This window comes from Pontibacter saemangeumensis (assembly GCF_039541895.1).
GTDB lineage: Bacteria > Bacteroidota > Bacteroidia > Cytophagales > Hymenobacteraceae > Pontibacter > Pontibacter saemangeumensis.
On record NZ_BAABHC010000035.1, the window covers coordinates 1 to 56,168 of the forward strand.

At 52.1% G+C, this 56,168-nt stretch carries 56 protein-coding genes and 1 pseudogene; 22 read left to right on the top strand and 35 right to left on the bottom strand.

The genetic code is table 11. The annotated features are described in order from the left end of the window. Positions 1-518, top strand: a 518-nt coding sequence (locus ABD920_RS22135; protein ID WP_345162441.1) for a DUF4386 domain-containing protein, incomplete at its 5' end; no start/stop codon positions are given. Positions 519-522: 4 nt separating this feature from the next. On the opposite strand, the gene ABD920_RS22140 is transcribed toward ABD920_RS22135, so the two are convergent. The 12 genes from ABD920_RS22140 to ABD920_RS22195 form a co-directional block, all read right to left on the bottom strand. After that, positions 523-1,101, bottom strand: coding sequence for a Crp/Fnr family transcriptional regulator (locus tag ABD920_RS22140; protein ID WP_345162443.1), 579 nt, complete (start codon positions 1,099-1,101; stop codon positions 523-525). 793 nt (positions 1,102-1,894) lie between these two features. Continuing rightward, positions 1,895-2,551 (bottom strand): hypothetical protein, encoded by a 657-nt coding sequence (locus tag ABD920_RS22145; RefSeq protein ID WP_345162445.1) that lies wholly within the window; start codon positions 2,549-2,551, stop codon positions 1,895-1,897. 101 nt (positions 2,552-2,652) lie between these two features. Further along, positions 2,653-3,954, bottom strand: a complete 1,302-nt coding sequence (locus ABD920_RS22150) for a sensor histidine kinase (protein WP_345162447.1) — start codon at positions 3,952-3,954, stop codon at positions 2,653-2,655. After that, positions 3,954-4,643, bottom strand: a complete 690-nt coding sequence (locus tag ABD920_RS22155; protein ID WP_345162449.1) for a response regulator transcription factor — start codon at positions 4,641-4,643, stop codon at positions 3,954-3,956. The genes ABD920_RS22150 and ABD920_RS22155 overlap by 1 nt, the downstream gene beginning before the upstream one ends. Before the next feature lie 301 nt (positions 4,644-4,944). Next, on the bottom strand, positions 4,945-5,844 hold the full coding sequence (locus ABD920_RS22160; protein WP_345162451.1) for an LAPAL motif-containing putative phage structural protein: 900 nt from the start codon (positions 5,842-5,844) through the stop codon (positions 4,945-4,947). A gap of 192 nt (positions 5,845-6,036) precedes the next feature. Then, on the bottom strand, positions 6,037-6,720 hold the full coding sequence (locus ABD920_RS22165; protein WP_345162453.1) for a nucleotidyl transferase AbiEii/AbiGii toxin family protein: 684 nt from the start codon (positions 6,718-6,720) through the stop codon (positions 6,037-6,039). Next, positions 6,710-7,231: a hypothetical protein gene (locus ABD920_RS22170; protein WP_345162455.1), complete on the bottom strand. Its 522-nt coding sequence runs from the start codon at positions 7,229-7,231 to the stop codon at positions 6,710-6,712. The genes ABD920_RS22165 and ABD920_RS22170 overlap by 11 nt, the downstream gene beginning before the upstream one ends. A 101-nt stretch (positions 7,232-7,332) precedes the next feature. Then, positions 7,333-8,241, bottom strand: a complete 909-nt coding sequence (locus tag ABD920_RS22175; protein WP_345162457.1) for a BRCT domain-containing protein — start codon at positions 8,239-8,241, stop codon at positions 7,333-7,335. 54 nt (positions 8,242-8,295) lie between these two features. Next, a complete protein-coding gene (locus ABD920_RS22180; RefSeq protein WP_345162459.1) occupies positions 8,296-10,470 on the bottom strand; it encodes a DEAD/DEAH box helicase in 2,175 nt (724 codons plus the stop codon). Then, positions 10,470-11,795 carry an ATP-binding protein gene (locus ABD920_RS22185; protein WP_345162461.1) on the bottom strand — a complete coding sequence of 442 codons (1,326 nt, stop codon included), beginning with the start codon at positions 11,793-11,795 and terminating at the stop codon, positions 10,470-10,472. The genes ABD920_RS22180 and ABD920_RS22185 overlap by 1 nt, the downstream gene beginning before the upstream one ends. Then, positions 11,792-13,906: a tellurite resistance TerB C-terminal domain-containing protein gene (locus tag ABD920_RS22190; RefSeq protein WP_345162462.1), complete on the bottom strand. Its 2,115-nt coding sequence runs from the start codon at positions 13,904-13,906 to the stop codon at positions 11,792-11,794. The genes ABD920_RS22185 and ABD920_RS22190 overlap by 4 nt, the downstream gene beginning before the upstream one ends. Positions 13,907-14,145: 239 nt before the next feature. Then, on the bottom strand, positions 14,146-14,685 hold the full coding sequence (locus ABD920_RS22195) for a type IIL restriction-modification enzyme MmeI (RefSeq protein WP_345162463.1): 540 nt from the start codon (positions 14,683-14,685) through the stop codon (positions 14,146-14,148). A 172-nt stretch (positions 14,686-14,857) separates the two neighbouring features. Here ABD920_RS22195 and ABD920_RS22200 point away from each other — a divergent pair, with 172 nt between their 5' ends. Continuing rightward, positions 14,858-15,670, top strand: coding sequence for an RHS repeat domain-containing protein (locus ABD920_RS22200; protein ID WP_345162465.1), 813 nt, complete (start codon positions 14,858-14,860; stop codon positions 15,668-15,670). Between the two features lie 226 nt (positions 15,671-15,896). Here the strand turns inward: ABD920_RS22200 and ABD920_RS22205 are convergent, their stop codons facing one another. The 6 genes from ABD920_RS22205 to ABD920_RS22230 form a co-directional block, all read right to left on the bottom strand. Further along, positions 15,897-16,484, bottom strand: coding sequence for a DJ-1/PfpI family protein (locus tag ABD920_RS22205; RefSeq protein WP_345162467.1), 588 nt, complete (start codon positions 16,482-16,484; stop codon positions 15,897-15,899). A gap of 288 nt (positions 16,485-16,772) precedes the next feature. After that, on the bottom strand, positions 16,773-17,624 hold the full coding sequence (locus ABD920_RS22210; RefSeq protein WP_345162469.1) for a DNA/RNA non-specific endonuclease: 852 nt from the start codon (positions 17,622-17,624) through the stop codon (positions 16,773-16,775). 48 nt (positions 17,625-17,672) lie between these two features. Beyond that, a complete protein-coding gene (locus ABD920_RS22215; RefSeq protein WP_345162471.1) occupies positions 17,673-17,924 on the bottom strand; it encodes a hypothetical protein in 252 nt (83 codons plus the stop codon). A 165-nt stretch (positions 17,925-18,089) separates the two neighbouring features. After that, on the bottom strand, positions 18,090-18,653 hold the full coding sequence (locus ABD920_RS22220) for a helix-turn-helix domain-containing protein (RefSeq protein ID WP_345162473.1): 564 nt from the start codon (positions 18,651-18,653) through the stop codon (positions 18,090-18,092). A gap of 163 nt (positions 18,654-18,816) precedes the next feature. Then, positions 18,817-20,400 carry a glycoside hydrolase family 43 protein gene (locus tag ABD920_RS22225; protein ID WP_345162475.1) on the bottom strand — a complete coding sequence of 528 codons (1,584 nt, stop codon included), beginning with the start codon at positions 20,398-20,400 and terminating at the stop codon, positions 18,817-18,819. A 608-nt stretch (positions 20,401-21,008) separates the two neighbouring features. Continuing rightward, complete coding sequence (locus ABD920_RS22230; protein WP_345162477.1) at positions 21,009-21,359, bottom strand: DUF2200 domain-containing protein; 351 nt, start codon at positions 21,357-21,359, stop codon at positions 21,009-21,011. 74 nt (positions 21,360-21,433) lie between these two features. Between ABD920_RS22230 and ABD920_RS22235 the strand changes: the two genes are divergently transcribed. Continuing rightward, the gene (locus ABD920_RS22235) at positions 21,434-21,874 is read left to right on the top strand and encodes a hypothetical protein (RefSeq protein ID WP_345162479.1); all 441 of its coding nucleotides are present in this window, start codon (positions 21,434-21,436) and stop codon (positions 21,872-21,874) included. Between the two features lie 102 nt (positions 21,875-21,976). Next, the gene (locus tag ABD920_RS22240; RefSeq protein WP_345162481.1) at positions 21,977-22,363 is read left to right on the top strand and encodes a response regulator; all 387 of its coding nucleotides are present in this window, start codon (positions 21,977-21,979) and stop codon (positions 22,361-22,363) included. Positions 22,364-22,378: 15 nt separating this feature from the next. On the opposite strand, the gene ABD920_RS22245 is transcribed toward ABD920_RS22240, so the two are convergent. From ABD920_RS22245 to ABD920_RS22260, 4 genes are all read right to left on the bottom strand, one after another. Continuing rightward, entirely contained in the window at positions 22,379-23,317 is a 939-nt protein-coding gene (locus ABD920_RS22245) for an ArdC family protein (protein ID WP_345162483.1), read from the bottom strand. 72 nt (positions 23,318-23,389) lie between these two features. Then, entirely contained in the window at positions 23,390-23,743 is a 354-nt protein-coding gene (locus ABD920_RS22250; protein WP_345162485.1) for a hypothetical protein, read from the bottom strand. Between the two features lie 9 nt (positions 23,744-23,752). Next, positions 23,753-23,953 (bottom strand): hypothetical protein, encoded by a 201-nt coding sequence (locus tag ABD920_RS22255; protein ID WP_345162487.1) that lies wholly within the window; start codon positions 23,951-23,953, stop codon positions 23,753-23,755. A gap of 128 nt (positions 23,954-24,081) precedes the next feature. Then, complete coding sequence (locus ABD920_RS22260; protein WP_345162489.1) at positions 24,082-24,306, bottom strand: hypothetical protein; 225 nt, start codon at positions 24,304-24,306, stop codon at positions 24,082-24,084. A gap of 315 nt (positions 24,307-24,621) precedes the next feature. Between ABD920_RS22260 and ABD920_RS22265 the strand changes: the two genes are divergently transcribed. The 3 genes from ABD920_RS22265 (at position 24,622) to ABD920_RS22270 (ending at position 25,750) form a co-directional block, all read left to right on the top strand. After that, complete coding sequence (locus tag ABD920_RS22265) at positions 24,622-24,882, top strand: type II toxin-antitoxin system ParD family antitoxin (protein ID WP_345162491.1); 261 nt, start codon at positions 24,622-24,624, stop codon at positions 24,880-24,882. Between the two features lie 3 nt (positions 24,883-24,885). Next, entirely contained in the window at positions 24,886-25,185 is a 300-nt protein-coding gene (locus tag ABD920_RS25015) for a type II toxin-antitoxin system RelE/ParE family toxin (protein ID WP_425568676.1), read from the top strand. A gap of 304 nt (positions 25,186-25,489) precedes the next feature. Beyond that, complete coding sequence (locus ABD920_RS22270) at positions 25,490-25,750, top strand: SUMF1/EgtB/PvdO family nonheme iron enzyme (protein ID WP_345162493.1); 261 nt, start codon at positions 25,490-25,492, stop codon at positions 25,748-25,750. A gap of 78 nt (positions 25,751-25,828) precedes the next feature. Here the strand turns inward: ABD920_RS22270 and ABD920_RS22275 are convergent, their stop codons facing one another. The 4 genes from ABD920_RS22275 to ABD920_RS22290 all read right to left on the bottom strand — a co-directional run bounded on the left by ABD920_RS22275 (position 25,829) and on the right by ABD920_RS22290 (position 28,059). Beyond that, positions 25,829-26,524 (bottom strand): formylglycine-generating enzyme family protein, encoded by a 696-nt coding sequence (locus ABD920_RS22275; RefSeq protein WP_345162495.1) that lies wholly within the window; start codon positions 26,522-26,524, stop codon positions 25,829-25,831. A gap of 98 nt (positions 26,525-26,622) precedes the next feature. Further along, complete coding sequence (locus ABD920_RS22280; protein ID WP_345162498.1) at positions 26,623-27,369, bottom strand: PDDEXK nuclease domain-containing protein; 747 nt, start codon at positions 27,367-27,369, stop codon at positions 26,623-26,625. 74 nt (positions 27,370-27,443) lie between these two features. Beyond that, positions 27,444-27,734 (bottom strand): DUF1016 N-terminal domain-containing protein, encoded by a 291-nt coding sequence (locus ABD920_RS22285; RefSeq protein WP_345162500.1) that lies wholly within the window; start codon positions 27,732-27,734, stop codon positions 27,444-27,446. Between the two features lie 31 nt (positions 27,735-27,765). Beyond that, on the bottom strand, positions 27,766-28,059 hold the full coding sequence (locus tag ABD920_RS22290; protein WP_345162502.1) for a helix-turn-helix domain-containing protein: 294 nt from the start codon (positions 28,057-28,059) through the stop codon (positions 27,766-27,768). Between the two features lie 116 nt (positions 28,060-28,175). On the opposite strand from ABD920_RS22290, the gene ABD920_RS22295 reads away from it, so the two are divergent. The 8 genes from ABD920_RS22295 (at position 28,176) to ABD920_RS22330 (ending at position 33,917) form a co-directional block, all read left to right on the top strand. Beyond that, positions 28,176-28,907: a 3-keto-disaccharide hydrolase gene (locus tag ABD920_RS22295; protein WP_345162504.1), complete on the top strand. Its 732-nt coding sequence runs from the start codon at positions 28,176-28,178 to the stop codon at positions 28,905-28,907. Between the two features lie 355 nt (positions 28,908-29,262). Next, positions 29,263-29,880, top strand: a complete 618-nt coding sequence (locus tag ABD920_RS22300) for a Crp/Fnr family transcriptional regulator (protein WP_345162506.1) — start codon at positions 29,263-29,265, stop codon at positions 29,878-29,880. A gap of 101 nt (positions 29,881-29,981) precedes the next feature. Continuing rightward, positions 29,982-30,644 carry an NADPH-dependent F420 reductase gene (locus ABD920_RS22305; RefSeq protein ID WP_345162508.1) on the top strand — a complete coding sequence of 221 codons (663 nt, stop codon included), beginning with the start codon at positions 29,982-29,984 and terminating at the stop codon, positions 30,642-30,644. Between the two features lie 45 nt (positions 30,645-30,689). Next, a complete protein-coding gene (locus ABD920_RS22310; RefSeq protein WP_345162510.1) occupies positions 30,690-31,220 on the top strand; it encodes a DinB family protein in 531 nt (176 codons plus the stop codon). Between the two features lie 127 nt (positions 31,221-31,347). Further along, the gene (locus tag ABD920_RS22315) at positions 31,348-32,025 is read left to right on the top strand and encodes a 3-keto-alpha-glucoside-1,2-lyase-like domain-containing protein (protein WP_345162512.1); all 678 of its coding nucleotides are present in this window, start codon (positions 31,348-31,350) and stop codon (positions 32,023-32,025) included. Between the two features lie 58 nt (positions 32,026-32,083). Further along, positions 32,084-32,953 carry an alpha/beta fold hydrolase gene (locus ABD920_RS22320; RefSeq protein WP_345162514.1) on the top strand — a complete coding sequence of 290 codons (870 nt, stop codon included), beginning with the start codon at positions 32,084-32,086 and terminating at the stop codon, positions 32,951-32,953. Positions 32,954-33,054: 101 nt separating this feature from the next. Further along, positions 33,055-33,381 carry a nuclear transport factor 2 family protein gene (locus ABD920_RS22325; protein WP_345162580.1) on the top strand — a complete coding sequence of 109 codons (327 nt, stop codon included), beginning with the start codon at positions 33,055-33,057 and terminating at the stop codon, positions 33,379-33,381. Positions 33,382-33,773: 392 nt separating this feature from the next. Continuing rightward, a complete protein-coding gene (locus ABD920_RS22330) occupies positions 33,774-33,917 on the top strand; it encodes a hypothetical protein (protein ID WP_345162516.1) in 144 nt (47 codons plus the stop codon). Between the two features lie 107 nt (positions 33,918-34,024). On the opposite strand, the gene ABD920_RS22335 is transcribed toward ABD920_RS22330, so the two are convergent. Beyond that, entirely contained in the window at positions 34,025-34,558 is a 534-nt protein-coding gene (locus tag ABD920_RS22335; protein ID WP_345162518.1) for a DUF6933 domain-containing protein, read from the bottom strand. A 375-nt stretch (positions 34,559-34,933) separates the two neighbouring features. Here ABD920_RS22335 and ABD920_RS22340 point away from each other — a divergent pair, with 375 nt between their 5' ends. Further along, entirely contained in the window at positions 34,934-35,146 is a 213-nt protein-coding gene (locus ABD920_RS22340; RefSeq protein WP_345162520.1) for an AlbA family DNA-binding domain-containing protein, read from the top strand. A gap of 11 nt (positions 35,147-35,157) precedes the next feature. Then, positions 35,158-35,583, top strand: a complete 426-nt coding sequence (locus ABD920_RS22345) for a hypothetical protein (RefSeq protein WP_345162522.1) — start codon at positions 35,158-35,160, stop codon at positions 35,581-35,583. 315 nt (positions 35,584-35,898) lie between these two features. On the opposite strand, the gene ABD920_RS22350 is transcribed toward ABD920_RS22345, so the two are convergent. Continuing rightward, positions 35,899-36,873, bottom strand: a complete 975-nt coding sequence (locus tag ABD920_RS22350) for a nucleotidyl transferase AbiEii/AbiGii toxin family protein (RefSeq protein ID WP_345162524.1) — start codon at positions 36,871-36,873, stop codon at positions 35,899-35,901. Further along, positions 36,870-37,595, bottom strand: a complete 726-nt coding sequence (locus tag ABD920_RS22355; RefSeq protein ID WP_345162526.1) for a DUF6088 family protein — start codon at positions 37,593-37,595, stop codon at positions 36,870-36,872. Before ABD920_RS22355 ends, ABD920_RS22350 begins: the two co-directional genes overlap by 4 nt. 429 nt (positions 37,596-38,024) lie before the next feature. Between ABD920_RS22355 and ABD920_RS22360 the strand changes: the two are divergent. Next, positions 38,025-38,638: pseudogene (locus ABD920_RS22360) on the top strand (DUF5131 family protein). Between the two features lie 250 nt (positions 38,639-38,888). Here ABD920_RS22360 and ABD920_RS22365 read toward each other — a convergent pair. The 3 genes from ABD920_RS22365 to ABD920_RS22375 form a co-directional block, all read right to left on the bottom strand. Then, entirely contained in the window at positions 38,889-39,860 is a 972-nt protein-coding gene (locus ABD920_RS22365) for a Kelch repeat-containing protein (RefSeq protein WP_345162528.1), read from the bottom strand. 65 nt (positions 39,861-39,925) lie between these two features. Further along, entirely contained in the window at positions 39,926-40,834 is a 909-nt protein-coding gene (locus tag ABD920_RS22370) for a sugar phosphate isomerase/epimerase family protein (protein WP_345162530.1), read from the bottom strand. 670 nt (positions 40,835-41,504) lie between these two features. Next, on the bottom strand, positions 41,505-41,768 hold the full coding sequence (locus ABD920_RS22375) for a hypothetical protein (protein ID WP_345162532.1): 264 nt from the start codon (positions 41,766-41,768) through the stop codon (positions 41,505-41,507). Between the two features lie 539 nt (positions 41,769-42,307). Between ABD920_RS22375 and ABD920_RS22380 the strand changes: the two genes are divergently transcribed. Beyond that, positions 42,308-43,006: a hypothetical protein gene (locus ABD920_RS22380; protein WP_345162534.1), complete on the top strand. Its 699-nt coding sequence runs from the start codon at positions 42,308-42,310 to the stop codon at positions 43,004-43,006. Between the two features lie 193 nt (positions 43,007-43,199). Beyond that, positions 43,200-43,646 carry a DUF1572 family protein gene (locus tag ABD920_RS22385; protein ID WP_345162536.1) on the top strand — a complete coding sequence of 149 codons (447 nt, stop codon included), beginning with the start codon at positions 43,200-43,202 and terminating at the stop codon, positions 43,644-43,646. A 142-nt stretch (positions 43,647-43,788) separates the two neighbouring features. Here the strand turns inward: ABD920_RS22385 and ABD920_RS22390 are convergent, their stop codons facing one another. Beyond that, positions 43,789-43,956, bottom strand: a complete 168-nt coding sequence (locus tag ABD920_RS22390; protein WP_345162538.1) for a hypothetical protein — start codon at positions 43,954-43,956, stop codon at positions 43,789-43,791. A gap of 225 nt (positions 43,957-44,181) precedes the next feature. Between ABD920_RS22390 and ABD920_RS22395 the strand changes: the two genes are divergently transcribed. Together ABD920_RS22395 and creD are read left to right on the top strand one after the other, a co-directional pair. Next, on the top strand, positions 44,182-46,635 hold the full coding sequence (locus ABD920_RS22395) for a TonB-dependent receptor domain-containing protein (protein WP_345162540.1): 2,454 nt from the start codon (positions 44,182-44,184) through the stop codon (positions 46,633-46,635). Positions 46,636-47,438: 803 nt separating this feature from the next. Beyond that, on the top strand, positions 47,439-48,626 hold the full coding sequence (creD, locus tag ABD920_RS22400; protein ID WP_345162542.1) for a cell envelope integrity protein CreD: 1,188 nt from the start codon (positions 47,439-47,441) through the stop codon (positions 48,624-48,626). Between the two features lie 407 nt (positions 48,627-49,033). Here creD and ABD920_RS22405 read toward each other — a convergent pair whose 3' ends face one another. Continuing rightward, positions 49,034-50,137, bottom strand: a complete 1,104-nt coding sequence (locus ABD920_RS22405) for a Fic family protein (protein ID WP_345162544.1) — start codon at positions 50,135-50,137, stop codon at positions 49,034-49,036. Positions 50,138-50,279: 142 nt separating this feature from the next. Beyond that, positions 50,280-56,126 carry a carboxypeptidase-like regulatory domain-containing protein gene (locus ABD920_RS22410; RefSeq protein ID WP_345162546.1) on the bottom strand — a complete coding sequence of 1,949 codons (5,847 nt, stop codon included), beginning with the start codon at positions 56,124-56,126 and terminating at the stop codon, positions 50,280-50,282. Between the last annotated feature and the right edge of the window lie 42 nt (positions 56,127-56,168).

The following is a 56,168-nucleotide window of genomic DNA, read 5'->3' on the forward strand; positions in this document are numbered from 1 at the left end:
TCATTATCCTGGATGTTCTCCTGTCGGTTTCCCTGTATGCTTTGTTCCATTCGGCAGGTAAGTCCACTGCATGGTTGATGGTTAGCCTGAGGCTGGTTTATGTTGCGGTCAAGGGGTTTGCCATTGTAGGGCTGTTTCTAGCCAGGGACTTGTATTCAGTTCCGGTTGAGACAGACGCAGGCCAGGCAGGCGTGTATGCCGCGCAGGCGATGCAGTTTTTGAAAATGCACCACTACGGTTTTGCTGTCGGGCTCATCTTCTTCGGCCTACACCTGATTTTCCTCGCCCTTCTTCTGCTGAAGGTCAACGGGATCCCAAAACTGTTTGCCTGGATGCTGCTGAGTGCCGGTGTAGGCTATGGCATGAACAGCCTGGTTAGCCTCTTTGCCCCTGACTTTGCTCTGTTGAAGATTACTGTCATTGCCGTTTTCATCATCCCCATGACCTTTTCAGAGCTGTCATTTGGCGTGTGGCTTTGGGTGAGGCACAGAAGCGCTGCACCTCCGCTCACAGCATGATTTGTCATTGTTTCCCGGAGATTCGTTTCCGTATTCTGCTCAAGGTCTCGGGTTTTATGCCCAGGTAGCTTGCCAGGTGATACTGGGGGACCCGGTTTATTAAATCCGGTCTTTTTTCCAATAATTGCAAGTAGCGTTTTTCGGGGCTCAGTGTTATGAAGGAGGAACTCAGGTTCTGATACTTCCCAAATTCACGGCTCATGAAGAGCCCTGACATTTTCTCAAGTTTGGGGTTCTCAGCATACGCGCCTTCGATTCTGTCCAGCCTGCCAATAACCAGTGTGGTATCTTCCTCGCAAATCCAGCTGAAGGTACAGGGAGCATTTTTAGAGGCGCTGTCAAAGGCCACTATTGCCTCCCCCTCCGAATAGAAATAAGTGCTCTTTTCTTCTCCATTGATGATTTCATACTGCCTGACCAAGCCCTGAATATTGAAATAGCACTCCTTGGAAACTTGCCCCTGCCTGAGCAGGTGGGTCCCTTTTTTGAAAGTCCTGTAGGGAACCACCTTCAGAACAGATGCTTTCTCTTCCTCCGTGAGCGGAACGTACTTTGCAATATACTCCAGGATCTTTTGTTCCATTCCTATGGTTGTTTCAGATTCATTGTCTACAACTCGGGGACATGCGTCAACAGGCGGTTATCTACCTGTGGACGGAGGTGGCCTGCTTCAACTTGGGTGTAGGACCAGAAGTTTTCAAAGCTATTTTACTTTTTTCCGTCCTGCTTCTTCAATATAAGCAATTTTGCGTCAATCCCTGCCTCCCACACGTGCTGAAGCCAGGATTACTATGAAGCCTTGGCAGGTGCAGGATGGTTTGGGCTAAAACTATAGCAGTCCCGCGAAACGCCAGTAAAATGAGTTTCAGGAAGACAGAGCCGGAAGCGCCCGCAAACGCAGCATGCCATAGGCGGGGGTTCCCACTTTGCCGTCTCAAAATTTAAATCCAGATTTTGTTTCGTGAGATGAGTAAGTGAAACAAAAGAATAACTCCATTTACAGGATGCGCGCTTCCCGATACGCTCTTCTCCCCTTTGTACTTGATGAGACTAAGTTGATTCAGGAGGTTAATGATGATAATGGGAAGGATGAGTTTAATGAGACCCATTAGGTTCATGAGGGACATTGACCTCATGAAGCAGAGGGGGGCAGGGCACAGCGCTGCAAGGTTTAATGCTTGGTGCCACCCTGGACGTAGCCTGTCTCATCAACCCGTCTCAAAAACAAAAAATCCCTTTTGATTCGGGAGACGGCCATGCGGGAATACGCGTACGCCGAGCTTCTGTGTCTGAGGGACTTCCAGATCCGGTTCACTCAGTATCGAGATTCGGGGGTTTCGCGAGACGGTTTATTCAAGGATTGGACAGTAACAGGTTTATAAGTCGCAGGAAGTTTTAGAGCATGCGATTAAGTTCTTTGTGTTAGTATCCAGTTCGATTTTCACATAATCCTTATCATCGCTCGCGGGGGTGTTGACGGTAAGTTTGCTACTCGCTTCTAACATATTGTTTTTATCTGCTGCCCGTGGAACCAGCCGGGCTAATTTCTGATCAGTGGAATAAGCTTCTTTTTCCCAGGGCGTGTGCCGGTCGTAGTCGCCGAAGTTGTAGAATGTTGTGCCTTTCCAAATCATCCTGTCTTCATGAGCTACCAGCTCTTTTTTTGCAAATTGTTTAACGTGGATCATTTCATGGGCTAGCACAAGCGATTGATATTCTCTGTTCAAATTAGCATCAACCCACACCCGGATAACCTGATCAGCATCTGCCAGCTTCAAAGGATAGGAACGGGTTATTCCATGCAGTGTTTTTGGCAGATTCTTCGATAAAATTATAGTCACTTGAATATTCTCCTGAATATCCAAGTGATCGAGGTATAATGCCGCTTGTTTTTTTATGTGTTGATGATTTCCGCTGCCCAAAACAGTTATGGCAGGACGAGAAAAGGCAATCTCCCCTGCTGTTTGCGCCATAAGCCAGCCTGGGAGCATGAACAGCAAAAGAAGGGAGCCGCATGTTGAACTGAGCCTCATAATTCCATTTGTTTAAAGTCCGCCACTTATTTTGGGCAAATGAAGCAGGAGACTTTATAGAAATCTTGAAGTTTCAGGGCTTACCCTCCAACAGGCTGGTTTTAAACTGCGGCTTCGGGCATTTTCCGGGATGGCGCGTCGAATAGCACCTCCAGCCTGTGCCAACCTTCCCGGTGCCGGTAACTCACCCCAAAGCCGTTCAGATCGCATATCTGCTTGACAATGGCCAGGCCAAGGCCAATCGAGTCAGCGCTCTGGTTATCTTTCTTAAAGCGCTGAAACAGTTGTTCCGGCTGTAACTGAGGGGGCCTCCCCGTGTTCTGGATAAGAAGCCTTGCTGACGTCAACGCGACCTTTACCCTGCCGCCCTGGTTGTTGTGGCGAATGGCGTTGCTGATCAGGTTATGGAGCAGGATGTCGGCCAGTGCGGCGTTCAGCCTTACCTCTGCCTCTTCCTCTATCTCCGTTTCCAAACCGATTCTCTTCATCAGGAAGAGCTCATGGTAGGCACGCAGGGCATGGTGCAGGAGCTTGCTGAGGTTTACCGGCCCGGTGGGCTTATACTCCTGGTTCTCCATTCTGGTGAGCAGGGTCAGGGCCTGGTTCGTTTTGGAGAGCCGCTCCACCGCCTCATGGGCTGCCAGTATGAGGCTGGCCTGCCTGTCGCTGATTTCCGTCTCCATCAGCAGTTCCAGCTTTCCCCGAATAACAGCCAGGGGTGTCTGCAGCTCATGGGAAGCGTTTTCGGTGAACTCCTTCAAAGAGCGGTAGTCCGCCACCGCTTTCCGGGACATTTTCTCCAGGAACTGGTTCAGCAGCCTGAATTCACTTGTCCGGGTGGGGCTGAGCCGAAGCGGGCTTTGCCTCGTCAAGGAGAAAGACTTCACTGCCTGCAGGGTCCGGTTGAACGGGGCGAGCATCCTCCAGGACAGAAACCGGCTTAGCAGCCCGACCAGCACCAGGAGGAGAGCAAAAGTCCAGCCCAGGGACTGAACCACCCCATCCGCTATCTCATCCTGCTCGGGCACTAAGTTGGAGGCGGCGATCTGGTAGTGCCTGTCGTTGATTTTATAAGAGGCGACCGCCCTTAGCTCCCGCTCATAATGCTGGTGCGGGGGGAACCAGGCCACCGTGTCCTTGACATGCATGGGAATCTCCCGGGCCGCCGGGTCCAGTTCTTGGATGTTTACCTGGTAGCCATCCAGCTGCCCTGTTTCGGTGCCTTCCCGCAGGTTCCGGGCCAACAGCTCGACCGTGTCCTGGAGCCGGCGGGCATCCTCCCGGATGATTTCCCTTTGCACGACGTGGAAGACAATGACACCGCCAACCAACAATACCAGCGCAGTCACGAGAAGGAACCAGAGGGTCAGCTGGTCGATTAGCCTTAGCCTGGGTAGTTTCATTAGCGGCCTGTGTCAAATTTATAACCTAACCCGTACACGGTCCCTATGTAATCCTTGCCGCCAGAGGATGTGATTTTCTTTCGCAGGTTCTTCACATGCTGGTACACAAAATCAAAGTTGTCGAGGCTGTCGGTGTAGTCGCCCCACAGGTGCTCGGCGATTGACTGGCGGCTCAGCACCCGGTTCTTGCTGATCAGAAAGTAAAGCAGCAGGTCGAACTCCTTCCGGGTCAGGTCCAGGAGCGTGCCGTTCACTCTTGCTTCCACGGCGGCGGCGTCCACGCTGATCTCCTGGAAGGTGATGGTGCTGTCTGCCCGGAGGAACTTGCGCCGGTAGATAGCCTTCAAACGGGAATGCAGCTCCGGGAGATGGAAGGGTTTGGTGATATAGTCATCTGCCCCCAGGTCAAGTCCCTTGACTTTGTCATCCAAGGCGTTTTTGGCTGAGATGATCAAGACGCTGCTTTCATTCTTCTCTGACCTGATCTGCCGGAGCAGGTTCAACCCGTTCCCGTCCGGCAGCATGATGTCCAGCACAATGCAATCGTAAGAATAGGACACCAGCTTATCCTCCGCCTCCTCAAAAGAGAAGCAGAGCTCGCATAGGTAGCCCTCACGGAGCAGAAAATCCTTGATGTTCTGCGCAAGCTCCCGGTTATCCTCAATGATCAGCACTTTCATAGTACCCATGAATGTAAGGTTCTTTTTTGAGGAAATCTTGAAGTAAGGTGCAGGTGGCGTTAAAACTCTCTGGCTGCTTATGCCTATTCCAAAGCGGCTTGCCGCATTTTTTCATTTGAAGAGCACGGAGCTCCATAGGCAGGTGCCCGGCGGGGGTGCTGCCTTCCCATCACGGGCATGGTTGATTGGTGCCTGTGGGTTTGCTGCTAACATCTTATGACAAGCAATAGCATGCCTCAAGCTCCTGTGTCCTAAACATAATTGCCGTTATAAGTATGTTAGGTCCAGCATGCTTATAATTAACTATTTATTAGAACAGATTCTGCTGTTGCTCTCTTGGAATATGTTGAATCACTTCAACAACCTCATAGCCTTTGTGAATGTAGTGGTTCACAGATTGATCAAAAACTCGTTTTATCTTTAGAACTACGACAAGAGAATCACCCTTAGAAAAGCTTCTTCCTTGGTCAATACTTCTGTAAAAGGTCTGATCAATCACTTTGGCGGTTATTTTCCGACCTTCATAGTAAAAATCAGATTTTAGCTTAGGATCAAAAGATAATTTGATGATGCTAAGCTTAGCGTCCGGCACATCAATGGTATCAGTGTCTTTTTCTATTATTTGGTTAGGCTCTGATAGTGCGCTAAAGTCTTCTCTAGGGATAGTTATTATAGGCTTTTCTTCTACATCAGTAATAGAAAATCCTGCAATTGATTCATCATTTTCCAGCGTTTGAAAGCTCTTCGAGATCGCTTCATTCACCGTGAAATTGGTCGTATAAATATTGTAGACATGATTGGTGACAGTTAAAGTCCCACCATTTTGATTTTGAATGGTTACACCATTATTTGAAGCAGTTTCCTGAGCTGGTTTTTTGCCTGCCAAAAATTGTTTCAAATTGTAAAGCCCACTAACTATTGCAACAATACTGGCCGCATCGGTAAGGTTGGCGCTATTAAATAAACCTGGGACTGATGAAATTAGATTTCTTATTAGCTCGATATGAACTAAGAAGCTACCCCTTTCCAGCGCCTTGATTTTTACATCTATTTTTGTCTCTGGTTTTAGCTCCCTATTTACCTCTTGGATAATAGAGTTTAAATGGATCAGGTAATTGACGAAGGTATTAGCGTCAATCTCATGCAGCTCACCATCGAATTTGACCTTAAATTCATTATCAACTGTTACGTCTTTTATGTTTTCTACCATATACATATTACATTCACAACAAATATTCTTTTATAAAAATGCCATGAATTCATTAGATTTTAACCCATCTATCCCTCTAAGGTAGATATGAAAAGCAGCTACCAAGAGCTTAATAATCATCAAAAAGTTAGGCAAGAAAAAGTGTATGCGAAGATATTTTAACCCTACACTACTTCCATTTCTGTAATGTGTTCAAAGCAGTAATATTCTCTCAATTTTATCCTCTAGAAGCGGCAACCGATCATGGTCTCCCAAATGGCACCCTAATATCTCTTCTCTATAGCGGTTCTTCCATATTTCCCCATACTCTTGCTTCAGATACTCCCTCACCTCATTTGGTGAGTTTGCAATCTCGTCCACAAGCCTTACTCTGTTGTCTGTGACATATACTATGTCCTCAAAGTCATGGCTGCTGCGCGGATCACCGCCTCGGTTGTGATAGGCTGAAAACTTTGTTGCCAAGAAATACGCTACTGGCAGGATGCGTATACGCAGCTCTCCTCCTGGTAAGGCAGTTTGGATTGACTGCTCCAGCCCAGGCTGGTACCAAGGATTGCTAAAACCCAATATTTTCGGGTCATCCGGCATCACGTCAATGGTAATACCCTTATAGGAGAAGCGGCAGATCACGCTGCTCTGCGGATCCGGGTGAAACTTTAGCTCTTGTAAACGCTCTTGAAGCCTGTTCCATGCTCCATAGCCTGCGAGAGAAACACTCAAATCAATATCACTGGTTGGCCGAACAGCATCGGCTGCGGGATCGTCGGCATACAGACTGAGCGTCGCACCGCCTACAAATACCATTTCCTGCCGAAGCTCCTGCAATCCATAGGCTACTTTTTTAATAACTCCTATGTTTACTGCTTTACCGTCCATTCATGATTCGCTTTTCTAACTCTATGCTTGCCAACTCTCTCTCACGTATTCTGCCCACTCTAAGTGCATCAACTAATGCTAACAATTCATGTAAGTTAGGGTTTCTAAGTGCGGCTTCCACAACGGTAGGATAAAGCGGTTCTACCGATTGCCCCCTTTCCGTTCCCTTTGCGTAGGGCCAGACCAGTTTCTCATTGCTCATGATCATATTGTTTAAAGGAGGTGCGCTAAATGCAGTGGGCACCCCCCTCACGATCGCGCCAGGTTCCTGCGGAAAGACATAGCGGAGGCCATGCGTTAGGAACTCAAATAAAGCATGCCGCATCACCTTTTTCTTCGACTTATCAATTAGCCCCGCCACGTAAGATCTATGGAGCGACTCCGACACCTCTGAGGCGCTGATATTAGCCTCCTGGGCAATGTCTTTCATCATCCAATGGCTCCCACCTTTGGCGATGATATCAAGCAGTACCACAATGTCCTGTGGACGCATACCGCTGTGCTTCTTCATGGTATTCTTAATTCTTGATTCGCGAATTGCAAATTAAGAAAAAAAAGAACAAGTACGCCTGCCTTAGAAAGACTGTGTACCAAAGCTATAAGAACTCATAACTAGTGCATGTCCTCCACCACATCCCAAAAGTCATACTCATGCACAAGGGAGATCCTATACCCTTCCTTGCGCATAGAGATGGCCTTCTCTACTTTCCTACCATAGCAGGCAAAGGCCCAGCAGGGGTTTCCGCTGTCGCCTACAATCAAATAATCTGTGCTCTTCGTCACACTGCCGCTGATAAGCCCCCCAAGCTTAGCCACCTGCGTCTCAATTTCTTTTCTGGTGGCTCTCTGAAAAAGGCCTGTGAAGCAGAATGTTCTACCGTCAAAGTGAATATCTGGGTTGGAGGTACAAATACCGCTAATCTTTATTTCGGCAATCTCACTGCTGATCTTTCTGCTCAGCTCTTTATCCGTCAGTTTTGCAAACTCATTGAAGTAGGCCATAAGGCGCTTTCTCTCCTGTTCGTCTACTTTCCCGTCCGACAGGACTGAGGTGATTAGGCTGCTGACTTCATCGTAAGGGTAATAGGTATCAAGGTGTGCGTGGCCATCAAGCCATTTGTCTAGTTCCTCTACCTCTTTGTCAGTAATCATCCCATCAGCAAGAACACCATGGCAGATGCCTTGGAGGATTTGCAAATCCGCTGTCGCGGCATCGTAAAAGACACTATTGTGCTCATATTGCTGACACAGCCAGACAAGGTCCTCCATCAGCTCTGGCCTGTTCGCGTCCTCGTTTACTGCTTCGTTTATCAGAAGCATCAGCTCTTTGAAGGGATTTCTGTTGACAAGGTCATGGTGCTTTGTGCACCAGCCCTGAAGCTCTTTGACTTCGGAGGCATTGACTTCTCCGTCCAGTTTTATGCCCTGCAGGATGCCCTTGAGGGAATTGATTGCTTTGTCTGCCTCGCTTCGGGTGGTGTGCTTCCGGTAGACTAAGCTGTCGTAGTTGCCTGTGCTCATTGGGTTTAAATTGTTATTGTTTAGTAGGACAAGAGATACACATTTAATATTCAATCAATGCACAGTCAGTTTAGATTGACTGCCTTCTAAGGCTACAGGAGCTGTGTTGTTAGGCACCGGCTTTACGCTGCTTAACAACTTGCGCGCCTCCCCAAAATCATAGTATCTCTCTTTAAGGATCTCGCCTTTGAATTTAACAGGCAGCATGGCACCCCACTTAGAGAAATCCAGCAGGGACTCGTTCTGCTGCACAGCCTGCTCTAGGTGAAAGTCCACATCATCTATAAAGAGAACCAGCTGTTCAAACAAGTCGGCCAGTAGGGTAGGACTGACAGAAAGGGTGAAGCTGCTGCTGTGCTCGTCATAGTCGTACCCCAGGTCAAGGCAATCCAAAAGAAAGGCAAGGCTCCTGTTGACCTTCGTGCTGGCAAAGGTGTAGAAGGTGGTTTGAAGTTCCTTCTCCAGAACTGGCCTTTCGGTACTATGGTCGCTAAGCGGGAAGACCGCGAAGTCTTTGCGCAGCTCAGCGATGGCTTCCTGGCTTGGCTCATCCAATTCAGAATAGGCAGTGTCTGCAAAAAGGATTTGAAGCATCTTCTGGCGAACCCGTGCATCCACCGTGCCACCACCCCCGAAGAAGATAGGCTTTTTACCATCGGAAGCGGGTGTCACTTCAATTTTCTTTGCCTTAAGATCCACGTATTTGATCTTCCATATCCTGGCCGCCAGCAGGATGTTCTCATCCTCCCGCACCTGCTCTGTGAGCGGTATCTGGCCGATTGCTTTTCCGGCATTCACAACCTTAAAGCTGGGTTCTGTCTTGAAGACGCTGTAGAACTCCCGGGTGTTTACAGCCCTTTCCCCCTCCACACCAATGATGAGCTCACGGTGGAGTACCTCCAGCCACTCATGCTGCACCAGCTCCTGGATGATCTCGTGAATTTCTGTTTCAGTGATCTCTGTAAAGGCGTGGTTGTCCATTAGCCTTCGGGTCAGCTCCTCCCTCATGCAGCCCGAGGCTCCCTTGACAGTGGAAAGCGCCTGGTGCAGCAATATGTCATATGGCTTCACGGCTGTCCTTACAGGCTCTATGTAACCCTCCTGGTACAACAGCCAGCAAGCCAGTGACTGCAGCAGGCTCCACTTGTCCGTGGCGTACAGCAGGAGCTGGCTCTTTTCGCCTTCCCTCCTGCCGCTTCTTCCCACACGCTGGATCAGGGAGGCGATGGAGGTAGTGGCATCCACCTGCACAACTTTGTCGACGGAGCCGATGTCAATGCCCAGTTCCAGGGTAGAGGTACAGGAGATGCAGAAATTCTGTCGCTGGTTGTGCTTTGCAAAATGCTCGACATACTCCCGGACCTCCTTGTCTACTGAGGAATGATGCGAGAAGTAGTGGGGATGGCCATTTACTTTTTCTGATATCCGCTTGAGTTTAACAGCGATCTCTTCCGCCTTGCCCCGGCTGTTGGGAAATATGAGCACTTTGTGGCTGCAGGTTTGCTTATAAAGGTCTTTGATTAGTTCCACCGGCAGTTCAGCAGTGGCTCCCTTATGGTACCGGAAGGAGGTGAGCATCTCCTTTGATGTCTTGTCCAGCAGTACCTTCGTATTACCCTCTTCCCCTGTAAATTTCTTCGCCTCTGTATAGTCGCCAATAGTAGCCGATAGACCGACTACATTAAATCTGTTTTTATTCACTTTGCTTAGGCGCGAAAGAATGGACTTCAGGTGAATACCGCGGTCTGTTCCCAGGAACGAGTGGATCTCGTCAATCACCACATACTTAAGGCTGGAGAAAAGGGCGCTGACACTGTAGGGGGCGTTGACAAACATTGCCTCCAGTGACTCCGGCGTGATCAGCACGATCCCCTCGGGTGCCTGCACCAGTTTTTTCTTCTCAGTCCTATTCGCCTCCCCGTGCCATTTGGTCACCTTCACATCCAAGTACTTGCATAGCTCTTCAATCCGATGGAACTGGTCGTTGATTAAGGCAATGAGCGGCGAGATGTAAAGCACCTGCACACCCGCCTCCCTAAAGTTTACTTTGGAGAGTATGGGCAGAAAGGCAGCCTCCGTTTTACCGGATGCTGTTCTGGAAGCAAGGATAAAATTGGCATCAGTGGATAAGATGTGCTGTATCGCCGCTCCCTGGATTGGGCGCAGTGACTCCCATCGTTTGTCACGGACATATCTGCGAATGGGTTCAGAGAGCAGCTCGTAAGGCATTAAAGCACCTCAATATTATCTACCAGACTGTCTACTTCCCTCTCGTCAGGCCGCTCGTCGCGTATCTCTATTTGTCCGAAGAGCTGCTTCTTGTCGACACCGGGATTCTGCCGGATGATGCTCAGTATATTGAGGAAGTCCCGGATCACCTCCCGTGGTGTCAGGAATTCGCTGGCTCCGGGTTTGTTAAACATCTCCTCCATAAAAAGATGGATCTCTTCGTCGGTGATATCCAATTGCACCTTATAGTTGAAATCTAAAATTGCTTTCAGCTTCTTGAGGAGCACGAATATTTCGTTGTGGTTAAGGGGCATCAGGCGGATCACTGGCTGCGAGAAGTCCCGCACTTCCAGCGTCTCAAACTTATTCGTCTCCAGCCGTGACTTAAGTGCCTGGTAGCTAAAGAGACCCCGGCGCTCATTCTCAAGCACTTCATGCGTTCCGGCGAAGTTGATGAAGAAGTTGTTGACCTTGCCCTGGAAGCAGTCGTTATAGATGGTCAGAATCTTCTCATAGTTCTTCTCACGCATGACGGAAGTAGAAATCTTATAAAGGTTTATCGCCTCATCCAGGTTGATCATGAACCCACTGTAACCCATGCTCACGAACAGCCTACAGAAGTTCTTGAGCATGTCGTAGTAATTCAGGTCGTGGATTATCTCGCGCACTCCCAGGTCCTGCCGGGCCTCCGTTTTGGTCCGGTACTCTCCCTTCAGCCATTTCAGGGCGCTCCTTCGCAGCTGCTCATTATCGCTGATGTAGCCCTCGTAGTACTTCATGACCACCATCCCAAAGTCAAAGCCACCCACATCCGTGATCTCATTGATAGTACGCATGATGCTGCCCTGGACCAGAGGCAGGTGCCGCTCGTCCCTGATCTCAGTCAGAGAAATGCCCTTGTCTTGTGCCGTCTTGGTAATGACCTGCTCAATCCATTTCTCCAGCAGTGTGGCCAGTGCCCCACCTTCAGGCTTCGTCTGGATGGATATGTTGTCCATGATAGCTGAGTACAGCGCCACAGCCTTTCCGTCGTTAGCATAAAGCCTGTTGTCTGGCGTGAAGTCAGCGTTGGCCACTACGAACTTCTGCTTCAGGGCAACTGTGTTGAGCAGGTGCATCATGAAGGACTTGCCGGAGCCGAAGTCACCGATCCAGAACTTGACCATGCTGTGCCCGTTCTTCACGTCCTCCAGGGATTTGATAAAAGCCTCTATTTCTGCGGACCTCCCCACGGTGATGTGCTGCACCCCTATCTTAGGGACAACACCTCCCAAGAGCGAATTAACGATCGCGGTGGCCTCCTTCGGTTTGATATTATCTATCATTTCTTTATGAGTTGTTGAAAGTAGTTTTCATAGATCATGTAATACTCGCCCTCTTCCTCGATTAACACGTCGTCCAGCTGTTCATAGCAGGTCTCGTTGATACTATCGATGAGTTGGTTCCGCATCTGTTTGTTGACTTTGGAGAAAACCTCCACCTCCTTCTGGGCAATAGTAAAATTATTATCGGCAAAAAGCCGCAGTAAATCACACTGTACGCCACTTAAAGCAATGCTATCCAGGAAGAAACCATCAGAACCTTTCGCCCTTGGAATCAAACTCTCAAAAGAGATTTCTTCTTCGATAGTATCCGCTGGGCCATTCTTAGCATCAGGTTGTACAGGCTCATCGTCCTCTTGAAGGTATTCATTCAACAGCTCTACCGTACCGGCATGCTGCTGCTGCACTTCTTTTATGGCATCTCTGTTGATCTGTATTTTCTTTCTCTTAGGGGCATATAAGCTGGATACAGCCTGAACGGCCTTCTCTAAATCCCGCTCCCGTATCAGTTCATTGATGATGGCTTTGAAATCGTTTAATTGCTCCTCAGTTTTAAACAAGCTTTTCTGGACAGTCTTGGTGAATTGCTTGTTATTGAAAGCAACGGATTGCAAATCATAGTACAGGTAATGGATATAAAGGACTAAAGCGGCCTCGCCGTCTGTTTTAGCGATAAACTTAGATGCTTCAAAATAAATATTCTCAAGCGAAGGGTTCTTTTTATTAAGTTCTCCAAGCTGTCTAATGTCCTTAATGAATTGCTTCCCGTCTGACCCTTTGGAACTGCCGGCGATTTCTTCAAACCTTGTCTTCCACCGTGTCGTGTTTTGGGCATTAAGTTCATTTTCGGTGGCCTCATCAGGTAAGCTAATGCTGCTTAGCAGCTCGGGAATAATGGCATTGATCCTGGTTGTCAGTTTCTCCTCAAACACGACTGCTACTTCTGGGATTGTGTGGTAGACAGTCTCTGTGCTTACTTTCCGTTTATGCCCGTAATACTCCCGGACGGCATTCTCGCAATGCTTAAAAATTGTACCGTAAAGCTCGTTGGAGGTTGATTCTATGCTATACTTATAGTTGTTAGAATTACTCCTGTACTTGAAATACTTGCGGGCAACTACATCGGACACAGCCTTAAATTCATTTTGTAGCGACGATCCCTCTACGGCACATCTGTCTCCTAATTTCTTTATAATGGCCAGGTAAAGCTTGCTCACCTCGAGTAAGCAGAATTCAACCCCACAGAAATTATTCCCCGGATCCCAGAGTTTGTTCAGCAGTACTGTCTCCTCCTCTGTCAGCGCCAGCTTTGTCTTATACTTGCTTCCCAGCTTCCAATACTCACTGCCATAGTTGCTCTGATAGGAGTTATAATAACTGTACTGGCTGCCTCTAAGTCTTTCTACCCCCTGCCTGTCACCTGCTGCCTCCATCTTCTGAATGAGGAAGGATGTTGCATAAGACTTTGTTTTAGGGTAGTGGTGCCCCAAAGCTGCCAGATCATCCTCCAACTTAGTAAGGTCTCCATGCTTTTCATACTCATTGGTTAGTAAATCGAAAAGGAGTATGAATGCATAGTTGGTGTTTCCTTCAAGATCAAGATAAACACTATTCAAAAACGATTCTTTAAAGCGCTTATAAAACCTAATCTGCGCTCCAGTAGCCCTGTTTATTTCAGCATAAGAATACACATACTGGTGGCTCCAGGTAGGCACCCCTAGATCCTGGTCTTTCTTAGTGGCATCTTGTGTCCTGTAGTTGAGCTTATAGGCTTCTCCTGTCACATCAATGATAGAGCTATCCTCTGTCACAGTAGTTTTATTCTCCATTCTTATAGGCCTTGCCAGCTTTCTTGCTTGTTCTTTATGCAGGGTATTTTCTCTTCGGGTCAGATTAAGAGCAGAAGGTGGGGTGCTAATTGGTTTGGCTGGAGAGAAGCTCTTGCTGCTTCCTTTCTTTTTAGAAAGCGCTGCTGTTATAGGAGGTAGCAGCAGTAGCCCCACTATCAAAGTTATCAGTGCGGCTAACGTATCACCGTTAACAAAGCCGCCAATGGATCCTAAACAAAAGAAAAGTCCAAAGAACCAACGGATGACGCTAATGAAAGTCTTCATGTACTACAAAGCTTGCTAGAAAAGAGATTTGCAATACAATATAAGAAAAAAGTATATACTATATTAGATTTATAAAAATAACAAGAACAAATGGGCCTATTTTATTATAAAGCATTGAAAATAAGCTATATAAATATGTTGTAAGTCATCTAATCTATAATCCAAGTAAAGAATACAGTATCTACTAAACATAAAAATACTTATCGGCTACCCTAATAAACGCTATAGTGCTTCCTGCATCATAGGGGACGTCTTCTAGAGATGCTTACCCGCTCCACCTGCGCCAAATGCCGCAATTCCCCCATCCATTTTCGCCCCTCTTGGCTCTCCACGAAGCGGCTGTGCATGTCGATGATGGCTGGCAGCGAGCGGGCGTAGCGCAGGGCCTGCTCCTTGGCCTTCTTCATCTCGCGGTCCCAGGTGCGGGTGTCGCGGGAAGCCGTCCCGGACTTTGTTTTCACCCGTTCCGCGCCCAGCATTTCCGCCTCGGATAGATAGGCTTTGTCGGAGCCTTGCTTGGCATCCAGCACAAAGCAGTCTTTCTTGTAGAGGTCGATGAAGTTGGTGCTGGTCTTGCCCTCGCCGTCGTCAAACACCACGGGCCGCTCAAAGGTATAGGTCGCCTCGTGCACCTTGTCGGACGCTGGCCTTGGATTCTCCACGCCCAATAGTTCACAAAGTTCTGAGAGGAATAACTGGTAATTGGTACGTTCCGAAGCGCCGGAGGCCTTCCAGCGGGATATAAATTGCGCGATGGCGGGGGGAGGGGTGTGGGGCATGGTTTGTTTTCAGGATCGTCTATAAAATTAAAGATGCATTATATAAAAATTTTACGATATTTACGCTGTTCAAACACGGTTTTAATTAACCCCGCAGCGTGCGCAGCTCCTGCGGGGTGGTCTGGGGCCGACATGTACCAGGCTTATATCTTTCAAACCCTTATACATCTTTATGAAAACAAATTTACTTTACCTGCTGCTTGTGCTCTTCATCTTCGCCGGCTGTTCAGATAACAACGAGGAAGCACCCGCTCCGGAGAAAACATACCTTCTCCAGCGGAAACTGTCCGAGACGACTTTTGCAAACGGAGGTGGCGTCACCATCGACTTGACCTATGGCTATAACCCAAAAAAGGAATTGGTCAGGATAAGCGGCGTAATTATCAAAGAAGATGAATTGGTGCCATTACATACTGACTTGTTCTATGATAGCCAAGGAAGGGTAACACGGGTAGAAAACCGCCTGGGCACCGTTTGGACAAACGAATACAACGATAAGAACCAGCTGGTAAGGTCTACCAGGAAATATAAGGACTCAGAGCCTTTCATCCACCTGCATTCTTACAATGCACAAGACCAACTGGCGGAGATAAAGACTTACAAACAGGTGGAAAGCCCGGAAGCTTATGTGGGAAATACGGTCATTACATACAGCAGCGGTAACCAAATACACATAGCAAGAGCTTCAGTGGCTGGAGAGGCCAAAGAGTACACCATTGTCACCGACAGCAATAAGAGAGATTTACCCGCGCTCCCGCATCAGATAACAGCCGAGTTCGGTGCAGCAGAAATCTTTGCAGAGCCTTACATCACAAGCAACAACATCGCTAGCATAGAAATTCTTGACAAAGAGACAAACCGAAAGGAGGGAGCAAGCTACCAGGCAGTCCGCACGTACAACGAAGGCGGACTGCCCGAAACATGTGTGAGACTTTTTGAGCACGGCTCTATCGAGAATATATCCTATACCTATTCAGCTGAGTAGCGCCTCTGAATAACTGGATTTAGCTAGCCAATCGCAGGTAGTTCCTGGTGAACGATGACAATTTCCCGCCTTTAGCTTAGGTGTGACCTTAACCCCATGCTCTCTCCTAGCGCCTGCCTGGAGAGGGCAGGGCTTCAGAAGCGTTATCTTATTCTATTTAGGTTTTCCTACTTATCATAAGAAAATTATTAAGACACGCATATAGCTAAAACAAACGACTGTTAATTTATAACAACCTGTGTTCTGCCACTTTTGTTTTTTCCAGGCAATTAAATACAAGCTTGTAAAATTCAGGGTGCGACTGCCATGTTTTCCCGGTAATAATTTTTCCGTCCTGAACGGCCTGTTCCGCGGTCACATAAATCCCCCCGCATGATTCAACTTCAAATTTTACATGCTCATAACATGCGATTTTTCGTCCATCTACCAGGCCAGCGGTTACCAATATTTGAACGCCATGGCAAATAGCAAAAACATATTTATCGCTGTTATAAAACGCTTTAACAATGTTTATTACCCGTTGATCATTGCGTAAAAATTCGGGTGCCCTGCCGCCAGGAATAAGAAGGGAATGGTAGTCACCAGGATTTACATCATCAAACGCAAGGTCAGATTCTATAAGGTAACCGGGACGTTCTATATAGGTATCCCAACCCGGTTCAAAATCGTGCATCACCAGGTTCATTCGCTTTACAGCAGGTGCTGCAATTACAGGTTGGTATCCGGCCTCCAACAGGCGGTGCGATGCGTACAGGATTTCAAAACTTTCACCTGCATCACCGGTGATAATAAGAATCTTTTTATTGAAATTCATAAAACTGATTTAGGATGACAGAACTTTAAATATCTGCAATATTGTATAATTAAAAAATTAGCAAAGCAAGGCATTCATAAATTTCCCGAAATTAAAAGACATACATAAATGTGCTTTACTGTGGAATATCTACTGAATCTTTACCTATCAAGGTTTAGAATGATATTCTGAATTAGGAGTAATAGCTTTTAAGACTATGCCAATTTTCTAACCAAAGGGTTACAGGACTACAGTGTGATGCTGAAAGCAGACACGTGTTACCCGGGAAACAAGCATTGCGGATAAGCCTTACTGCGTCGGCCCCAGGTCCACGCGGCTCTCCAGCGCCAGCTGTACCTGCAGAGGCACCGCTGAGAGCAGGTCGTAGCCGGTGGCCTGCTCGAGGGCGTCCACCGTGGTGCGGTAGCTTCCCCAGTCGGGGCGCACGCTGTTGCTGTTGGGCGTGTCCACGGCGATCACGCGCGTGCCGGTGCTTATCCGCTCCAGGTCATCCTCCCCGGCCTCCAGCACCACCAGCACCTTCCAGATCCGCGCGGGCACCGTCACCCTGCCCTGGTCGATGGTTTTTGCGCTGCCCTTGCTGCCGGTGCCGCCCTCCCCGTAGCTGCCCATCACCACGTACACCTCCAGGCCCTCCCGCACCAGCTCGCGGGTGTAGTCCTCCAGGTTGGCCCACGTCTCCTGGTTGTTTCTGGGGGCCTGCGGGATCATGTTGGTCATCAGGAAGGTGGCCGAGTTGTCCTCTTCCGATCTGGTGCGGTCGGCCGAGGGTGCGTTGTGGCCGCGGTCAAAGCCGCTGCCCGTGTAGCTGGAGGCCGTCACCCGGTACCAGCCCCCGGGCAGGCGGGGGTCGGAGCGGAAGTCATCCTGCCGATCGGCCGCGCCCAGCCAGTCCCGGCCCACGTGCCAGCTCACCCAGTTGGGCGTGCTCCGTTCGCGGCTGTAGGAGAGCGCGTACTGGGCTTTCAGCAGCAGGTAGTTATCGGGGTTGCCCTCGTCTGCCGTGGCATTGCTGGGGTTGCCCAAGAGCAGCTGCTCCTCTTCCAGTGTGAGCGTCTGCTGCGGGGCCACCTCCGGGTCCTGGCAGCCACTTAAAACGAGAAAGAGAAACAGGAGGCAGCGGTAGTGTCGTCTGAGCATAAGCGTGGCGCTAGGCAGCATATTTGGCAAAAAACAAAGTTAAGGAACTTACTCCAGCAATCCCTCCAGGTCGATCCCCTCCAGGTATGGCGCCAGCATGCCGGGATCCCTGAACCCCCTGACCAGCAGGATCTCGTTTCCCTCCTGCGCGTACCACACCTCGGCGAAGAATGCCCTCAGGTCATAAAGCGCCACGCTGCAATCCCTCTCCTGGCGCAAGGCAAGGAACCGGCCGTGCCGCCAGACAAGGTCCGCCCGCTTGTTTAGGGAATAGTGGCTGAACAGGAAGAGGTTAAGCATGGCCCTTGCTTGGATTAGGTACTTTTTTGTACGCTGGCATGTTAGGAAAGGATTGCCTTTCTAGAATAGACAACCCAGCGCTGCGCATCTGTCAAACCGCTATTTTTTTCAGCGTAAAACTAAAAAGCCACCTGGCTGCCAGGTGGTTTTACGAGGTGCCCAACACTACCCCCCCGGGCCGGCTCCTCTGTGTTTCGGTACGGCAATCCGGTTCTTTCGCAAAAGCTCCTCCAGCGCCTCTGATTTGTTGCGCTCCCCATCCAGCCTTTCCCTCACGGCCTGCAGCTTTTCCTGCTCCTTCTCCAGCGCCTGCTTGACCGACCGGAGCTCCCGCTTTGCAGACTGTAGCTCCCCCTGCTCAGACTGAAGCGCCAGCTTTACGGACACAAGCTCCTGCTCCGCTGTCTGTAGCTCCCGCCTGGCGGCCTGAAGCGCCTGCTTTGCCGCCCCAAGCTCCTCCTGCGCTGACTGCAGCAGGGCCCTCAGTTTCTCCTGCCCCGGGTCCAGCAGCATTTCCCCTTTGCCCGTCAGGAGCCAGTTCAGGTCCAGGTCGGGAAAGGCGGTTGCCAGCGCTGTCAACTTCTCCGCGGGGGTCCTGGAAGCGTTGTGCTCGATCATCGCGACCTGCGCTTTCTTCACCCGCAGGACAGCGGCAAAGTCCTCCCCCTTGAGTTTCTTGCTCTTGCGGTACGCCCGGAGCCTGCCGCCAAACGTGTTCAGGTCAGTCATATAAAGACAAGAATGTGCTGTTTCTCCGCGTACGCGGTTGTAGTTTGCAAAGGTTCATCATGCGCCCTGACGGCGCTTCTCGTTTTCCGTTAGGGGCTTTCTGCACATTTAGTTAAAATTCACCCGCTCTCGTTCACCATGGGCCGCATGATACATACACCCCTTACCGGTACACGATTTCAAAGAAGTTAAACCCGGCCGCCTCGCCGGCAGCGCCCCGATGCACCAGGCCCGGTCGCGGGCTGCGGTCCCAGGGGGGCAGGAAATCACCGCTGTAGTAATCCCCCGCTGTTTTGACTTCTTTCCAGGCTTTTCCTCCTTCGCTCCAGTAAAACCGGCACTGATACCCTTTCTCCACTTTCATTTTCAGTCGCACGGGCGTGTCCCCTTGTATTTTTTCTTCCCTTAAGACCCGTCTTCTCTGGTTCCTGGCTTCCCACACCGTGACCGTGTTGCCCGTCACACCCACGCCCACAGACTGGCCTGCGTCGCCGTAGAGCACTAAGCCCTGCAGCGCAGGGTTGCGGCTGGTCACTTCGGTGGTCATCTCATAATCGCCGGCCAAGGGGCGAACGGTTAGCGCAGTGCCCGTCAGGTTTGCCGTGTCGGTTTGTCCGGACAGGTACAAATGGCCTTTATCCATCTTCCATTCCGGCTGGCTGTTGCGGAAGTCCCATTGCCAGGCGTAAGAAAGCGCCGCCTTTGAAAAGTCATCCCTGAACCCCCTGATGGCCGCTGCCTCTTCCCCCAGGGGTTGTAGCGCGGGCCACCCGTCCTGCCCATCCCACTGCACCTCGGCCAGCATGCCCTGCCTTCCGGTATAGACCCCGTCCGCTTTGCTGTAGGCGTGGTATAGATAGAAGTCTTTCCCTTCTTTGGAGGTCACCAGGGTGCCGTGGCCGCTGCATTGCCAGGCTTCCGTTTCAGCCAGCAAGGGATTTCCCGCGAATTCGGTATAAGGGCCCCGCAGCGCGGCGGACCGCGCCACGGCGACCTGGTAACTGCACTGGCGGCCACAACAGTTACCCGGCGAGTAAAACAGGTAATAGAAGCCGCCCCGCTTCACCAGGCACTGTCCCTCCATGCCCTTTCCCGCATCATCCCGAAGCAGGGTGAACGGCTCCCCCTCCACCTTCAGGCCGTCGTCCGAGAGCCGGCTGCCCAGGATCTCGATAGGCCGCTGGTCGAGCCCGTAGGCCTTCCAGGTTATGTACAGCTGACCGCCCTCCTCGAGCACAAAGGGGTCGATGGCCTCTTTCCCGAACGCTAATAATATGCCCCGGTCGGTAAAGCCCTTTCCCGGATCTTTGGAGGTGGCCACCCCGATGCAAGAGACGCCGTCGCTTTTTCTTCTGGCCACATAATACACATAATAGGTTCCTTTCCGGTAAAAAAGCTCGGGTGCCCAGAAAGACCCCGCCGCCCAGGAGGGCGTTTGGCTGAACACATAGCCAATCGGTTGCCAATGCAGCAGGTCGGTGGATCGGAACAGCGGAAAATGAGGCGCCCATTCCGATGAAGTCCCCGTGGCATAATATATATTGCCCCTTCTGATGAGGGAAGGGTCGGCGAAATCGCCCGGTATGACCGGATTCTCTTTGCCCTTGCTGCTGTCTTGCGGGTGGTTTCCGGGCGTTTCTTTCAGGCCCGGGCTTTCCATGTTTTCTTTCTGAAAGGAGCCTTCCGCCTGGCTTGGTAAAAGACAAAGCCCGGGAAAGGAAAAAAGCAGCAGCAAAAGAATTCTCATGTGGTCGGATCGGTTATGAATACACCTAAAGTAAAGATTTTTTTCGAAAGCAGGGGCGTATGGGCTTTGCAGCAAGCACCCTGGCTTCGGCTCTTTCTACCCGGCGCCAAGGGGGAAACGGCGCTATCGCCTGTTTTCAGCCGCTGTTTTGTGGCTAATCCGGCTTTATCCCCCTGTGATTCCAGTTGCCGGTCCCGCCCACGCAGGCACAGGCGCCGGCGTCACAGATGCGCTTCAGGAAACAAGGCCCGCTCTCTTTCACAAAGCGCCAGCTTCTGTACCGGTGCAGGCCCCCCGTTCCGTACGGCCGGATTTCGCGGAATCGGAACCATCAGATGCTTGCCCCTGGAGGTAACCCGGCAAGGGATGTGCAACGAACATGCCGCGGAGGCTCCCAGGATCCTGAAAGGAGGCAGGTCTCGATTCCGAGGAGCCACGCTTCCAAAAAACCAGCTGCTCCCGGCTTGTCCTGCATGGACCAGGCAGTTGAATTTTTCGAAGGAGTGCATAGGGGCAGGAGGTGAGGAAGGATGGGATAAGTACAAAAGGGAGGGGGAAGGCGTCCCTGCTTTGGCTGGTGGGGCATGCCGTCGACGCGGCCATTCCCGCTACTTTCTTAAAACCTGCTCCATGGTCTTTCCTTTCGCCAGTTCATCTACCAGCTTATCCAAACAGCGAATCTTCTGCATGAGTCTGTCTTCGATTTCCTCCACCCGGTAGCCGCAAATCACACCGGTGATTTTTGAGGCGTTTGGATTCAGCTGCGGGGCCTGTGCGAAAAAGGCCTGGAAATCATTCCCTGAGTCGATTTGTTGCTGCCATGCTTGTTGGCTGTATCCCGTCAGCCAACGGATGACCGCATCGACCGCTGCCTTTGTGCGCCCCTTTTTCTCCGCTTTTAGAACATCATGCGGATAAACACGGGCAAACGGTGTTGTGAATATGCTGTGCTTTCCCATTTTCTATGTTTACACGACCTGTGCCTTTTTAGCCAATAATTTCTATCTTAACGCCGGAACAGACAAACAACACCATGTACACAGGGATACAGCATCTGCACTCTTACATGACATACCTGGTGCTGCTGGGTGTGCTGGTCAGCTTTGCAAGCGCACTGGCCGGCATGTTCGGCAACAGGGTATTTACGGCTGGCGACAGAAAACGGGGGCTGCTGGGCCTTATACCGGCGCACCTGCAGGGGGTAATCGGGGTGATCCTATACTTTGTTTCCCCGCTGGGCGCCTCCAATTTTTCCGGCGAGGCCATGGGCGACTCCACCGCCAGGCTCTACCTGCTGGAGCACCCGCTTACCATGGTCATCGCCCTGGTGCTGCTCACGGTTGGCTACTCCCGCGCCAAGCGCACGGCGGGTACAGGGAAAGGCTTCAAAAGCATCGCTGTTTTCTACGGCATTGCCTTGCTGCTCATCCTGCTCCGCATTCCCTGGGGTGCGTGGCCGGGAAACGAAGCTTAATCAGTGATTTCTCAACTCATCTCAGGCCGAGGCAGGTGCTGCCTATTTATTTCTTTTTTGTATGTTGAGGTGCCGAAACGGAGTTAGGTACTCAGCCACTGCATGCATCACATCAGAAGAATTTTAATCATTGACGATGACGCCACGAGCGTATTCCTCACCAAGCGCACGCTACGCGGCATGTACGCGGGCGCAGATATCAGGACAGCGGAAACCGGTTTGGAAGGGTTGAGGCTGCTGCAGGAGGCCGCGGCGAACAGGCAGCCCCCTGAGCTTCTCCTGCTGGACGTCAACATGCACGGGATGAATGGCCTGGCCGTGCTGGAGGAGTTGGGCAGGCGCAGGCTGTTGAACCTGATTGACACCAGGATCGTGCTGCTGACCTCCACCCTGGACCCGCTGCACATTGCCTTTGCCAAAAATCACATGGCGGCGGCATACCTGCAAAAGCCCCTCACCAGGCAGGCCCTGCTACGTGTTCTTCCTTGACGCCGGCCCCTCCCCTTAAGCGGCCATGGCGGCCGGGGGCAGCGCTTCCCTGCGCTCCTCCGCCTTCAGGCCCAGGATGTAGCTGGCGGCCCTGAACGCCCTGGTGCCGGCGGAGAGGAGCATCGTCTTATCGTCTTTCAAACTACCGGCCCAGCCCTTGAGGTAAGCCACGGAGTTCCCGAACACCGCCTCCCGGATGCCGGTGAAGGCGCAGAGGAAACTGGCCCCCATCTCGGCGATCAGCTCCTCTTTGCTGTAGTCCTCCTCCGCGAGCCGGCCGGCCTTCTCGGTGAAGCGGCTGAGCCTTTGGGGGTGGCCGGTGGAATGGATCAGCTCATGGAAGAGCGTGGCGTGGTAGGCGTGGGGGGAGGCAAAGCACTTCAGCTCCGGCAGCTGCACCCGGTCGCTGACGGGGGCGTAGTAGGCCTGCGTGCCGCCGTGCCCGATGTGGGGGCGCGGCATTGGGTAACTTTCCACCACCTGCTGGCAGGCCGCTATCACCTGCCACTCGGTGTGCTCTACGGCGGCAGGGAGGGCCAAGTCCGCGCCCGCTATCTGTTCGATGTTGAACACGGTCCAGATGAAAGGCACAAACTTTCTTGCAGGCCCCTCTTTTTCCCCTTCTCCCTGCCCTGCCTCATTTTCACGGGCTTTCCCCTCCCTGATTTTCCAGTAGACAATGGGGGTGCCCTTTTCGCCCTTCTTCACGTGGCCGCCCAGCTCAAGCGCCTGCCGGAAGGTGAGGAAATAGGGCGCAGCGAAGCGCCGTTTCTCCGTGACGTGTTGGAGGTAAAAGGCGTTGAAGCCCTCGTAGGGCCGCCCGGACAGGTAGTTCTTCGGCAGCCCGTAACAGGTCCAGGGCTGCTGCCAGGGCACGCGGCCCTGCGCCAGCTGCGCGATGACCTCGCTTGTCACCTGCTGGGCCAGCCGGTTGAATTTTTCGTAGGCGTTCATAGAAGTAAACGGTAAGGTAGGACGGGATAAGTACAAAAACAGGAGGTTGCAGGGAGTCCCTGCTTTCACGGGTCAGTCCCCGGCGGGCTTCTTCCCGGAGGGCTGGTTTTGGAAGGCAGGCAGGCCGCTTCCCTGCAGCAGGGCGTCGCGCATCCGGCGCAAATCGGACAGGAGGCCGGCGTAGTGCACCCCGTAGGTGGCGGCATCGCGGACCAGGTACTCCGAGAGCAGCGTGTACGCCTCGTCCAGGGAGCGGGCCATCTCCAGCGGGGTGTCCTCGGCGGTGAGCACCTGGAGCAAGGGGGCCGCGTCAAACGACCCGCCGGGCGTATGACGGTTTGTCACCAGCCGGTAAAAGGGCTTCTTCAGTTCCGGGGAGGGGGTGGGTTCCTCCATGCTTTTCCCGTGCGGGGCGGACGTCTCCATAGGAAAGGGTCATGCAATGTGACGGACGGGGAAAGCCCTGCCCTGCAGGAGATGCGTCAGGTCCTGCACGCGCCCGCGCTCGTCCGTGGACTGCAGCGTCCGGGCTCCTTTGCTGATGGCTACCTTCACCGCGCGCTGCCTGGTGGTGTAGTCGAGGCTGCTGGCCTTGCAGATCAGCTGCCCTTCTCTGGTTTGGAATGTTGCTTTCATAGTCTGAATATTAGGCATACCCAACATTTATAATAAATAAAAAAGGGCTTATTGAAATGCCTTTCTTATTTATACGATCAAAACAGGCCTAATGTTGGGTATACCCAACATTTATATAATAAATATTACTATTTCCTGTTTTTCCTTTTGTACTCGATGGGGTAATCATTCAGGCGTGAAGGCGGAAACTTGTCCGTGTCAATATACCGTTTGGTTTCGCCGTCCATTGTCCGTTCCTCCACAACCTCTACAGCCCCTCTTTCAATACGTCCATAAATTGCGGAATCCGACACGCCGCAGAGCTGCGCGTATTTGTATGGGGTAACGAATCGTGGATGTGCTTTATTTGCCATTTAATGCGCTTTACGCAAAGCTAACCGAGATGTTAGGTATACGCAAGATCTGCTGCAGCAATTCCTGTGTTTGCCTTATTGATTCTTTTTCCCTTTTGTATTCATTGCTATCGGCTCATTTCCTGGCAAGATCAACGTCAAACACCCACTGGGCCACTTTTATGTTCAATAGATCAGAGGTCCGTTTTTGCATTTTAAAGGTTTATAGAAAAAAGTTAGCCAACACAGCGTTACGCTTAGTATGTTGTTTTTGGACTGTCAAAGATTGACATAAGCGCTTTACTTTTCTATCTTTGGACTTTAGGATTTAGAGCCATGAATATTCACCTGACGAAACATTTTGAGGAGTATATCGCCGGTAAAATCAACTCCGGCACGTTTAACAACGCCAGTGAAGTGGTGAGAGCAGGCCTGCGTGCGCTGGAGCTGCAGGAAAAGCTGATGGAGAACCGGTTGGAAGAGCTAAGGGCGGAAATCGAAAAGGGGTATGTGGGCGAACCCAAGCCCTTTGACGCAGCCGCTATCAAACAGAAGGGACGGGCGCTTATGGCACAGCGCTTTAAGAAGCCCGCGTAAGGAATGGTTCTTTACCAGCTGAGCCCTGCAGCAGAGGCAGATCTCACTGAGATATGGCTTTACCTTGCAGAAAACGGCAGTGAACAAGCGGCGGACCGCATCATTGATGAGATAAGCGCTACTTGCCGGCACTTGGCACAAAGCCCATTGATCGGAAGGGCCAGGAGTGAGCTGAGGAAAGACCTGCGAGGCTTTCCGGCAAGAACTTATCTTATATTCTACGATGTTGTTGCTGCAAATCATATCGTGGTGCGGCGTGTTCTGCATCAGAGGCGAGACGTAGATACTCTCTTGGGGGAATAGCACACCTACAGCCGCCTTCTGCCACCGAGCAACATCCCAGATCGACCCTTCGATTCAACTTAGCGCTCTTGCTACTCACTTAATACACTCCGGAAGAAATTCACCCCTGCGAAACATAAAAGCGGTTATCAGGTCAAGTCAACATGAGCAGAAATTGACTGACCATCGCTCTATGTTGCTTCGCTTACCAGTATCAGTATTGCTTCGCGTGAGTAGTAGGGGGGAAGTAGTGAAATCTGTATTTAGAGATGGGCGAGGCGCAACAGTGTCTCAGCCCCTCTTACTGGCACAATGTGGACGGCGAATGGGTGCACTATACTTTGCCAGGGCTACAGGCGGTTCAGCCTGCAGCCCCGTCTGCCACATCAGTTACTATGAGGCTGCCGCCTCTGCGTCGTGGAAAGGAATGCGGCTGCCGACTGGGGCGGAGAGGGAAGTCGCTGCAGATCATTTTAATTGGGGAAAACGGTGGGAGTGGCGTAAATACATACATAAGTCAGCTTCAGCGTTAGTTGGGACGACTTCAAGGAAAAGGACACGATCGGTGTCCTTTTCTATTTTATAGGCCCCACGATCTTCTACAAGAGCACTGGTCAGGATAAAGATGAAGCATCCCAGAGGGTGCTATACTTTTCAGGCGGTGTCAGCTGCAGCTTTTGTCTTGATCCATGTTTTTCGCAATCCTAAACCCCAAGTCGTCAATTTTAAACGAGATTGGATGGCTTCTTCTTCGGGTTGTCGCCATAACGCTGCGTGCCTCATCACACCACCCGCCCCCCCGGAGAATGCGGTAAGAGCCATACACTGTTTCATCGTACATGTCAGAGCACCACTCCCAGACATTGCCAAGCATGTCGTACAGCCCCCAGTTGTTTGGTTCTTTTCCACCGACCGCATGCGTTTGGTTACCGGAGTTGGCCTTGTACCATGCAATTTCCTTAAGCTCACCGTAACGGATGGTGTTTGTGCCTGCCTGGCAGGCGAACTGCCATTCTGCCTCGGTCGGCAGCCGAAACCCATTTGCTCTCGGGTTGAATGTGATGTTGTCTCCCGTCTGGTCGATTGAATAGCAGGGCAGAAATTCTAGAAGCTCAGACAGCTTGTTGCAAAAAACAACGGCCTCCTTCCATGAGACGGTTTCCACAGGCAGGTTATTGCCCATAAACTTGCTTGGGTTTTCATGTGTGACGGCAAAATATAGTTCCTGGGTCACAGGGAGCTTTGACAGAAAAAAGGAATTTATTTCGACGAACCACTTTTCTTTGATGCGGTCGTCCCTCATTTCAATAATCCCGTCCGGCACTACAGCCAGCTGGTCCCTGATGACAGCGAAGTCCATGTTTTTATAGCTTCCTGTTTCCACTTGTCTCTTTCGATGGCAGCTGACTTTACCTTCTCCCACTACCAATACCCATGACCCGATGTAATAGGGGAAGGCTACCCTCTTTCCCCGCCACTACTGCTCTGAATCCTCCTTACCAGTTCTTCCTCCAGCTCTTCAACAGTGGGCAGCTCCCCTTTCAGCTCCTCCGGAACGGCATGGATGAGCCGGTACTCGGCCACGCCCAATGGGGAAGCCGCATTCTTCAGGGAGTACTCCACCACGAGCCTGTTCGGCGTCTTGCAGAGCAGGATGCCGATGCTGGGGTTGTCGTCCGGGTGCCGCAGCTGCGCGTCCACCGCGTTGAGGTAGAAGCCCAGCTTCCCCGCGTACTCCGGCTGGAACTCGGTCACCTTCAGCTCGACCACCACATGGCAGCGCAGCCTGGTGTGGTAGAGCAGAACGTCCAGGTAAAAGTCATCCCCGCCCACGTTGAGCCGGTACTGCCTCCCCATGTAGGCGAAGCCCTGGCCCAGCTCCAGCAGAAACTTCGTGACCTGTTCGGCCAGCGCGTCCTCCAGGTCCCTCTCCCGCGCCTCGGGGCCGAGGCTGAGAAAATCGAAGTTGTAGGGGTTCTTGAGCGTCTCCATGGCCAGATCCGCCTGGGGCCTCCTGGGAAGCGTCAGGGCAAAGTTGTTCAGGGCCTTTCCCTGCCTCCTGTACAGGCCGCTCTCCAGGTGGTGCAGCAGCACGGCCCGCGACCAGCCGTGGCGTATCGTCTCGCTCACGTAAAAGAGGGCCTCTTTGACTTCGGAGCACTTGGTCACTAGCTCGCGGTTGTGCCCCCACGGAGTTAGTCCCACAAGCTGTGGGACTAACTCCTATTCGTTGTCCAGGTGAGCAGTCTCGGGTAATTGTCCCACAAGCTGTGGGACAATTACCGCTCCCCGCTGTAGAACAGGTACCACTTCCTGACATAGAAGAGGTTGGTCCTGGAGAAGCCCTTAACCTGGGGGAAGGCCGCGCTCAGGTCCCTTGAGAGCTGCTCGATCAGCGCGTCGCCCCAGCCCGCCTCCCGCTGCTTCTCCACGATTCCCCTTCCCAGCTGCCAGTACACCTGCATCAGCTCCGTGTTCACCCTGACCGCCGCCCTCAGCTGCGAAACCCGTATCCTGTCCTTCAGCCCCGCCAGCCAGGACTGGTAAGCCGCTGTTCTGTTTAGCTCCATGTCTGCCATGCCTAATATTACGCCATTGCGCCTACAGCCGCAAGAGCAGGTCCCACAAATCCACTTTGACTTCACCCTGCTGGATGGGCAGGCAATACTTCCGAAGCAGCATTTCCCCTTTGCCCGTCAGGAGCCAGTTCAGGTCCAGGTCGGGAAAGGCGGTTGCCAGCTGTATCAATTTCTCCGCGGGGGTCCTGAAAGCGTTGTGCTCGATCAACGCGACCTGCGCTTTCTTCACCCGCAGGATAGCGGCAAAGCCCCCCTTGAGTTTCTTGCTCTTGCGGTACGCCCGGAGCCTGCCGCCAAACGTGTTCAGGTCAGTCATAGATTCCGTTAACAACTATGCGTAACTCCTGCTATATTAGAAACTTCAAGATCATTAGATGAACGGCTTTCATCTCTTTTCTAAATAAAATCTTAAAATAAACTTCTGGAAATCCTATGAACAAGATTCTTCTGCTATCTGTCGTCTTGCTGGGTTCATTCCCTTTTACAAGTTCTTTCCAAAGCCCTGCTCAATCCACTGAAAACCTGGCTGAAAAGGCAAAGCCTAGAAGTCTTTTCAACGGGAAAGATTTAACCGGCTGGCATATGGATGTACCTGAAACGGATAATGACCCTACTGCGCGTAATCCTTTTATTATTAGGAACGGGTTGCTGGTTAGCTTAGGCACGCCCGGTGGCCACCTGATAACCAATGACAGCTATGAAAACTACCGCTTGGAGATAGAGTACCGGTTTGCCGGCAAGCCCGGCAACTGTGGGGCGCTGGTGCATGTTTCTACCCCGCGGGCGCTGTACGGGATGTTCCCCCAATCGATTGAAGTACAAATGATGCACGGGAATGCAGGTGATTTCTGGTGCATACAAGAAGACATTGCCGTACCGGATATGGATAAAAGGCGCGGACCCAAAGAAAAATGGGGAGTAAACGGCGATAAACTGCGCCGCATTCCAAATTTGACTGATGGTTCGGAAAAACCGCTGGGAGAGTGGAATGGCATGACGATTGAGTGCGTGGGGAAGGAGGTGAAAGTTTGGGTAAACAATGAGTTGGTGAATCATGGTTTTGATGCGACCGTGCAACAGGGGCAGATTGCACTACAGGCCGAAGGGGCCGAAGTTGAATTCAGAAAAGTTTTATTAACTCCAATATCTAAATTGGAAGATTAATAGCACCAAATCAGCCCAGACCATGATACAGATAACCCTGATACATATCATGGTTAAGAAATTAGCCAGTTAGATCTGGCCAGGCAGTGAGGTAATGTAAGCCGGGCATGCAAAGTCATGAGCTATAGCCGAGCTTATCTAAGTATCATCATGAAGCTCATAACTGCTTTTATGTTAATGAGGGCTAAACTACGACGGTAGTGTTCAACATTGTTCTTTGATTTCAGGAGAGGGGAGCCCAAAAGGAAAACAGAAACTTCCAAATTGCGCTGTCCTTACAAAGGACAGTCTTGGCCTGTTTTGGTAAATTGAAACAGAGTTCCCGTAACATCATACATCAAACGCTGCCACTCAGATGAAGGAAAATATAGCACAGGCTACCATTGAGTCCTTGCTCCAGTACTTTGACCGCCTTATTCCACTAGGCAGGGAGGAGAAAGAGCTGATTGCCGAAAAATTCCACCCACGTCTCTATCGCAGGCGGCAGTATGCACTTCAGGAAGGCGACGTCTGCACGCAGTTCTACTTTGTTGTCCGGGGTTGCCTGCGCATGTATAAGGTAGATGACCATGGTAACATCCATATCCTTCAGTTTGCGGCTAAGGACTACTGGATCAATGATTTGGGGAGCTTTCATAGCATGAAGCCTTCCGAACTGAATATTGACGCACTGGAAGACACGATGGTGCTTCAGATCAGTTACCAGGATTTGATAGCGCTCTACACGCAGGCACCGAAATTTGACCGTATTTTCCGGGTGCTGATAGAAAACAGCTTCGTCAGGCTACAGAAACGGTTGCTGCAAAACATCAGCTCTACCGCAGAGGAGCGTTACCAGTCCTTCTTTGACGTTTACCCGCACCTGGCAAACCGCCTTCCCCAGGTGCAGATCGCGGCATTCCTGGGCATCACGCCCGAGTTCCTGAGCCGCCTGCGCAAGAGGCTGAGCAAAACGCCCAAGGCAAAGCCTTGACCTAGGTCAAGGCTATTTCTTAAACCAGGTCATTGGGCAATCCTGCCCCGCAACGGAAATTTGTACTCACAAATCAACCGTTCACCATTTAAGAAATAGTTATGTCACAGGAAAATTCAAACAAACCGAAAGTAGCCGTTATTGGCCTCGGCAATATCGGCCGTGCCGTTGCCGCTAACCTTGTCAAAGGCAACCGGCCCGTTATTGTTGCAGACAGAAAGACCGAAAAGGCAAAAGAACTGGCGGAGGAATTAGGCGGCCTGGCGCAGCCAATGGACATCCCCACTGCCATAAAAGAGGCAGACATGGTGGTTTTTGCCATTTGGTTTGATGCCATCAGGGAGCTACTCAACAAGTATGCTTCAGAGCTTCGGGGAAAAACCATCATTGACCCATCCAATCCCATTTCGCCGGACGAGGAAGGCGGATTCAGGAAAATAATCGGCGAAAAGGAGTCTGCAGGCGAGATCCTGTCAACACTTCTTCCCAAGGATGCAAAATTAGCTAAAGCCTTGGGCACACTAGGCGTTGCCTCCCTTGCCGGTGCGGCCTTCCGGAAGCCAGCGCCTGCAGCTCTGTTCTACGCCACAGATGACACCGGCATCAATGCGCAGATTGAAGAACTGATACGGGACAATGGCTTTGAACCTGTTCGTGTCGGAGGTATAGACCAATCGATTCGCATTGAGGTGTTCGGCGACCTGCATGAATTCGGCGCACTGGGCAGAACTGTCACTGTGCCAGAGGCCAAAGAGAGAATCTAACGTAGACACAAAAAAATCATCTTCCAATCCTAAAGAAAAACAAGTATGGAAATCAAGAAACTGCTTACAACGCTCTGTTTTATACTGGCCATCACTGGTTTTGCCCAAGCACAGACCTCTGTTGAGGAAACAGCCAAAGAATGGGAACGGGCCAAGGCCTACACCAAAGAGTACCTGGATGCCATGCCCGAGTCCGGCTATGCCTTGAAGCCTACGCCGGAGATGCGCTCCTTTGCCGAGCAGATGCTGCACCTGACGGATGCCAACTATGGCTTTGCCGCAGCGGCAACAGGCGCAAAAAGCCCCGTGGGGCAGGGTGCCTCAGAGAAGTCGGCGGACAAGTCAAAGGCGAACGTCACCAGGCAGGTGCTGGCGGGCTATGACTTTGTCATCGGCAACGTCAGGAAAATGACGCCTGCTCAGCTGAATGAGCAGATCAAGCTGTTCAACCAGTTTGAGATGACGAAGGGAGCGGCACTGGAGAAGCTCTTCGAGCACCAGACGCACCACCGGGGACAGACCACCGTTTACCTGCGCCTGGCCGGCGTGACCCCGCCGCAGGAGAAGCTGTTCTAATCAGCCATGTTTTACAGAGAGGGGGCAGCCAATGCCCCTTCTCTCTTAAAAACCTGTACCATTGCCCGCAGGCCGATTCGTATGGCGTGCTGGTTTATCTAATAAAAGTTTATCTAATAAGTGAGTCATGAGAAGTGTAGCAATTGTGATCATAGGCTGCCTGCTGCTCTCAGCAACTAACGCGTATTCCCAGGCAGTCAGGCTTGACAGGAACAACCTGAAGCCGGTTGACGTGTCCATGGCGACCGAGAAGGTGATGGGCAGAGAGGCCGTAAGGGTGGTGAAGGACGCTGCCGTGAAGGAGTTTGACGAGCCTACCTTTGTCAAGATAAAAGACATTGACTTTCAGGACGGCACCATCGAGGTGAAAGTGCTGAGCAGGCTGCTCAAGGATGCGCCTGCGTTTGCCCGGGGGTTTATCGGGGTTGCCTTCCGGATTGACGAGGGTAACAAAGCTTACGAGAGTATCTATATCCGCCCGACCAACGGCAGGTCGGAAGACCAGGTGCGGCGCAACCACTCCATCCAGTATTACGCCTACCCTGACTACAAGTTTGACCGGCTCCGCAAGGAGGCACCGGAACGGTATGAGTCTTACGCGGACATGGGCCTGAACGAGTGGGTCACCATGCGGATCGAGGTGAGGGGCCAGCAGGCAAAGCTCTTTCTGAACGACCGAGAAGAGCCTTCCCTGATTGTGAATGACCTGAAGCACGGAGCCAGCGCATCGGGGGCAATCGGCCTATGGGTAGACGTTGGGACGGAGGGGTTCTTCTCTGATTTAAAAGTCCAGAAAGACAAGTGAGGGTATGTAATGCTTGGTGCAGTAAGTAAGCATCAGCCGGATAATCAATGATTGAAAGATGAAACGCACGCTATTTTTCCTGATTGCATCTACGTTTGCATGGGCAGTAAGCCAGGCGCAGACACCCAAGCGCCTGATGCACTTTATGCAACAGACGCCTTCCCCGGCTCATGCCATACCCTATGGCGATAACCCCAAGGCGGGGCATTATGTGAAGGCTGGCGATACGAAGATCTACTATGAGGTGTATGGCAAAGGGGAGCCTGTCGTGGTCCTCCATGGCGGTATAGTGGGTTCTACCTACGAGATGCACCAGTTTATTGACAGCCTGTCCAAGAGCCACCAGGTCATTGCCGTGTCCACCAGAGGGCATGGCAAATCGGAGATGGGCTCACAAACGCCAACTTACGAGCGTAAGGCAGAGGACGTCAACGCCGTTATCAGCGCGGTAACGAAAGACAGTGTGACTGTATTGGGCTTCAGCGATGGCGCCTACACCGGTTATTTTCTTGCCGCATCGCACCCGGAGAAGGTGAAGAAGCTGGTTGCTATCGGTGCCGGGGAGTGGAAGCAGGGTTTCCGAACTTTCGACAATATCCGGAAGTCGCTTTTCGGCATGGACAGTCTCTACTTTAAGCAGCAACTCGCGCTGATGCCCGAGCCGCACAGGTTTGACGAGTGGCTGGTGGCCCTGAGTAAGTACTACAGCTCAGTAAGCATAGGCAAAGAACCATTGAGTGCCATTCAGTGCCCTGTTTTGGTGATGGCGGGCGAGTTGGACCAGAACGCCCCGCTGGAGACTGTCATCGCAGCTTACGAGATGATTCCACATGCGCAGCTGAGCATTATTCCCGGTGCGCCGCACCCTGTCTTTCTGGCAAGCTTCCCGGCCCTATGGGCAAGTATGACGCCTTTCCTGAAACAGTAGTTTTAGCAGCACAGAGAGCCTATATGCAGCAACTCGGCATAAGCATCTATTAACCCAAAAGCATCACATAAAATGGCAAAACCGAAACAGTAACAAGAGGCATATTAACGCATCACCTCACCGCCTTTGGCAGCATCGACCTTGACGGGATCATGAAAGATTATACAGAGGAGTCGGAAGTGCTGACACCAGAGGGCCCTTTGAAAGGGCTTGCTGCCATACGTGAACTCTTCGGGGGCTTTTTCAAGGCCATCCCCACAGGCTCAGCCTTTGAGATGAAGCTGCTGACAGTTAGCGGTCCCGTCGCCTACATCGCATGGACAAGCGAATCGACAGTGGCCAGAATACCCATGGGTACGGATACTTTCTTCCTGGAAGGCGATAAGATCAGGTTCCACACGGTGGCCGACTACAGGGTAGCCAAGTAAACGGGCGGGGCTTCTTTGTGCGCAGCAAAGACTGAAACAGGCAAGTGGTGATTGAGACAGTAACGGAGGGAATGAATGAACACGCAAAACGAAAACACAGCAGTTGAAAAGCTGCTCACCCAGTACGCACAAGCCCTGAGCTTAGCTGATGCGTTCGCCATTCCATCCTCTTGCACCAAAGAAGGACAGTTTATGCCAGAGGGCCTGAAGATAACCCCTGCGTGCGAACTGAAGGGGAGGGGGGAGGAGGCCGGCCACCAACGGTTGAGGCGCAGGGTGAACCCGCGGCACCCCTCCACTTGCAGCGGCCCCAACCGGGCCAGGCTTCGTTTGTCCTGTTTAAGCCCCACAGCACGTAAAACCCGGGCCAGGAAACAGACCCATTACCGCGTGTGGCTGCTCCATATGGGGCCAGTGTCGTGGCCCATATCACCTTCGGCGTGGCCACGCAGAGTTCTCATGGCTCTACCGAAGGCTTATGGCTGGGGATCGATGCAGAGATCAGCAAGGAATACACAGTTGCTGTAAAAGATTAATAAGACGAGGAGCCTGCGTTTTATTCAAGATAACTTGCCTTGTAGGCCCCAACCAGACGGTGCCGGGATTCGGTGAGGCCATTAGAGCCGGAGCGATTGCCTTCGTACTACAGCAGTTGTCTTTGCTCAAGTGTTTCTTTCATCACCCGGGCTGGTGCCGCATACCCCTTACTCCCGGGGAAGGAGGTGAGGTAGGTGTTGAAGTCGTAAGCGTATTGCCGCCATAGCGCCTCCTTCTCCTGTAAACTTTCATGCGCCTTCAGACTGGGGACAAAATCTATCTGAAGGCGCGAAAGATGTGCCAGGGGGGACCTGCTGCTTTTGGTATTCTGGCCGAATGCAGCCGCCTGCTCCAGGTAGGGTCCTGGATGGATATGGTGCAATTGCAGCGTGCGGGCAAGGCAACCCCGGAAGGTCGCCGCGAAGTCGGGGTGCTCTGATTTTCTATACCCCAACAGGAGGATAGAGAACTTGGTGAGCCCGTTGGTAAAAATCAGGTTCGCCTTTCGGTTCAGAAAGAACAAGTCCCCATACCAGGAAAAGAGCGGGTCCATCTCTACTGTGCTTACATCAGGCAGCGCCTGGCAAAACGAAGCGCTTAGGTGCCCCCTCAGTTTCTTCGTTTGGTAGAGCTGGATCATGTTGGAATTATTTAAAACCGTAAGTTAAAGAGGAAAAGAACATGAGAAGGAAAAATAACCCGCAGGGGTGCTGTTGATGAGGGGAATGGCAGCGCTCTGCCTTCCCAATCCAGCGAAATCTTGCGCCTGAAGGCGTAGCCTGCATTCATACCCCTATAATACTCAATATTCGGTACGCTCCCCTGACACTGCTTCACCTGTTTATTCTGTAACAGCTTCGTCTGGCCCTACTCAAAGCCTTGTTTTGGCTACAAAAGGGAAGAAAAGAAGGGGGAGGCAGCACAGGAGGGATGCGGCCTGCGGAGTTGCAATCTTAAAGAGAACCTCTGCCTGCTCCATGTTGCGCGTGCCGACTCTCCGTATTACTTTTACCTTATGCCCCTACACATCAACATAGAAGACCTGCTGCACCATCGCCCCGTGGAGTCAGAGAGGATCGAGTTTAAGGAAGGGTGGAACCCGGACGCCATCTACCGGACCGTCTGCGCCTTCGCCAATGACTTTGAAAACATGGGTGGGGGCCTATGTTATGGTGGGCGTAGTGGAAGAAAGCGGGGTGGCCAAACGGCCTGTGAAGGGGCTCTCTGAAGGAGCTGGACTTGACGGAGGGAAGGGCCACCGGCAGCCCGACCATTAAAAGGGCGCTGGAAAGCAATGGATCCCCTGCGTCTACCTTCCCAACAGATGAGGGCCGCACCTTCTTCGAAGTGGGGCTTTTCTGCCACCCGGCCTTCCTGTCCGACAGCTTAGACAGTGGTGACCAAGTCAGCGACCAAATAAAGGAGCTATCGGCACAGTTGAGGGAAGAGCACCTGCAGGTGTTGGCTTACGTCACTAAACCGGCAAAGCGCAAAAAGATACTCGAACAGGGCTTGGGCCTGACCAACCACACCAAAAACGTGAAGCGGTATAATGATCCACTACTGGAATGGGACTTGTTAGACCGCACGGTTAAGGACCGGCCCAACAGTCCCTTGCAGCTGTATGTGATAAGGGAGAAGGGACGGCAACTGCTTCATTACTAACAGAAACAATAGCCCTATTTCTCATCCCATGTGTATACAGCACCTGACTCAAATTATTTTCCCTTTTGTAGATTAGGTTGAGCAGCTATCTGAAACAGAAGAAATAAATATCTCATACCATTATCAACTGAATACTGCGCACGCAGCTGTTCTACAGAACCCACCCCTGCCCCTCCGAGGAGGGGAATCTGCAGACAGGCAAATTGCAATGCGCATGAACCAACTAATAGGGGTATAAACTGTAAGCATAAAGACTGGGCAGGGAATAATGCACCATACTTCTTATCAGGGCCTAACAGCTACATGAGGTCCATATTAACTCCCCCTGTCTCCGAATGCCTTAAGGCGTGCAGCGACCATACCCAAAACGGCAAAAATCTCCTCCGGGTCAGGCAGCGTACCATACACGAGGGAGCGTAATTCCTGCTGGTAAGCCGCCTCTAACGAATTCCAGGCTCCTCTCACATCGGCAAATAAGAGGCAAGCATCCAGTGGCAGTAGAGCCCAGTCCCCCTGAAACTCGCTGTTGCGGGCATCATCAGCCTGCACAGCCCGGATCATCCCGAAGAAGCCCTCACTGTGTATAAAGGAGACTACTACAGGTGCTTTCAGCATGGCGTGCAGGTCATATACGTGGCGAATCTTGCTACCTAATTCATCTACCGGATTCTCTGCATAGGAAGCCCGCACCAAGGCCAGCACCTTCTCTGTGAAGGTGCGCTCCAGGCTCACCACATTCACCTCAAAGGGAGCCAGATCGTATTGGCGGATCAGGTCCAGCAAGTTACGCTGGGCCATAAACTGGCTGATGTAGGTCTTGATTGGCATCAGCTGGTGTGGGTTAGGGCTGGCAAAGGAATTGATCTCGACCAGAATCTTGTCAGTTGCCTGGCCATAGTCTCCCTGCACGGAGGCTCCATAGTCGTGTAGCGTCTTTCGGAACCGGGAGCCCTTGCTGGTTCGGTACGGGTCCTTTACCTCTACCATGTCCCTTGTGATCTCTTTTGAGATTTTGCGAATCAGCTGCATGACCTGGTTGTTGGTCATACCTTCGGGCGTGTTGATAGCCAAGTCGATGTCCTCTGAAAAGCGCTCAATTAGGTTGTAGGCCTTGGATAGGGAGGTGCCGCCCTTGAAGATGGCCTGCTCCAAGTAGGGGGACTGGGCCAGGCGGTAGAGCACCAGCGTCACCCAGTAATCCTTCTCTACATATACGTCTCTGATCTGCAGGGCCTCTGCCGTGGCCGTGATGGCGTCCCGGAACACCTCCGGGTTTTGGTGCAGGTTCATATAATATTCCAGTCTTTCCTGTTGGGCAAAATGCTCTCGCTAATGCCCAGTTTGTATTTTGTCAGCGGGTTGAGCGACTGTCTTAGCCTGTCCGCCTCCTTTGTATAGTCCAGCTGCTCCAGCAGGGCTCCTAGTAAGGCCCGGGTAGCGGGGTTATAGTCCAGCGCCAGCGCTATGAGCCGATCCATGTCGCGTTCGGCTAATTTTCTGATATACTCCAGCAGAATGAGGATCGTCTTCTCGCTGTTGCGGTCCGGAATCTTCTTGTAACCGCGCAGTGCGTCCAGGACTTGAAGCTTGTCAATGTCCGACTCCTTGAAGTGGGTGGGGCTCTGAACATAACGGATCTTGGTTTTCCCGACATTCGCCACCCGGCGTTGCTTGCGGGTCATCAGCGTCACCTCCTGGGGAACCTGCGTGGTCAGGCCCAGCTGGTTGTAAAGCCCCAAACCGCTCTCGTACCCTTTGACTCTGCCCTTGGAAGTGCTTAGGCTCCTGATGATCTCTTTTTCGGATGGTTTTACTTGCCCGAAAACAGTTTCCTTTGGCTTGTAGTAGCGGCCTTTTGCCAGCCGATGGACCACCCCTTGCCTGGCCAGGCGGCTGAGCGCCGCTGCCAAGGCCTCCAGCTGGCCGTCATTTACCTGAAAATCAGCATAAGTCAGTAGCTGGCCGGGCTGGGCTTGCTCAATTCTTTCCCGGACTTGCTGCATAATGCTCATGTTTGCTTTCTCTGTAGCGAAAAACCACCCTCCAAAGATAAGACGTACTACCTTATTTTGTCAAGTTTTTATGTTATAAAACTTGACAAAACGCACCTATTATAAATACCATATCAGATATAATTCTTAAAAAGCATTATAGACCGGAGGGTAATCATCATCAATATCTATGTATCTTAGAGGCTGTTTTGATTTGCTAATATTGGTTTACAGGGCCTTCAAGTAACTATAATTGAAAATGAAGAAAGTGATTATATGAGCAAATTTTAACGATTCGAGATTTTATAATTTGTCAAAAAGCCTTTTTATATAAAATCAAAACAGCCTCTTAAAGAAATGGATTAGTCGCTATATTAACGGAAAATAAACTAAACCACCACAGGCTGCACTAAAATATCGCAGGGCTGCAAGTTCTGCTATGCTGAGGATATGCACAAGCGGCTTCAGGCAATGGGTGTGGAGAAGTACAGCAGCGGCTTTAGAACTGTCAGGACACACCCGGAGGTGCTGGACCTCCCACGAAAGTGGAAACCTTCAGTAATATTCGTCAACAGCATGAGCGATCTCTTCCACGAGGATATACCGCTCAGCTTTGTACATCAGGTTTTCAAAGTGATGAATGAGTGCCCGCAGCACACGTTCCAAGTGCTCACCAAGAGAGCTGAGCGACTTGAGGCATTGGCTCCTTTCTTGAACTGGACACCTAACATTTGGATGGGTGTGTCTGTGGAGGATGAGGCAGTAACTTTCAGGGTTGACCACCTGAGAAGAACCAACGCAGTAGTAAAATTTCTGTCTTTGGAGCCGCTAATTGGTCCATTACCGAATCTTAAACTGCGAAACATTGATTGGGTTATAGTAGGCGGTGAGTCAGGCAGAAACCTAGGCCGATGCGTGCCGAATGGGTGATAGATATCCAGCAGCAATGTGATCGGGCAAGAGTCGCCTTCTTCTTTAAGCAATGGGGCGGAAGGAACAAAAAGGCAGCTGGCAGAGAGTTGAACGGCAGGACTTATGATGAGATGCCAGCATTGATTCATTAGTTAGCCCATTGAGTAGTAGTTTTATCATGTTGCTGAAGACCACGATAGGGAAGTGTTTGTAAGAATTACCGAACTCTTGTATAGGAAGATTAGGTAGGTCCTTGCCTTCTCTTACTTAACATAAGGTAAATTATAAGACAATTAACATATAGTAATATATCTAATATTAAAAGCTTTTGTGTTGGACGCGGATATGCTCCTGGATGTGCCGCCAAGGCGCGGTGGTGCAGTTGGGGCTGCCTGGCCTGCTTTACCAGTCCAGGCACTCCATGTCATTTAGCTCCGGGCCGCCCCCCCGGTTCGCGCTTCCGGCTGCAACGTACAGCTTCCCTTTCCAGTAAACGGCGCCAGTTCCATGCCTGCCCTTCTGCAGGTCGGGCAAGCGGGACCAGGCCCCCGTGCGGGTGTTCAGCACCTCCACCTCCGCGTGCGCGGGTTCCTGCAGGGTGCTCTCCCCGTTCATCACCAAAAGGAAGGGCGCCTTGGCGATCGATGCCGTTCCTCCCCTCGGGGTGGGAAGCTCCTGGGCAAGGGTGGACCACTGGTTTGTCCTGAAGTCAAAACGGTCAATTTCCCCGATCGTCAGGTCGAGCACTTTCCCGATCGCCGCATGGGAGGTCCTGCCGCCCGCCAGGTAAAGCCGGTTCCCCATCAGCGCCGCCTGAAAATGGTCACGGGGGCGGGGCGCGTCCGGCAGGACGCTCCATTTCCCGGTTTTCGTGTCATAGGCATCGAACCAGCGCACATGGCCTTCCCAATGGCCGTCTATGATCCCGCACACCATGTAGATTTTATCCCCGCGGGTGAACACCCCGGCAGAGCCGCGCAACCGCTCGGCCGGAATGGCCGGCCCCTCCCGCCAGGCCCTGGTCTTCGGGTTAAAGATCAGAAAGTTCGGGATCGGCTTTTCATGGGGGTAGTCCCCCGTCAAGGCACCGATGACATAGATCTCCCCCTGGAAGGCGATCGCCTGGAAATGGTGGAACTCCATGGGGGCGTCTGCCAGCACGGTCCATGTGTTCGTCTTCGGGTCATACTCCTCAATGGGTTTTACCCCACGGCCGCCCAGGGCATAAAACCTGCCATCGCATTCCACAAAGGCATTTTCATGGCGCGGCAAGGCACTGGTCTTTGTTTCCAGGGCTTTCCACCCGGGGGCGGCATGCTGGGCAAACGCCGGCAATGAGAGCAGTACGAGGCATAACAGGAGTATCGTTTTCAATGCGGATAGGGATTAGGAGTGTAACATGAGAAACCAGAAAATTAAGGATAAGCGCACAGGCTTATCTATTCAGCGCTTTCAGCACCGTTCTTCGCCTGTTGCAGCTGTTGCACCTGCTCGTTGTAGTATTTCACTGTTTGGATGACGGAAGGCAGGTTGCTGGGCTTGTCTTCCGCATCCCGTTCTATATAGACAGGGCCGGCGAACCGCTGCCTTTCCAGCTCCTTGAAAACGGCCGGGAAATCAACCACGCCCGTACCCACCGGCACATCCTTCAGCGCAGGGTCGTTAAAGGCGGCGATGTCCTTTAGATGCACGCCGATGATATGGCCGCTCAGTTTCCTGACAGCCTCCACGGGGTCAATGCCGCTCTTGGGCCAATGGCCCAGGTCCGCGCAGGCGCCGAAGTTGGGGTGCCCCTGGATGGCGGCCAGCACAGAGTCCGGGTGCCAGTAGGGGCTTACCCCCTTCCAATGCTCGTGGATCGCCACCTTCACCCCGTAGGCGCCGGCCAGGCTGTCGATGGGGTCCCACATGTGGACGGGCGGCTCGGCGGTCACAAACCTGGCCCCCAGCTGTTTGGCGATCGCGAACTGCCTTGTCCAGGAGGCGAGCGTGGAGTCGCCCGCGATGTAGACCGACCCCACTTTCAGGCCCCGCTGCCCGATGAGGGCTTTGATTTTATCAAGGCCGGCCGGGGAGAGCTGCAGGATCAGGGAGTCCTTCAGTGCCGGGCCCGCTGCGTGGAAGGTGTTCGGCTCTATGTACTCCAGGCCGGCGCTGTCCACCTTGGCCAGGGCGTCCGGGAAACTGAAGGTGTGGAACGTCCACAGGGCGACCCCGAGCTTCCAATTCTTGGTCACATCCTCTGAGGGAGGGGCCGTGTTGACCGCCCTTTCAGTCGTGCCCGTTTGGCTGTTACAGCCCACAAAAGCCATTGCCAGGAGCAGGCAGGCGAACAATCGTGTTTTCATCCGGTAACGTTATGGAGTGATTTCCTAAATTATCAATAATTTACGGATAATAAGGCAGGTTTATGCGTTAAAACTGCGCTTTGGCCCACTCCCTTCCCGCACTTAGAACATGGGGGAGCGTTCCGGGCCCTGCCGGCGCGCCGCCAGACTGCCCTTCCACCAGGATGCCTCTCTGAAAACCTGGACTGGGCTGCCGGGGCCTGCTGGCCGCTCACCTAACGGCCCCAGCACGGCCGCCGGATAACCAGCCGATACAGCCAGGTCATGGCGGGGAAGGTTAGCGATAGCACCCCTTCGTTCTTCTCGAACCTCATAGGCAGCAACGGAGGGGGTATGGCCTGCGGGTACGGGACGGGCACTGAAATGCCTGCTCTCCCACTTGCCGCTTTGCAACTTGCAGTCTAGTTATGAGCATGCCCCTGCTTGGCTTCTTGCCTGCTTGTTGCCCCTCCATGCGAGTGAAGTCTTTAGGCAGGCGCTCGTTCGCGCGCAATCCTGCTTCACAGCCGCCTCTCCTACTTGTTCCCTGATCAAATCAGCGAATGGTTTCAGGAGACGGCAAAACGGGAATGGGCAATCCTTCAAATTCCGCAATCTGGGCACGTGGGAACTTCGCCTTCCTGAGCTCAGGGTACCGGCATTTCATGGGACGGTTGTTGTCAAGGTATAATCAGGACAAAACAGCTTCGTGCATCCTGTCATCCTCCTCGTCGTTCCTAGCTATACCCTGTTTAGCTTTTTTTGCAGCAGCTTTCAGGCGCTCCTCGTTTTCTTTCCTTTCCTTGAATTCTTTCTGGCGCTGCTTCTTTTGTTGGGTTGCTGCTCTGGTACTCATCGTCGCGTTTGATTTTGTTATATCTGATGTAGTGTACGTGTATTGAATATACGCTTCCTTTGTCACATGGGACTTTGGCTTAAATAAAAACTCCATCATATAACGCAATGCTTCCATAATCTTGCTAACGCCGGAATCTCTATACAGGCTGTCACCACCTGCATCCACCCGGCCGCTGGTTTGGTTGAATCAGCAGCCGGGTGGATGCAGGTGGTTCACGCAGCTGCTGTATCACGTGCCTTGACGCCTTGGGACACAGCAGGCAGCCGTCCGGCGTTAGCTAACACCGAACTGGATACGCAGCAGCCGTTAAATGCCGCGGAAGCGATGGGAGGAGCACGGTGAGAGAAAATCATCACCATAAGCATGACGGCTATTTAACGAGGCACCCGCAGCTGGGCGCTCGCTGGGCCCTTCCCCGGCCTCCAGCTCGTCGACATCCGCAAACATGATCTTCAGGCGCACAGCATCGGCATCGGAGAGCTTCTCCAGGTCAAGCGTGCCGTCCTCCCTTCAGTGGCTCTGGAGAGGGAATCCTCCTTTTTGGCAAGCTTTTCGAGCTGGCGCTGATTTTGCCTCGGCAGTAAGCCCGGTCTTTTGTCATGTTGATTGTGTCTGTGGGTGTAACTCATAAAGCCGTGCAATGGCCTGCCCCGCTCGGCATGCGGGGAAGGGCCGGCTTCAACGCCTGGCCTAGGGAAATAACGCGCTGGCAGGGGAAACGATTTCCGGGCAGCTACTCTCATGGCCAGTATACCGAGGGGCCACTAAGACGACCGACGACGCTCCGCAGCGCAAACAGGCCATCGTTCCCCTTCCCCTCTGCCTTAGGAGGTAATCCCGAGCCCGCCGATGACAGCCATTTGAGCGGGTGTATCCATTGTGTATTCAAGATTATTTTGTATTTTAACCGCCAAATAGAAAACCCAGCCATGATCATCAGCAGTGAGGTAATCGTCATCAACTATGCCCCCGCGACGGACATCCTGAGCGCAGGGCTGCCGGACATCAGGCAGTTCGCCCTGGAAGAGGTGCGCCACTGCCTGGGGCTTATCGTGGAGAGCGTCAGGCAGTACGAGGTGAGGAACCTGCTGCTGGATGCCAGCAAGTCCGTGGTGGAGGTGGGCGAGGAGGCGCACAGGACGCTTCTCATCGATTTCTGCCTGGAGCTGCAGGGCAGCCCGCTGGAGAGGGTGGCCCGCGTCGCCACCCCGGACCCAGGGCGCGAGGAAAGGTCCGCCAGGCTCTCCGCTGAGCTCATACAGGAGCTGGAGCCGGCCTTGGCCTTCGGGAGCTTTGCCACCGAGGAAGAGGCGATGGCGTGGCTGCTGTCGTGAACGGGGCAGGCGCAGCCCCCTACAGCCGCTTCCTTGGTTTCGATCGCCTATAGCAGGACGAGACGATAAGAACAAGCTGGGGGCGTTAAAACCCTCGCTTGGAACTGGCATGGGGGTTGCCGGGTTGCTCCGGGACAACAGTTTGACACACAGCGATGCCATCACCGTATTTGAAGGACAAAAGAGAAGCCTGATGTTGATTGAAACCCTGAAAGCATTATTCACCAGAGATCTGAACAAGCTGCGAAACGAGATCGAACTCTATGAGAAGGAGGAAAACCTTTGGAGGGTTGAAGGGCACATTGCCAATTCGGCAGGGAACCTCTGCCTGCACTTAGTGGGCAACCTGAACACTTACATAGGCAAGGAAATCGGCAAATCCGACTACGTCAGAAACAGAGCATTGGAGTTCTCATCAAGGAATGTTCCCCGGGAAGACCTGCTCAACAAGATTGAAGACACCGTTCGGGTCATCCATGCATCCCTTGACAGACTGGATGAAAGTGATTTGGCGAGTGAATACCCTGTTTTAGTGTTTGAGGAAATGACGTCCACCCAGCACCTGTTAGTCCATTTGGCCACTCATTTAACCTATCACCTGGGACAAATAAATTATCATAGAAGGCTGCTGGATACATAAGGCCGCTTGCAGCCAGCCAGCTGGTCTACAGACTTTCCTGGTGAACAGAACAGACGTTCCCCCACTCTTCCCCCTTTCAGTTTTAATATTCTGCTTTTTTAGTGAACTATGCCAGTAAGTGAAACAGGGGTTACTTAATAACCTACACTTTCCTGCTCCAGAACTTCCACATGGCCCAGCGCATATCGTAGTGCCACGCCCAGCAACGGAGCAGGCACCGCCGGGCAGAGGAGGCAAAGCAGTTTGAGCCCCTCAAATGCAGGGAGAGCCACGGGTGCCCCAGCGCCAGGCCCTCTTTGTGTTTAGACAATAAAGTTACACCAACTATAAGCTATAGTTAGTGTGGTTTTGTTATATTGCCCGGGTAAACCGGGCATGACCGCGTTTGCCATCAACCATAGGGCTTTCAGGGTAGAGACAGGCAGGGCCGCCTGAGGTGCAAAGGAGAAGGGTGCAGGGCTGAAAGAGAGTGCATAGGCGCCGCCTGTGCCAAGCCGAACAGTATGCGTGCTCATTCTTAACCTGACCTATAGCCATGAAACAACCTCTGCTGCTGGCGCTGTGCCTGCTATTCAGCTCTTTCTCATGGGCCCAGAGCCCCGCAACCGGCACCATCAAAGGCACGGTGGTAGACTCAGCCAATCAGAAGCCCCTCGGCTACGTGACCGTGGTGGTAAGTGCGCCCGATAAAGACGAGCCTGTCAAAACAACTTTTACGCAAAGCGACGGAAAATTCGAAATCGCGGGCCTGCCGCTCGGCCAGTACAAACTCATCCTGACCTTTGTGGGATATAGGCCCTTCTCGAATGAATTGCCCGCATTGAATGCTTCCCACCCCGTGGCAGACCTGGGCCAGCTTAGCCTGGTCAGCTCGGCGGAGCAGTTGCGGGAAGTGGAGGTAACAGCCGAGAAGATGCTCATCACCCAGGACATTGACAAAATCAGCTACAACGTGGAGTTCGACCCGGAAAGCAAGACGCTGACAGCGCTCGACATGCTGCGCAAAGTGCCGATGCTGAGCCTCGACGCGGAGGAGAACATCCAGTTGAACGGCAGCGGCAGCTTTAAGGTGTTGGTGAACGGCAGGGCCTCCACCCTGTTCGCCCGCAACCCGAAAGACGTGTTCCGCAGCATGCCCGCCTCTACCATCAAGCGCATAGAGGTGATTACGGACCCGCCCGCCAAGTACGACGCGGAGGGCATCGGCGGCATCATCAACGTCATCACCCACGACGCACCCCAGAACGGTTACAACGGCAGCATCTATCTCTCGCAGAGCCTTCCCGACAGCAGGTCCGGCTCCGCCAACGTAACAGCCAAAATGGGCAAGTTCGGCCTCTCAGCCTACGGAGGGACGAACAAATTCACCAGCCCCAGCTATACTTCCCTGTTTGAGCGCGTGAACCAAAACACCGGGGCGAGGATGGTGCAGGAGGGCAGCGGCAAGAGCGAAGGCTACTTTAGCTATGTAAGCGGTGAGCTGAGCTATGAGATCGACACCCTGAACCTGCTCGCGGCCAAGTTCAGCCTGAACGGGAACGATTTTGAGTCCACGGCCCTCCAGACGGTGGAGGAACTGAGCAGCGAGGGCGACCGGACGCAGGCCTACGAACGCAACAGCCCTTCAGCGGGCCATTGGTATAACTATGAGGCCGGCCTTGATTACCAGCACACGTTTAAACGCGACAAAAACCAGCTGCTCACGCTCTCTTACAAGCTGGGCAGCGAGCAGAACGGAAGCGAATCTGACCTGCTCTTTAACCCGATTCTGAACTATGTAGGCCCGGAGGAGACCCGCACCCTCAACGACGGAAAGTCGGTGGAGCAGACCTACCAGGCCGACTACGTGCACCCGGTCAAGAAGCACACGCTGGAGGCCGGCGTCAAAACCATCCTGCGCGAAAGCGGCAGCGACTATTTCTACCGCAACTATAACCCTGAAACGGGCATGTATGTGGAAGTGCCGGCCCTGAGCAACGAGTTCGATTACAGCCAGGACATATACGCCGCGTACACCTCCGCCAGCCTGCGCTTCGAGGAGTGGGGGCTGCGCCTGGGCACGCGCCTGGAGCAGACGGTGGTAAACGCCAACTTCAAATCGTCCGGGTCGGTGGCCGAGCAGGACTACCTGAACCTGATTCCGAACGTGACCCTGACCCGGACGCTCAAAAACATGGCGACTCTCAAGGCCTCGTACACGCAGCGCATCGAGCGCCCCGGCCTGTGGTACCTGAACCCCTATGTGAACCGGACAAACGAAAAAACCATCTCCTTCGGAAACCCGAACCTGGAGGCGGCCACCAGCCACGTATTCAGCCTGGGGCACAGCTTCTTCAAAGGCAGCAACTCGTTGAACAGCACCCTCACGCACGCCTTCACCAACAACGCCATCCAGAGCTACACCACTTTTAACCCGGCAGACTCGGTGAGCAGCACGACGTTTGGCAACATCGGCCGGAACGGCACCACCACCCTCTCGCTGGGCGGCAACGCCACCTTGTTCGAGAAGCTCAGCCTGAACACGAACGGCTCCCTCTCCTACAGCGACCTGAGCGGCAACATAAACGGACGTGACATCAGCAACAGTGGCGTGAGCGGCTATATGTTCAGCAACGCCAGCTACAGGTTTGAGAAGAACTGGCGCGCCAGCGTGAACGTGGGCTACTATGCCCCCCGCGTGCTGCTGCAGGGCGAGTCGTCGGGGCAGTTCTGGAACGGCATTTCGGTGAGCAAAAGCTTTCTGAAGGATGAGAAAGCCAACATCAGCCTCTCGGTGCAGAGCCCGCTGAACAAGTACTTTACCTACTACAGCGAGCTCAGCGACCAGAATTTTTACCAGCGCAGCGAAAACCGCAATGTGCAACGCCGCATCAGCCTTGGCTTCAGTTACAAGTTCGGCAAGCTGAAAGCGGACATCAAGCGCACCCGGCGCGGCATCAAAAACGATGACCTGAAGAGCGGCGAAAGCACGGGAGGAACAACAAACTAAGAACGGCAATTGGTTAAGGGTATCACTCGTTCCGCACTCCCACGGGAATACGTGAGGCGTGGTCCCCCCGCGGTCCCAGTGGGAGTGCTGCCGGACCCGCATCTGCCGGTCAATGCTCGTCACGCCGCGGCTTATGGATTTGAAATCTGCTTTTGCCTGCCTGTAAATCAATGCAGGGGAAGGACAGGAAGCGCGGTAGCATCAGAGCTGAGCGGCTCCCGCTGAGCGTCTACAAAGGTCGTTCCACGTACGGGCACCTCTTTCGAGCATGTTCCTGCCGCCTTCTTCCGGGCAAAAGCCGGCGAAGGAAGGGCGAATGCACCGCTTCTGCCGGGTCCATGGCGCCTGCTGCTTCTGACCCCCTCCACCCAGGCACTTCAAAAGAAGAAAAAAACAAACGGGCGCTTAGATAAGAAACACAGGAGCGCTACCTTCTAAGGCAGAAGGGCGGGCCGCTGAACCGTTCCCTTGCAAACGCCGCACGGCGCCGGAGTGAGCCGTTGGACCTGGATCCGAAACACAAGACCCTGTCATGGCCAAAAGGTATTTTCCCGCAAAAAGACACCGCCGTTGTTTCAGCCGCCCGGTTTTGCTCAGGCTGGCTGGACGGAACAGCGGCGTAAATGCAGTGGTCATAGCCGGATTTAAAACGACAAGCGGCAGGAAAGTATGCAACCATTGAAAAGCAATATTTACTTTAAAATAGGGACGGTCGTAATCATCAGACTGCTGTTGCTCATTCCAACCTCTATGATCGAAGATCTCATTCTAGAGAGCTGACACAGGATCAAGCTATCAAAGAAGTGAGCTCCAAATGGCGAGAAGAGCAGACAATTTCAGGGCCCTTCATCTCTATACCCTATTACAGATACGTCAGGGAAATCTCCAAAAGAGACTCAACAGAGAAAATTGTTCAAATAAAAGAGTATCTCCATGTTCTGCCGACACAACTCAACAATTCAGGAAACATCACTCCTGAAAAAAGGAGCAGGGGCATTTACGAAATCGTAGTCTACAATTCCCCGCTTGAGATCTCAGGGTCGTTCAGCAAAATTGACCTTGCGGCAGTTGACGTACAGCCGCGTAATATTCTGTTTGATAAAGCAGAGTTCGTCGTCGGCATGGATGACCTCAGGGAAATAGAAGAGCAGGTGGACCTGACGTGGAACAGGGAAAAGATCTCGTTCAATCCCGGGGTTTCGTCAAACGACGTTGTGAAGAGCGGGATCAACGGCCTGGTTCGCTTGGACCCCAACGGCAGCACCTCGTACAGTTTCAGTCTGCGTCTAGACCTCAAAGGAAGCCAGCTGTTATACTTTACTCCGGTAGGAAAGGTGACTAATATTCGTTTGGCTTCCGAATGGCCTAACCCGAGTTTCAACGGTGCATTCCTCCCTGATGAGAGAGAGGTGACAGAAAAAGGCTTTGAGGCAGAATGGAACGTGCTACACCTGAACAGAAACTTCCCCCAGATTTGGACCAGTGACCGCCACTCCATCAGCGATTCCTCCTTCGGGATTGACTTGCTTCTTCCGGTTGACAATTACCAGAAATCCTACAGGTCAATCCGGTACGCCATCCTGTTTATCGGGTTCACCTTTTTGGCGTTCTTCTTTGTCGAGGTGCTCAACAAAATCTTCATTCACCCGATCCAGTACATCCTCGTGGGAATGGCCTTAGTAATTTTCTACACACTCCTGCTTTCCATTTCAGAGCACCTGAAATTTAATCTCGCATTCATTGTATTAGCCGTTTCGACCCTTCTGCTCATTGCAGGCTATATTCGCGCAATCCGAAGGTCCCCAAAGCTGACCATGCTGATCTCCGGGATTTTGACCGTACTGTACACTTTCATTTTTGTGATCATTCAACTGCAGGACTATGCCTTGTTAATTGGAAGCGTGGGTATCTTTATTATCCTGGGGCTTGTGATGTATTTCTCCCGCAAAATTGATTGGTATAATTTAAATCTCGAGAGCAAGGCAGCATAGACCGGCTGGCCATGGCAATGCAAGAGGTTAGTGCCTGCAAAATGTCTTATTAGACACTGGGCTTGCGAATCAAAAGTCTGTTCTGTGGGCCTGGTTCTAGACAGACGCCCCTGAGCGTGATGCCGAGCCGTAAAACTTGTCCGGCATAGAGCGACTCATAGGCTGCTAACAAGGAAGGCTGTTATATTTAACAGGAGAGCCTGTAGAGGAGGGGCATTGGCTACTGCCTGAGGTAAAGCAACGCAGTGATTCTTTTTTTCTCAAGAAGCTCTTGCTTCCTACTGCTGTGTCTTAACTAAAGTATAAAAAGAAGAACACCTTCAACAAGAAGTATCTTTTTATTAGCTTAAGCAGGCAAACAGCTCAAGGTGAGTACTACCCAGTAGCAAAAAAAGCACCTTTAAAGGTTAAATATTTAACCTATAGCGGGTACTCCGACCGCCACCTTCCTGGATGAACGCTCCCAGTTCCAGAAGATGCTGCAAATCTCTTGTTGCAGTCGCCTTGGAGGCTTTGGTGATGGCTATATATTTTCGTGCATTCATACCTCCCTCAAAAACCTCTGGTCCTGCGTCAAGCATCCTTCTGGCAGCCTTTATTTGCCGTTCATTCAGTGCGTTGTTGAACCGGTCAAAGAACTTGGATTTCTTCAGAATGAAATCGACAAGGCTGATAGCCTGTTGCTGTGAGGTTAGAATAACACTGACAAAGTATATGACCCAGGACGTGATATCGTTGCTTTTCTGGGCCTGCTCCAGGGCATTGTAATACGCCTTTTTATCTGCCTCTATTGTGCTGGAGAGGCTAAGCAACACCGGACGGCCCAGAGTTTGCGACAAAGCTTTTTCTGCTATAGCACGTCCGATTCTGCCATTGCCATCTTCAAACGGGTGAAGGGTCTCGAAATATAAATGTGCGACCGCCGACCTGACAGGGGCTTTCTTGATCGCATTGCCTCCTCCAGGTGCTGTACGGTTGAACCATTGAATGAACCTGTTCATTTCATTAGGTAAGCGGGAAGAAGGAGGAGCCTCAAAATGCACCTTTTCCTTGCCAAGCGCGCCTGAAACAACCTGCATCGGTTCCTCATGGCTGCGCCACACGCCAGAATTGATTTGTCTCTGCTCTTTTAATAGCATCGTGTGCCGTTGGAAGAGCTTTTCCGCTGTCAAGGCATCCGCATAGGTTTTACGGGCATCGGCCATCAGTTCCCCCGCCCCTTGCGCCATTTTATCTTCTGTGGCTTCAGGGGTCTGGTTAAGGCCGAGGTTATTGCGAATAGATGAAACAACATCCTGGCGGCTAAGGTACTCGCCTTCAATTTCTGACGTTTTGATAGCTTCAGCCACCATCATGTCAATCACAGCTTCCAACTGGGCTGCTTCAGGCAGGGCCTTCAACATCCCACTGACATGGCCTGTCAGCTCTGCGAACTCGAAAAGCATATCTTCTACTTCGCTTACATCATACTTGAATTCAGGCCAGTCGGGTTGTTGCCAATTGTAGATCATGAGCCGAATACAATGCTTATATGGCTCAAATATATAATAAATATGAGCCGAATAAAAAATTTAATCGGCTCATATAAACTTTAGTGCGCTAAGGCAGAAAATGTTAACCGGCATCATATTATTTGACTTAGTTCCTGAAGGGTTACCTCACCAGGACCTGCTTCATCCCGTTTCTGCCAAAAAAGGTAGGGAAGTACATCAACCCCGCCCTTGCAGGGTTGAGGGTGTAGGAACCTGTGTAGCGGGGCAAAAGCTTTAGGGTGAACGTGTGTTTCCCTTTTGGAAGCCTGTCACAGAAGATGCTCACTTTATCCCGGTAGTATTCCCGATGCACTTCGTAAGGTCCTCTTCCACCTTTTGTATCATAGGAACAACTGGCGGGAACCGGCACTTCTATCATCACATAGTCGGCATCCGCTTTTACTTCCACCTCCACTTCCATCTCTACTGGTGTGCCGGCCTGTAACACATTTTTTCCTTTTATCCCTTTCAGGGAGCTGCTCACCGTAAACGCTTTCTCTACCGGCTGTGGCAATTTGTTCCAGGTGCTCTGGTAAGCAGTGAAATACAGCGGGAGTCTACCCTGCTTTTTTACCACCAGCGGTCGGGTCGCCGCAAAGACAGTATCTGTCACGGTGGCTTTGCTCTCAAAATTTACTGGTCCTGAAAAGGTTAAGCTGTTCGTAGGCAGGTTAGCCGTACCGGGTGTATCCCGGAGCAGCTCCGGCAGTAAAGTCTCCAGCACACGCGCTGACTCATAAGTATTGCGCCAGTGCCCGGCGCGGCGCTCGTTTAACAGGTAAGCCTGTATTTGAGAAAGCTCCTGCGCATTGCTCTCTGCCGCACGGAGTATTTCGTAGGCAAGCAAGGTATTGGAGATGTTGTTGTTGAAAAGGCTATGCTTCTCCTCTCCCCAAAAGATGCCACCCAGCATAGTTTCCTTCTTATAGCGCTGCAGTGTGTCCAGCTGTACCGGAAGCTGAAGGTGCTGCCGCATGCGCATCAGGCGCAGTTTCTCTTCCAGCGTCTGTTTCCGGTTCTTTTCAAGCTCCTTCACATAGCGGGCAAAATCAATATCAACCTGAAGCTTAAACAGTATTTCAAGTGAGGTAAGTTTATCTTCAAAGTCTCCTCTCTCCAGCAGGTTAACCATGTAGTCGACTAGTTTCTGTCCTTCATACCGAACAGGATAGCTTTCCTTTTTAGCCATCACCAGGGCTTCTATGACATGGTTGGTAATCCAGGCATAAGCCGGTCCGCTTTGCCACCAGGCCCAGGCGCCCTCCTTCAGCTGTGTCTTCTCCAGGTGGCGTATCAGCTTCCGCACCATCCGGTCATGCGCAAAGGGCTGCCCTAGCTTTGCCCGGATGCGCTTCTCTAAAAGCAAGGCGATCAGCTTAGAGGCGGCCTGCTCGCTGCACCAGTATTCATATTTGTGCAGATAGTCGATTTCATCCAGCATTACCTGCACCAGGTCTCCCTGTGCATGCAGCCGTACCGGCCCCTTCGCCGGATCAAAAGTAAGCGTAAAGGTTGTGTCGGTGGAGAGTGCCAGGAACTGCCCCGTTGTTTCTTCCACTCCTTTCGGATAAACAGGAACATAGCGCCTTTCGCCATCTGTGAACCCATTTTCCTGCTGTAGGCTGTACTGTACCTCCACTGAGTCTGGTGCCACAGCAGGAGCGTTGATGTGCAAGGTATCCGTAAAACTTCTGTTCAATAGCTTTTTCTCTTCCTTCACCGGTTTCCCTCCCACTTCGAACTTGGTGTTCACCATGGAAGAGTCCGGCAGGTAACTGGAAGCTTTGCCTATGATATGCGCCTTGTCCCCTTCTACCAGGAACCGTGGCAGGTGCAGGGTGGCCATGATGGCTTTAAACGATTTGATGTTACCGCTGTAGAGGCCACTGTGCTTTTTGTCATCCATGCCCAGCACATAGGTATTCCAACTGGTCACATCATCCGGAAAAGTAACGTTGAAACTTGCCTCTCCCTGATTATTTGTTCTCAGGCGCGGCTGCCAGATAGCATAATCCGAAAAGTTGTTCCGAATGGAAAGGGCTTCCGTGTTTTGCAGCAGTGCATCAGTCCCTGCAGCAGATGCCAGTAGCCCTCCTCCCTTTTTTGTTGTGATGATAATGACTCCTGCCGCTCCTACTGCGCCATACAAAGCCGTGGCTTCATCCCCCTTTAAAGCTTTTGTGGAAAGGATGTTTTCAATGTCGCTTTGGTTGCCGCTATACGGAACACCGTCTACTATCAGCAGCGGCTTCGCACTTTCGGCATTCATCGTGGCAGCGCCACGCACCACAACTCCTGCTGCCTTACCGCTCAACACGGACACAGTTGCATATGCGACTGTTTTGCTTTCATGTTGGGCATAACCGGTCACAACCACTTCCTGGAGTTGCTTCATGTCAGGTTCCAGCGCTGGACTGACTGTCTTTCTTCCATTGACGTTTTCCTCCCGCGGCACAAAACCAATGAAGCCAAAGACCAGCACGCCGTCCGTCGGTACATAAATTCTGTAGTTGCCTCCGGCATCTGTCACAGCTCCTGTTTTAGTGCCTTTTAACACAACCGTTACGCCTGGTAAGGGAGAGCCTGTTTCATTCTCCGTTACCACACCGGTCACCAAATGGCTGTACTGCTCCGAGCCGTCTGTATAGGTAAAGATCGCTTCCTGTGTCATTTGGTGCATTTGCTGTTGCTCCTGCTCCTTGTCTTTGTCGGCCTTCCTTTGCTGTTCCACGCGCGCCTCCACAAGCTGAAGCAGGTATTCTCCTGCTGCTGAAGAGGCCGCTCTGTCCGATGACCTGAAAAAGACCTGCGTCTGCCCGTTCGGCTTCACCGCTACATTTGTTGTGGCAAAGTCACTATTCAAGAACACCAGGGTTAAGGTATAGGCAGCAGGCTTCAGGTTGTATAACACGCTGCTCTCCCTGGGGTAGATCAAAAGAGAATCAGGGTAGCCCACTTCATGCAGCAGCACCAGCTTTACCTGTTGCCTCACCGAATCCGGCAGATCCCACCCTATCCTTCCGGTGCCTTTTTCTCCTTCATGACTGGCGTTGGCGGCATACACCCGGCCCAGCAGGCGCTCGTACTGCGCGGCTTCCCAGTTTTCATGTATTTTCCTGTCTGCTAAGGCTTCCTGATGCAGCAGTTCCGATTGCTGCCACTTTTCCCAACTTCGGATGAAAATCTTTTTGTCTGGCAGCTTTCCTTCGCGCATCTTCAGCAAATCAGGGGCAAAATGGTAGCTGTAGGCCGGCTCCATCATGAAGTTGGTCGTGAAACCGTTCAACCGCACATACTGCATCCAGGAAGGGCTGAAAGGGCCCGCCAGGAGGCTCTGGCCTCGCTGGAAATAATGCGGCAGCCTGTTATAGTTGTTTCTCACGAGCAAATGAACACGGTTCCCCTGCTTCAGGTAAGCCGTACTTTCCCTGTCCTGCTGCTCTACATAAAAGAGGTAGCGGTACAGGTTGTGCTGTTCAGCGGCCGATAGCTTGTTTTTCTCAGCCTCACGGGCAAAGGGATTATCGGCGGCCGTAATGTCTGCGCTGACAACGAGCTTGCGTTTGGGCTGCAGGTAAACACTGTCGAGCGTCACCAGTTTATTGGATGTTCTGAGCTTGATGGTGTGGTAGCCGCTATCAGCTGCAAAGGCATAGGCAGGCAGTATATCGGTTTTAGAAAAATACACCGGCACTTCGTCCAGGTACACCACATGCACCGGCAAAATTTTACCTGCATCCACTACAAAGGGAGAAACCTGGGTGATGCTGTCTCTGACGGTGGCATAATCCGTAAACAAGCCATCCTCGGGGAAAAGGAAGTTATAATAGGCCATGCTGTCCAGGCCCATGCGGCGCCCCCAGTAATCCCAGTCCATCATTTTTTCTCCGCTCACGCCACCACCCTCTATCTCCAGCCTCCGGTTAGCCTTCTGTTGTTTGTACCTGTCCCAGGATGGAAGATTGGGTACGCCCTGGCTTTTGAATTTAGAAGTGAGCGCATAAGCTGTCAGGTCCACGCCCGGCACGGCCTTGCCTGCTGCATTTCTTACCTTTACAAGCATGCTGGCCTGCTGCCCCGGGTAAACAACAGCTGGCTCCTGCAGGTCTATCGTCAGCATGTGTTTTCGGTGGGGCGCATCCTCTTTTAACTGATGCATTTCCCCTGCCCACATATAGTGAACAGCAACAAAATACGGCTTCTCCCCTTTTGCCGGCTGCCGGAAAAAGAAGCTGTTTTCATGTCCCTGCCCCCGCGCCACCATTTTCTCACCGCGGTATACAAAATACCAGTAGGGCAGCCGCCTTCGGTTCTGGAGTGAAAAGAACAGGGAATCACTTACCCGGGAAGCCTGAAGGGCCACCAAAGCCTCTTCTTCTTCAGGCAGGTATACATCAGCATCCAGTTCACCCGCTGTCACCTCATAACCTGCAGCATAAGCATTCAGTGGAACACAGGTGGGTAGCTGCACACGCGTTGAAAACAGGTCGTCGTAGTCCCCGTTGTAGGCGCTTACCCTGGCTTCTTTCGGTACTGCTTTCCCATTTTCGAGGTACTGCACCAGGAGGCTGTCCTCCTGCAGGGAGAGCTTTAAACGGCCTTTTGTGTAGTGGTAGCTGGCATTCTCTGTTTTGCTGCTTCGTTCATTGCTGGCGTTCAGGAAAGCGGCTGTTACCGTATAGTCGACAGAAGCCTTCGGGAAAACAGTGTCCGGAATGGAGATGACAGTCTCGCCCACCGCATCCAACGGCTGTTGGTGCACCCAAAGGGTGTCGGGTATAAAAAGGACGGGTGCTTCGCTTTTCACTACGTTTTTGGTAAGGAGGGCCACCTCCACCCGGGCATCCAGCAGATTAAGCCCGTTTGCGTTCGTGCCGCGAAGCATCAAACTGTTCTCCTGTCCTGCCTGGTGCTCCTTGTATTTTAAGGCCAGGGTATAGGTATTCTCCTTCAGTTCATAATCTTCGTAGTGGAAGCTCCCGCTGATGTACTGCTTCTCTTTTTTCCCTGGCTGAAGGAGTGCAAGGGTATAGCTCTTGTCCAGTACCAACTTTAAGGAGTCATGCAGCACAAAGTAGCCTTCGTAGGCCCCTTCCCGGAAAGGCTGCACCTCTCCCAGGCTCTTTGTCTGATCATCGTAGCCACTTAACTGCAGGGTAACTTTTTCTTTCACAGGCTCCCCGTCCTCTTCCACTACAAAAGCTTTATACCTGACGGTGTCGCCTGGCTGGTACATAGGTTTGTTGGTGACCAGGTAGCCCCTGTACTTTGAGCTGAACGAACGACGGTACCGGGAATCAAACAAGGAAAAAACACGTCTTACCCAGCCCTGCGGGCCGTGCCATCGAACGGAATTATAGACATCGTAAAAAGGGCGCCAGATGAACCGGATAGGTGGGGCGCTGGTTATCTTGCTTATAAAGCTTTGGTCGTACGTATACTCCTCTTCTTTTTCCAGTTTTTCGAAAAGCGTAAACCCATTCAAAGAAACGGAAAGTAAACCTTTCCGGGGCGTTCGCTTCAGCCGGTATGTTTGTGTCGCAGGGTCGTAAGCAGCCTTTCTTCCTTTCAGCCGCACCTCCGCATTTACTATGTTGTTCCCCAGGCTGTCATGCACCAGCACGGCTAGAGCCGGTTTTACCTGCAGCAGCTTCACGAATATTGGGGAGTAGGTCCTCAGGTTGTACACCAGCTCGGGGCCGGCGCTGTGCATGAAGAGATAGTGCCCCTGGGGAAGCTGTTTTTGAAGGCCCTCCTTTACTGTGAAGGAGTCGGTGGGTGCGTGAAATCGGGAGACTTCTACTGCCTGAGTTCCTTTCTTATAAATTTTGAACGCTTCTTTGTTGCTTACTTTATAGATGTAGGTATAGGGGCTTCGGGTTTGGGCATTTTTCAGCTTGTCCTGGCCCTGCACAGCACCGGTACAAAAAGAGATAAGCGCCAAAAGGGAAAGGAACAGTTTGAGCATAGCACAGCCTAATGAACCAATAATATACAAATTAATATATTA

Bases quoted from the DNA above. Each gene is read 5' to 3' on its own strand.
- ABD920_RS22140 (WP_345162443.1), bottom strand. From the start codon at position 1,101: ATGGAACAAAAGATCCTGGAGTATATTGCAAAGTACGTTCCGCTCACG.
- ABD920_RS22145 (WP_345162445.1), bottom strand. From the start codon at position 2,551: ATGAGGCTCAGTTCAACATGCGGCTCCCTTCTTTTGCTGTTCATGCTC.
- ABD920_RS22150 (WP_345162447.1), bottom strand. From the start codon at position 3,954: ATGAAACTACCCAGGCTAAGGCTAATCGACCAGCTGACCCTCTGGTTC.
- ABD920_RS22155 (WP_345162449.1), bottom strand. From the start codon at position 4,643: ATGGGTACTATGAAAGTGCTGATCATTGAGGATAACCGGGAGCTTGCG.
- ABD920_RS22160 (WP_345162451.1), bottom strand. From the start codon at position 5,844: ATGGTAGAAAACATAAAAGACGTAACAGTTGATAATGAATTTAAGGTC.
- ABD920_RS22165 (WP_345162453.1), bottom strand. From the start codon at position 6,720: ATGGACGGTAAAGCAGTAAACATAGGAGTTATTAAAAAAGTAGCCTAT.
- ABD920_RS22170 (WP_345162455.1), bottom strand. From the start codon at position 7,231: ATGAAGAAGCACAGCGGTATGCGTCCACAGGACATTGTGGTACTGCTT.
- ABD920_RS22175 (WP_345162457.1), bottom strand. From the start codon at position 8,241: ATGAGCACAGGCAACTACGACAGCTTAGTCTACCGGAAGCACACCACC.
- ABD920_RS22180 (WP_345162459.1), bottom strand. From the start codon at position 10,470: ATGCCTTACGAGCTGCTCTCTGAACCCATTCGCAGATATGTCCGTGAC.
- ABD920_RS22185 (WP_345162461.1), bottom strand. From the start codon at position 11,795: ATGATAGATAATATCAAACCGAAGGAGGCCACCGCGATCGTTAATTCG.
- ABD920_RS22190 (WP_345162462.1), bottom strand. From the start codon at position 13,906: ATGAAGACTTTCATTAGCGTCATCCGTTGGTTCTTTGGACTTTTCTTT.
- ABD920_RS22195 (WP_345162463.1), bottom strand. From the start codon at position 14,685: ATGCCCCACACCCCTCCCCCCGCCATCGCGCAATTTATATCCCGCTGG.
- ABD920_RS22200 (WP_345162465.1), top strand. From the start codon at position 14,858: ATGAAAACAAATTTACTTTACCTGCTGCTTGTGCTCTTCATCTTCGCC.
- ABD920_RS22205 (WP_345162467.1), bottom strand. From the start codon at position 16,484: ATGAATTTCAATAAAAAGATTCTTATTATCACCGGTGATGCAGGTGAA.
- ABD920_RS22210 (WP_345162469.1), bottom strand. From the start codon at position 17,624: ATGCTCAGACGACACTACCGCTGCCTCCTGTTTCTCTTTCTCGTTTTA.
- ABD920_RS22215 (WP_345162471.1), bottom strand. From the start codon at position 17,924: ATGCTTAACCTCTTCCTGTTCAGCCACTATTCCCTAAACAAGCGGGCG.
- ABD920_RS22220 (WP_345162473.1), bottom strand. From the start codon at position 18,653: ATGACTGACCTGAACACGTTTGGCGGCAGGCTCCGGGCGTACCGCAAG.
- ABD920_RS22225 (WP_345162475.1), bottom strand. From the start codon at position 20,400: ATGAGAATTCTTTTGCTGCTGCTTTTTTCCTTTCCCGGGCTTTGTCTT.
- ABD920_RS22230 (WP_345162477.1), bottom strand. From the start codon at position 21,359: ATGGGAAAGCACAGCATATTCACAACACCGTTTGCCCGTGTTTATCCG.
- ABD920_RS22235 (WP_345162479.1), top strand. From the start codon at position 21,434: ATGTACACAGGGATACAGCATCTGCACTCTTACATGACATACCTGGTG.
- ABD920_RS22240 (WP_345162481.1), top strand. From the start codon at position 21,977: ATGCATCACATCAGAAGAATTTTAATCATTGACGATGACGCCACGAGC.
- ABD920_RS22245 (WP_345162483.1), bottom strand. From the start codon at position 23,317: ATGAACGCCTACGAAAAATTCAACCGGCTGGCCCAGCAGGTGACAAGC.
- ABD920_RS22250 (WP_345162485.1), bottom strand. From the start codon at position 23,743: ATGGAGACGTCCGCCCCGCACGGGAAAAGCATGGAGGAACCCACCCCC.
- ABD920_RS22255 (WP_345162487.1), bottom strand. From the start codon at position 23,953: ATGAAAGCAACATTCCAAACCAGAGAAGGGCAGCTGATCTGCAAGGCC.
- ABD920_RS22260 (WP_345162489.1), bottom strand. From the start codon at position 24,306: ATGGCAAATAAAGCACATCCACGATTCGTTACCCCATACAAATACGCG.
- ABD920_RS22265 (WP_345162491.1), top strand. From the start codon at position 24,622: ATGAATATTCACCTGACGAAACATTTTGAGGAGTATATCGCCGGTAAA.
- ABD920_RS25015 (WP_425568676.1), top strand. From the start codon at position 24,886: ATGGTTCTTTACCAGCTGAGCCCTGCAGCAGAGGCAGATCTCACTGAG.
- ABD920_RS22270 (WP_345162493.1), top strand. From the start codon at position 25,490: ATGGGTGCACTATACTTTGCCAGGGCTACAGGCGGTTCAGCCTGCAGC.
- ABD920_RS22275 (WP_345162495.1), bottom strand. From the start codon at position 26,524: ATGGACTTCGCTGTCATCAGGGACCAGCTGGCTGTAGTGCCGGACGGG.
- ABD920_RS22285 (WP_345162500.1), bottom strand. From the start codon at position 27,734: ATGGAGCTAAACAGAACAGCGGCTTACCAGTCCTGGCTGGCGGGGCTG.
- ABD920_RS22290 (WP_345162502.1), bottom strand. From the start codon at position 28,059: ATGACTGACCTGAACACGTTTGGCGGCAGGCTCCGGGCGTACCGCAAG.
- ABD920_RS22295 (WP_345162504.1), top strand. From the start codon at position 28,176: ATGAACAAGATTCTTCTGCTATCTGTCGTCTTGCTGGGTTCATTCCCT.
- ABD920_RS22300 (WP_345162506.1), top strand. From the start codon at position 29,263: ATGAAGGAAAATATAGCACAGGCTACCATTGAGTCCTTGCTCCAGTAC.
- ABD920_RS22305 (WP_345162508.1), top strand. From the start codon at position 29,982: ATGTCACAGGAAAATTCAAACAAACCGAAAGTAGCCGTTATTGGCCTC.
- ABD920_RS22310 (WP_345162510.1), top strand. From the start codon at position 30,690: ATGGAAATCAAGAAACTGCTTACAACGCTCTGTTTTATACTGGCCATC.
- ABD920_RS22315 (WP_345162512.1), top strand. From the start codon at position 31,348: ATGAGAAGTGTAGCAATTGTGATCATAGGCTGCCTGCTGCTCTCAGCA.
- ABD920_RS22320 (WP_345162514.1), top strand. From the start codon at position 32,084: ATGAAACGCACGCTATTTTTCCTGATTGCATCTACGTTTGCATGGGCA.
- ABD920_RS22335 (WP_345162518.1), bottom strand. From the start codon at position 34,558: ATGATCCAGCTCTACCAAACGAAGAAACTGAGGGGGCACCTAAGCGCT.
- ABD920_RS22340 (WP_345162520.1), top strand. From the start codon at position 34,934: ATGCCCCTACACATCAACATAGAAGACCTGCTGCACCATCGCCCCGTG.
- ABD920_RS22350 (WP_345162524.1), bottom strand. From the start codon at position 36,873: ATGAACCTGCACCAAAACCCGGAGGTGTTCCGGGACGCCATCACGGCC.
- ABD920_RS22355 (WP_345162526.1), bottom strand. From the start codon at position 37,595: ATGAGCATTATGCAGCAAGTCCGGGAAAGAATTGAGCAAGCCCAGCCC.
- ABD920_RS22370 (WP_345162530.1), bottom strand. From the start codon at position 40,834: ATGAAAACACGATTGTTCGCCTGCCTGCTCCTGGCAATGGCTTTTGTG.
- ABD920_RS22375 (WP_345162532.1), bottom strand. From the start codon at position 41,768: ATGATGGAGTTTTTATTTAAGCCAAAGTCCCATGTGACAAAGGAAGCG.
- ABD920_RS22385 (WP_345162536.1), top strand. From the start codon at position 43,200: ATGTTGATTGAAACCCTGAAAGCATTATTCACCAGAGATCTGAACAAG.
- ABD920_RS22395 (WP_345162540.1), top strand. From the start codon at position 44,182: ATGAAACAACCTCTGCTGCTGGCGCTGTGCCTGCTATTCAGCTCTTTC.
- ABD920_RS22405 (WP_345162544.1), bottom strand. From the start codon at position 50,137: ATGATCTACAATTGGCAACAACCCGACTGGCCTGAATTCAAGTATGAT.
- ABD920_RS22410 (WP_345162546.1), bottom strand. From the start codon at position 56,126: ATGCTCAAACTGTTCCTTTCCCTTTTGGCGCTTATCTCTTTTTGTACC.